This is a genomic window from Acidovorax sp. GW823-FHT05D11, assembly GCF_058795695.1.
In genome coordinates this window covers 3,534,659-3,591,892 of the sequence record NZ_CM179502.1, presented here as the reverse complement: position 1 = coordinate 3,591,892, position 57,234 = coordinate 3,534,659, and the positions used below count along the sequence as shown (strand labels likewise).

General features: G+C 67.3%; 48 protein-coding genes, 2 tRNA genes and 1 pseudogene (2 of these 51 only partly in view). 38 read left to right on the top strand and 13 right to left on the bottom strand.

All coding sequences use genetic code 11. From position 1 onward, the window contains the following. Positions 1-280: the 3' portion of a GNAT family acetyltransferase gene (locus AC3RCE_RS16650; protein ID WP_369643762.1), read on the top strand. 158 nt of this gene lie to the left of the window's left edge; only the last 280 of its 438 coding nucleotides appear in the window; its start codon lies beyond the left edge, outside the window; it ends in the stop codon at positions 278-280. Positions 281-418: 138 nt separating this feature from the next. Here AC3RCE_RS16650 and AC3RCE_RS16645 read toward each other — a convergent pair. Continuing rightward, positions 419-503: transfer RNA gene (locus AC3RCE_RS16645), tRNA-Leu, on the bottom strand. Between the two features lie 187 nt (positions 504-690). Further along, positions 691-775 (bottom strand) — tRNA-Leu (locus AC3RCE_RS16640). A 19-nt stretch (positions 776-794) separates the two neighbouring features. Between AC3RCE_RS16640 and rnr the strand changes: the two genes are divergently transcribed. Continuing rightward, positions 795-3,125: a ribonuclease R gene (gene rnr, locus AC3RCE_RS16635; RefSeq protein WP_218297710.1), complete on the top strand. Its 2,331-nt coding sequence runs from the start codon at positions 795-797 to the stop codon at positions 3,123-3,125. Between the two features lie 99 nt (positions 3,126-3,224). Here the strand turns inward: rnr and AC3RCE_RS16630 are convergent, their stop codons facing one another. Then, positions 3,225-4,229, bottom strand: a complete 1,005-nt coding sequence (locus AC3RCE_RS16630) for an alpha/beta fold hydrolase (RefSeq protein ID WP_492245427.1) — start codon at positions 4,227-4,229, stop codon at positions 3,225-3,227. 167 nt (positions 4,230-4,396) lie between these two features. On the opposite strand from AC3RCE_RS16630, the gene AC3RCE_RS16625 reads away from it, so the two are divergent. Further along, the gene (locus tag AC3RCE_RS16625) at positions 4,397-5,116 is read left to right on the top strand and encodes a helix-turn-helix transcriptional regulator (RefSeq protein ID WP_492245428.1); all 720 of its coding nucleotides are present in this window, start codon (positions 4,397-4,399) and stop codon (positions 5,114-5,116) included. A 69-nt stretch (positions 5,117-5,185) separates the two neighbouring features. Here the strand turns inward: AC3RCE_RS16625 and AC3RCE_RS16620 are convergent. Further along, positions 5,186-6,704: pseudogene (locus tag AC3RCE_RS16620) on the bottom strand (NAD(P)H-hydrate dehydratase). Between the two features lie 69 nt (positions 6,705-6,773). Beyond that, positions 6,774-7,685: a MurR/RpiR family transcriptional regulator gene (locus AC3RCE_RS16615; RefSeq protein ID WP_218341580.1), complete on the bottom strand. Its 912-nt coding sequence runs from the start codon at positions 7,683-7,685 to the stop codon at positions 6,774-6,776. Positions 7,686-7,784: 99 nt separating this feature from the next. Between AC3RCE_RS16615 and AC3RCE_RS16610 the strand changes: the two genes are divergently transcribed. The 4 genes from AC3RCE_RS16610 to AC3RCE_RS16595 all read left to right on the top strand — a co-directional run bounded on the left by AC3RCE_RS16610 (position 7,785) and on the right by AC3RCE_RS16595 (position 12,679). After that, positions 7,785-9,752, top strand: coding sequence for a bifunctional 5-dehydro-2-deoxygluconokinase/5-dehydro-2-deoxyphosphogluconate aldolase (locus AC3RCE_RS16610; protein ID WP_492245431.1), 1,968 nt, complete (start codon positions 7,785-7,787; stop codon positions 9,750-9,752). Next, on the top strand, positions 9,749-10,555 hold the full coding sequence (iolB, locus tag AC3RCE_RS16605) for a 5-deoxy-glucuronate isomerase (RefSeq protein ID WP_492253502.1): 807 nt from the start codon (positions 9,749-9,751) through the stop codon (positions 10,553-10,555). Before AC3RCE_RS16610 ends, iolB begins: the two co-directional genes overlap by 4 nt. Before the next feature lie 127 nt (positions 10,556-10,682). Next, on the top strand, positions 10,683-11,657 hold the full coding sequence (locus AC3RCE_RS16600) for a Bug family tripartite tricarboxylate transporter substrate binding protein (protein WP_218297703.1): 975 nt from the start codon (positions 10,683-10,685) through the stop codon (positions 11,655-11,657). A gap of 44 nt (positions 11,658-11,701) precedes the next feature. Further along, complete coding sequence (locus tag AC3RCE_RS16595; protein WP_492253501.1) at positions 11,702-12,679, top strand: tripartite tricarboxylate transporter substrate binding protein; 978 nt, start codon at positions 11,702-11,704, stop codon at positions 12,677-12,679. Positions 12,680-12,841: 162 nt separating this feature from the next. On the opposite strand, the gene AC3RCE_RS16590 is transcribed toward AC3RCE_RS16595, so the two are convergent. Beyond that, positions 12,842-13,786 (bottom strand): LysR family transcriptional regulator, encoded by a 945-nt coding sequence (locus AC3RCE_RS16590; RefSeq protein ID WP_218297701.1) that lies wholly within the window; start codon positions 13,784-13,786, stop codon positions 12,842-12,844. A gap of 112 nt (positions 13,787-13,898) precedes the next feature. On the opposite strand from AC3RCE_RS16590, the gene AC3RCE_RS16585 reads away from it, so the two are divergent. Continuing rightward, the gene (locus tag AC3RCE_RS16585) at positions 13,899-15,422 is read left to right on the top strand and encodes a CoA-acylating methylmalonate-semialdehyde dehydrogenase (protein ID WP_218341586.1); all 1,524 of its coding nucleotides are present in this window, start codon (positions 13,899-13,901) and stop codon (positions 15,420-15,422) included. A 144-nt stretch (positions 15,423-15,566) separates the two neighbouring features. On the opposite strand, the gene AC3RCE_RS16580 is transcribed toward AC3RCE_RS16585, so the two are convergent. Continuing rightward, entirely contained in the window at positions 15,567-16,799 is a 1,233-nt protein-coding gene (locus tag AC3RCE_RS16580; protein ID WP_492253500.1) for an FAD-dependent oxidoreductase, read from the bottom strand. Between the two features lie 49 nt (positions 16,800-16,848). Further along, on the bottom strand, positions 16,849-18,207 hold the full coding sequence (locus AC3RCE_RS16575; protein ID WP_492253499.1) for an amidase: 1,359 nt from the start codon (positions 18,205-18,207) through the stop codon (positions 16,849-16,851). A 214-nt stretch (positions 18,208-18,421) separates the two neighbouring features. On the opposite strand from AC3RCE_RS16575, the gene rpsB reads away from it, so the two are divergent. The 16 genes from rpsB (at position 18,422) to AC3RCE_RS16495 (ending at position 33,478) form a co-directional block, all read left to right on the top strand. Next, positions 18,422-19,174 carry a 30S ribosomal protein S2 gene (gene rpsB, locus AC3RCE_RS16570; protein ID WP_218297697.1) on the top strand — a complete coding sequence of 251 codons (753 nt, stop codon included), beginning with the start codon at positions 18,422-18,424 and terminating at the stop codon, positions 19,172-19,174. A gap of 104 nt (positions 19,175-19,278) precedes the next feature. Next, on the top strand, positions 19,279-20,205 hold the full coding sequence (tsf, locus tag AC3RCE_RS16565) for a translation elongation factor Ts (RefSeq protein ID WP_218297696.1): 927 nt from the start codon (positions 19,279-19,281) through the stop codon (positions 20,203-20,205). Positions 20,206-20,255: 50 nt separating this feature from the next. Further along, positions 20,256-20,978, top strand: coding sequence for a UMP kinase (gene pyrH, locus AC3RCE_RS16560; protein ID WP_056413356.1), 723 nt, complete (start codon positions 20,256-20,258; stop codon positions 20,976-20,978). A gap of 58 nt (positions 20,979-21,036) precedes the next feature. Continuing rightward, on the top strand, positions 21,037-21,597 hold the full coding sequence (gene frr / locus AC3RCE_RS16555) for a ribosome recycling factor (protein WP_218297695.1): 561 nt from the start codon (positions 21,037-21,039) through the stop codon (positions 21,595-21,597). 23 nt (positions 21,598-21,620) lie between these two features. Continuing rightward, positions 21,621-22,352, top strand: a complete 732-nt coding sequence (gene uppS / locus AC3RCE_RS16550; protein WP_218297694.1) for a polyprenyl diphosphate synthase — start codon at positions 21,621-21,623, stop codon at positions 22,350-22,352. An 8-nt stretch (positions 22,353-22,360) separates the two neighbouring features. Then, positions 22,361-23,218, top strand: coding sequence for a phosphatidate cytidylyltransferase (locus AC3RCE_RS16545; RefSeq protein ID WP_492253498.1), 858 nt, complete (start codon positions 22,361-22,363; stop codon positions 23,216-23,218). Then, positions 23,218-24,396, top strand: coding sequence for a 1-deoxy-D-xylulose-5-phosphate reductoisomerase (gene ispC, locus AC3RCE_RS16540; RefSeq protein ID WP_492255396.1), 1,179 nt, complete (start codon positions 23,218-23,220; stop codon positions 24,394-24,396). The genes AC3RCE_RS16545 and ispC overlap by 1 nt, the downstream gene beginning before the upstream one ends. A gap of 26 nt (positions 24,397-24,422) precedes the next feature. After that, entirely contained in the window at positions 24,423-25,787 is a 1,365-nt protein-coding gene (gene rseP / locus AC3RCE_RS16535; protein ID WP_218341589.1) for an RIP metalloprotease RseP, read from the top strand. Positions 25,788-25,832: 45 nt separating this feature from the next. Beyond that, the gene (bamA, locus tag AC3RCE_RS16530; protein WP_218297691.1) at positions 25,833-28,130 is read left to right on the top strand and encodes an outer membrane protein assembly factor BamA; all 2,298 of its coding nucleotides are present in this window, start codon (positions 25,833-25,835) and stop codon (positions 28,128-28,130) included. Next, the gene (locus AC3RCE_RS16525) at positions 28,130-28,648 is read left to right on the top strand and encodes an OmpH/Skp family outer membrane protein (protein WP_218297690.1); all 519 of its coding nucleotides are present in this window, start codon (positions 28,130-28,132) and stop codon (positions 28,646-28,648) included. Before bamA ends, AC3RCE_RS16525 begins: the two co-directional genes overlap by 1 nt. Before the next feature lie 24 nt (positions 28,649-28,672). Further along, positions 28,673-29,656 carry a UDP-3-O-(3-hydroxymyristoyl)glucosamine N-acyltransferase gene (lpxD, locus tag AC3RCE_RS16520; protein ID WP_492253497.1) on the top strand — a complete coding sequence of 328 codons (984 nt, stop codon included), beginning with the start codon at positions 28,673-28,675 and terminating at the stop codon, positions 29,654-29,656. A 16-nt stretch (positions 29,657-29,672) separates the two neighbouring features. Continuing rightward, positions 29,673-30,113, top strand: a complete 441-nt coding sequence (gene fabZ / locus AC3RCE_RS16515; RefSeq protein ID WP_010457855.1) for a 3-hydroxyacyl-ACP dehydratase FabZ — start codon at positions 29,673-29,675, stop codon at positions 30,111-30,113. A gap of 20 nt (positions 30,114-30,133) precedes the next feature. After that, a complete protein-coding gene (gene lpxA, locus AC3RCE_RS16510; protein WP_492253496.1) occupies positions 30,134-30,922 on the top strand; it encodes an acyl-ACP--UDP-N-acetylglucosamine O-acyltransferase in 789 nt (262 codons plus the stop codon). A gap of 9 nt (positions 30,923-30,931) precedes the next feature. Beyond that, entirely contained in the window at positions 30,932-32,095 is a 1,164-nt protein-coding gene (lpxB, locus tag AC3RCE_RS16505) for a lipid-A-disaccharide synthase (protein ID WP_492253495.1), read from the top strand. After that, on the top strand, positions 32,061-32,687 hold the full coding sequence (gene rnhB / locus AC3RCE_RS16500) for a ribonuclease HII (RefSeq protein ID WP_218297686.1): 627 nt from the start codon (positions 32,061-32,063) through the stop codon (positions 32,685-32,687). The genes lpxB and rnhB overlap by 35 nt, the downstream gene beginning before the upstream one ends. Before the next feature lie 17 nt (positions 32,688-32,704). Beyond that, positions 32,705-33,478 (top strand): TrmH family RNA methyltransferase, encoded by a 774-nt coding sequence (locus AC3RCE_RS16495; protein ID WP_492253494.1) that lies wholly within the window; start codon positions 32,705-32,707, stop codon positions 33,476-33,478. A 61-nt stretch (positions 33,479-33,539) separates the two neighbouring features. Here the strand turns inward: AC3RCE_RS16495 and AC3RCE_RS16490 are convergent, their stop codons facing one another. Then, positions 33,540-34,355 carry a hypothetical protein gene (locus tag AC3RCE_RS16490; protein WP_492253493.1) on the bottom strand — a complete coding sequence of 272 codons (816 nt, stop codon included), beginning with the start codon at positions 34,353-34,355 and terminating at the stop codon, positions 33,540-33,542. A 286-nt stretch (positions 34,356-34,641) separates the two neighbouring features. Here AC3RCE_RS16490 and carA point away from each other — a divergent pair, with 286 nt between their 5' ends. The 5 genes from carA (at position 34,642) to AC3RCE_RS16465 (ending at position 40,628) form a co-directional block, all read left to right on the top strand. Then, positions 34,642-35,814 (top strand): glutamine-hydrolyzing carbamoyl-phosphate synthase small subunit, encoded by a 1,173-nt coding sequence (carA, locus tag AC3RCE_RS16485; protein WP_492253492.1) that lies wholly within the window; start codon positions 34,642-34,644, stop codon positions 35,812-35,814. Positions 35,815-35,834: 20 nt separating this feature from the next. After that, entirely contained in the window at positions 35,835-36,257 is a 423-nt protein-coding gene (locus tag AC3RCE_RS16480; RefSeq protein WP_218297682.1) for a hypothetical protein, read from the top strand. Between the two features lie 10 nt (positions 36,258-36,267). Beyond that, positions 36,268-39,513, top strand: coding sequence for a carbamoyl-phosphate synthase large subunit (gene carB, locus AC3RCE_RS16475; RefSeq protein ID WP_218297681.1), 3,246 nt, complete (start codon positions 36,268-36,270; stop codon positions 39,511-39,513). A 180-nt stretch (positions 39,514-39,693) separates the two neighbouring features. Beyond that, positions 39,694-40,170 carry a transcription elongation factor GreA gene (gene greA / locus AC3RCE_RS16470; protein ID WP_218297680.1) on the top strand — a complete coding sequence of 159 codons (477 nt, stop codon included), beginning with the start codon at positions 39,694-39,696 and terminating at the stop codon, positions 40,168-40,170. Between the two features lie 11 nt (positions 40,171-40,181). After that, the gene (locus tag AC3RCE_RS16465) at positions 40,182-40,628 is read left to right on the top strand and encodes a DUF4149 domain-containing protein (RefSeq protein WP_218341594.1); all 447 of its coding nucleotides are present in this window, start codon (positions 40,182-40,184) and stop codon (positions 40,626-40,628) included. An 82-nt stretch (positions 40,629-40,710) separates the two neighbouring features. Here AC3RCE_RS16465 and AC3RCE_RS16460 read toward each other — a convergent pair whose 3' ends face one another. Together AC3RCE_RS16460 and AC3RCE_RS16455 are read right to left on the bottom strand one after the other, a co-directional pair. Further along, positions 40,711-41,499, bottom strand: a complete 789-nt coding sequence (locus tag AC3RCE_RS16460; RefSeq protein WP_492245438.1) for a glycosyltransferase — start codon at positions 41,497-41,499, stop codon at positions 40,711-40,713. Beyond that, complete coding sequence (locus tag AC3RCE_RS16455; RefSeq protein ID WP_218297678.1) at positions 41,499-41,972, bottom strand: YhbY family RNA-binding protein; 474 nt, start codon at positions 41,970-41,972, stop codon at positions 41,499-41,501. The genes AC3RCE_RS16460 and AC3RCE_RS16455 overlap by 1 nt, the downstream gene beginning before the upstream one ends. Before the next feature lie 107 nt (positions 41,973-42,079). On the opposite strand from AC3RCE_RS16455, the gene AC3RCE_RS16450 reads away from it, so the two are divergent. From AC3RCE_RS16450 to AC3RCE_RS16425, 6 genes are all read left to right on the top strand, one after another. Then, positions 42,080-42,742, top strand: a complete 663-nt coding sequence (locus AC3RCE_RS16450; RefSeq protein WP_218297677.1) for an RlmE family RNA methyltransferase — start codon at positions 42,080-42,082, stop codon at positions 42,740-42,742. Positions 42,743-42,917: 175 nt separating this feature from the next. Then, the gene (ftsH, locus tag AC3RCE_RS16445) at positions 42,918-44,837 is read left to right on the top strand and encodes an ATP-dependent zinc metalloprotease FtsH (RefSeq protein WP_218297676.1); all 1,920 of its coding nucleotides are present in this window, start codon (positions 42,918-42,920) and stop codon (positions 44,835-44,837) included. Between the two features lie 116 nt (positions 44,838-44,953). Continuing rightward, positions 44,954-45,784, top strand: a complete 831-nt coding sequence (folP, locus tag AC3RCE_RS16440; protein ID WP_492245440.1) for a dihydropteroate synthase — start codon at positions 44,954-44,956, stop codon at positions 45,782-45,784. Positions 45,785-45,879: 95 nt separating this feature from the next. Further along, positions 45,880-47,214 (top strand): phosphoglucosamine mutase, encoded by a 1,335-nt coding sequence (glmM, locus tag AC3RCE_RS16435; protein WP_218297674.1) that lies wholly within the window; start codon positions 45,880-45,882, stop codon positions 47,212-47,214. Between the two features lie 88 nt (positions 47,215-47,302). Beyond that, positions 47,303-47,866, top strand: a complete 564-nt coding sequence (locus AC3RCE_RS16430) for a GNAT family N-acetyltransferase (RefSeq protein ID WP_218297673.1) — start codon at positions 47,303-47,305, stop codon at positions 47,864-47,866. A 25-nt stretch (positions 47,867-47,891) separates the two neighbouring features. After that, on the top strand, positions 47,892-48,929 hold the full coding sequence (locus AC3RCE_RS16425) for an amino acid ABC transporter substrate-binding protein (protein WP_218341597.1): 1,038 nt from the start codon (positions 47,892-47,894) through the stop codon (positions 48,927-48,929). Positions 48,930-49,162: 233 nt separating this feature from the next. Here the strand turns inward: AC3RCE_RS16425 and AC3RCE_RS16420 are convergent, their stop codons facing one another. Further along, positions 49,163-51,388 (bottom strand): bifunctional diguanylate cyclase/phosphodiesterase, encoded by a 2,226-nt coding sequence (locus AC3RCE_RS16420; RefSeq protein ID WP_218297671.1) that lies wholly within the window; start codon positions 51,386-51,388, stop codon positions 49,163-49,165. 122 nt (positions 51,389-51,510) lie between these two features. Further along, on the bottom strand, positions 51,511-54,462 hold the full coding sequence (locus tag AC3RCE_RS16415; RefSeq protein WP_492253491.1) for a bifunctional diguanylate cyclase/phosphodiesterase: 2,952 nt from the start codon (positions 54,460-54,462) through the stop codon (positions 51,511-51,513). A gap of 202 nt (positions 54,463-54,664) precedes the next feature. Between AC3RCE_RS16415 and AC3RCE_RS16410 the strand changes: the two genes are divergently transcribed. The 3 genes in view from AC3RCE_RS16410 to AC3RCE_RS16400 are tightly spaced (each overlapping or abutting the next) and all read left to right on the top strand, a layout consistent with a single transcriptional unit that may run on beyond the window. Beyond that, positions 54,665-55,501, top strand: coding sequence for a GNAT family N-acetyltransferase (locus AC3RCE_RS16410; RefSeq protein WP_218341599.1), 837 nt, complete (start codon positions 54,665-54,667; stop codon positions 55,499-55,501). Next, a complete protein-coding gene (locus AC3RCE_RS16405; protein WP_218297668.1) occupies positions 55,501-56,370 on the top strand; it encodes a UDP-2,3-diacylglucosamine diphosphatase in 870 nt (289 codons plus the stop codon). The genes AC3RCE_RS16410 and AC3RCE_RS16405 overlap by 1 nt, the downstream gene beginning before the upstream one ends. Then, positions 56,367-57,234: the 5' portion of a glycosyltransferase family 4 protein gene (locus AC3RCE_RS16400; protein WP_492253490.1), read on the top strand. The gene runs 221 nt beyond the window's last position; only the first 868 of its 1,089 coding nucleotides appear in the window; it begins with the start codon at positions 56,367-56,369; the stop codon falls past the right edge of the window. The genes AC3RCE_RS16405 and AC3RCE_RS16400 overlap by 4 nt, the downstream gene beginning before the upstream one ends.

Sequence of the window (57,234 nt, the reverse complement as noted above, 5' to 3'; positions counted from 1 at the left end):
AGACGGCATGGCGGAACGGCTCGTGGGCACCGCCATGGCGGGCTATGACGGCCACCGGGGCTCCGTGTACTACCTCGCGGTGGCACCGGGGCATCAGCGGCTGGCGCTGGGGCGCCGTCTCATGGCGGAGGTGGAGCTGCGCTTGCTGCGGCTCGGGTGTCCCAAGGTCAATGTGCTGGTGCGTACCAGCAATGCCCGGGTCCTGCATTTCTACGATGCCCTCGGCTATGCGCGCGACGAGGCGTTTTCACTGGGAAAGCGGTTGATACCTGATCTTTGAGCAGGGCCGGGGAGGGCTTGTCCGGAGCGTGGACTACGCAGGGCATTGATGGCCACGAAGAGCCGCCCGTTGCCCGCCTGTCGAGGGCGGGGCAGGAATAAAAAAAGCCGTTGCGGTTGCAACGGCTTTTTTATTGTTTGGTGCCCAGGAGAGGACTCGAACCTCCACGATGTTACTCGCTAGTACCTGAAACTAGTGCGTCTACCAATTCCGCCACCTGGGCTTTCAGATCAGCCTCGAATTATAGAACAAGTAATTGCGGCTTCTGGCGAGTGGATGAAGATTTTTTTAAATTCATTCCGCCAGCGTCTCGGGAAGCGGCGTCGGGGCATGGAGGCGGGAAATAAAAAAGCCGCTGTATTCACAGCGGCTTCGATATTTTGAAAACCTTCACAGGTTCTCGTTAAACTTGGTGCCCAGGAGAGGACTCGAACCTCCACGATGTTACTCGCTAGTACCTGAAACTAGTGCGTCTACCAATTCCGCCACCTGGGCATTTCAGGAAAGACTAAGATTGTATATCAAAAAAACCACCCCCGGCGCGCAGTCCGCGCATCTGTCGGACGAAATTGAAGGCAGCGTGCAGGGGCACCGTGACGGACACGGTTTTGTCATCCGCGACGATGGCGAAGGCGACATCTATATCCCCCCCAACGAAATGCGCGCTGTCCTGCACAAGGACCGCGTGCGCGTGCGCATCGTGCGCCAGGACCGGCGCGGCCGCCCCGAGGGCCGCGTGGTCGAGATCATCGAGCGCCCGCCCCAGCCCATCATCGGCCGCCTGCTGCAGGAAAGCGGCGTCTGGCTGGTGGCGCCCGAGGACAAGCGCTACGGGCAGGATGTACTGATCCCCAAGGGTGCCACCGGCGCCGCCAAGCCCGGCCAGGTGGTCGTGGTCGAATTGACCGAGCCGCCGGCCCTGTTCGGCCAGCCCGTGGGCCGCATCACCGAAGTGCTCGGCGAGGTGGATGACCCCGGCATGGAGATCGAGATCGCGGTGCGCAAGTACGGCGTGCCGCACGAGTTCTCGGCCGAGTGCCTGGCCCAGGCCAAGGAACTGCCCGACAAGGTGCGCGCGCAGGACAAGAAGCGCCGCGTGGACCTGACCGACGTGCCCCTGGTCACCATCGACGGCGAGGACGCGCGCGATTTCGATGACGCCGTGTACTGCGAGCCCGCCAAGGTCGGTCGCGCCAAGGGCTGGCGCCTGCTGGTGGCCATCGCCGACGTGAGCCACTACGTGGAGACCGGCAGCGCCATCGACATCGATGCCTATGACCGCGCCACCAGCGTCTACTTCCCGCGCCGCGTGATCCCCATGCTGCCCGAGAAGCTCTCCAACGGCCTGTGCTCGCTCAACCCCGAGGTCGAGCGCCTGTGCATGGTCTGCGACATGCTGGTCACCGCCAAGGGCGAGGTGCATGCCTACCAGTTCTACCCGGCCGTGATGTTCAGCCATGCGCGGTTCACGTACACCGAGGTCGCGGCCATTCTGGCCAACACGCGCGGGCCCGAGGCCAGCAAGCGCAAGGACCGCGTGAAGGACCTGCTCAACCTGCATGACGTGTACCGCGCCCTGCTGGTGGCGCGCCAGCAGCGTGGCGCGGTGGACTTCGAGACCACCGAGACGCAGATCATCTGCGACGAGAACGGCCGCATCGAGAAGATCGTGCCGCGCACCCGCAACGATGCGCACAAGCTCATCGAAGAGGCCATGCTGGCCGCCAACGTGTGCAGCGCCGACTTCATCGCGCAGGGCGGCCAGCCCGGCCTGTTCCGCGTGCACGAAGGCCCCACGCCCGAGAAGCAGGAAATCCTGCGCAACTACCTCAAGGCCATGGCCGTGGGCATGACCATCGGCGACGATCCCAAGCCCGCCGAGTTCCAGGCCATCGCCGAGGCCACCAAGGACCGGCCGGACGCGCAGCAGATCCACACCATGCTGCTGCGCTCCATGCAGCAGGCCATCTACACGCCCGTCAACAGCGGCCACTTCGGCCTGGCGTTCGAGGCCTACACGCACTTCACCAGCCCCATCCGGCGCTATCCCGACCTGCTGGTGCACCGGGTCATCAAGGCCATCCTGGGCAAGACCAAATACGCGCTGCCGTCGCTGCCGACGCCGGGCGAGGCCCACGCCAAGCTGGCCAAGCGTCTGGCCGCCCGCGTGGCGGCGCCCGGCACCAAGCCGCGCAAGGACGTGAAGCCGCCGAGCCGCGATACGCAGGCCTGGGAGGCCGCGGGCCTGCACTGCAGCGCCAACGAGCGCCGTGCCGACGAGGCCAGCCGCGACGTGGAAGCCTGGCTCAAGTGCAAGTACATGCGCGAGCACCTGGGCGAGGAGTACAGCGGCGTGGTCAGCGCGGCGACGAGCTTCGGCATCTTCGTCACGCTCGACGCGATGTACGTCGAAGGCCTGGTGCACATCACCGAGCTGGGTGGCGAGTACTTCAAGTTCGACGAGGCGCGCCAGGAGCTGCGCGGCGAGCGCACCGGCATCCGCTACGCCATCGGTGCGCGGGTGCGGGTGCAGGTCAGCCGCGTGGACCTCGATGGCCGCAAGATCGACTTCCGCCTGGTGCGCGAGGGGGAGGAGCTGCTCGGCCGCGCGCTCAAGGACAAGGGCGTTGCCTCCGACGGCCCCGGCGGCGCGCGCAAGGCGGGGGGCCGCCCGGCAGCCCGCAAGCGTGGCCCCGCGCCCGAGGCGTCCAGCACCGAACTCGCATCGCTCACGCGTGAGCGCGCGGCCCGCTCGCCCATCCAGGAGCTCAAGGCCTCGGTGAAAAAGGCCGCGGCCGGCAGCAAGTCCGGCAAGGGCAAGGGGCGCAAGCCGCGCCGGGGCTGACCCACCCGGCTTCCACCCGGGGTGAACCGTCTCCCGGGCGGGAGTTTGCTATATATTTGATAGCTTCCAGCGCTTTCCAGAAGAGCGCCAGGGGTCGATTCAATGGGATTTCTCTGACATGGAGCGGGAGGGCCGCGCCCCGGGGTGTCGCAGGAATTCCGCATACCGCAGCGCCGTGTCCCGGGGCGCTTCCATCATCGGCAGGTGGCCCACCCCGCGCAGTGCCTCCACCTGTGCTCCCGGCAGGGCCGCCTTCAGGGGCCGCATGCCGGAGGGGTGGAAGACGCGGTCGCTTTCGCCCCACAGGACCAGAGTGGGGTGCTGCTCGAGGGCGGCGAGCTTTTCCTGCAGCAGATAGCGGTCCTTGAGCTGTGCATCCCAGAGCCGCGCATTCGATGCCGCGTTGCGCAGCGCGTCCTGCTGCGTGGCGTGCAGGATGGGATACGGCAGGAAAGGGCGTTTCTCGAACACCAGTGCCATCATGGCGTCGAACGCCGCGGGGTCGTGCGCCACGAGCGGGCGCTGCCCGCTGTCGATGAGGTGGTCCATGGCGCTGGGTTGCGGTGAACGGATGCCGTGTGGTGCTCCGATGAAGGCCACGCTCGCCACGCGCTCGGGGTGTGCTGCGGCGAACAGCGCCGCGATCGTGCCCCCCATGGAGTTGCCTGCCAGATGGGCCTTTTCAATGCCCAGTGCATCGAGCAGGCTGCGCAGGCGTTCGGTGTGGGCGGCGTAGTCATAGGCCTGGTCCTCGCGGCGCGTGCTTTCTCCGAACCCCGGCAGATCTGGCGCGATCACCCGGTGGGTGGCTGTGAGCGGGCGGGCGAACTCCACCCAGTGGTCCTTCTCTGCAAAGATGCCGTGCAAGAGGACGACCGGAACGCGGGGGGAACTGGTGGCGCCCTGCGCCGGGGGCCCTGGCGTGGCGCCGCTGTCCAGGTAGTGGATCTGGTGCATCGCGGCGGCGACGGTCTTTTCCTCCAGGCCCGACAGGCTGCGATTGAGCGCGAGCAAGGGCTCCGTGAACAACGAGGGGGCACCGTGGTACAGCGCCGTGGCGGCGAGCGCGAAAGCTGCCACGGCAGCAAGGACAATGCGTTTCAAGGATGGGTCTCCAGAGGTTGTCGTGGGTGGGCCGGCGCATGCCTGTCCTGCCCGTGCGGGGGCATTGGAATGGGGGGCATGGACGGGGATGGCGAAGGCTATCGGGAACCGTGCGCGAAAACTTGTATGTTTGGGCTATGCGCATGCCAGCACGGAACACACTGACCTTGGGCGCCGACCGTGCGCTGTATCTGGGCGACCTTCCCTCCACGGGCTGGCACTGCCATGCGTCGCCGGTGCTGCTCATCGGCCTGTCGGGGCGCTTTGCCTTGCACTGGCAGCCGGGGCGGGTGGAGACGTGCCACAGCGCGCTGGTGGCCGCCGGGGTGGAACATGTGTTCGACCCCTGCGGAGAGCACGTGGCGCTGATGTACCTGGAGCCCGACTCTCCCGAGGCGCGGGGTCTGCGGGGCCCGTTCCAGCAGCACGATGGCGTGGTCCTCGACGCGGCCAGGGCCGTGGGCTCGCGCAGCGCCATGGACGCTTACCTGCGCCACTTCGATCTGCAGGCCCTGCTGCGGTGCGGGGGCGGGCATGCTGCGGCGCCCCTGGATCCGCGCGTGGCGCGCGGCCTGCTGGCCCTGCGAAGCCCCCGGGACGGGCGGTGGGCGCGCGAGGGGCTGGCGTCATCCGTGCAGCTGTCGGCCTCGCGCTTCAACCACCTGTTCCGGGCGGAGATGGGCGTCAGCCTGCGCCGCTACCAGGTGTGGTCGCAGGTGCGGCTGGCCATGGCGAACCTCGCGGTCAGCCCCCGGCTGACGGATGCTGCGCTGCAGGGCGCGTTCTCCGATTCGGCGCATTTCAGCCGCATGTTCCGGCAGACCTTTGGCATGACCCCCTCCAGCGTGCTCAAGCCCCTGAAGGAGGTCACGCTGGTGGGCCGGTGAAGGCCTCCTTGGCGGCGGTGGGCAGCGTGCGGCCTCGGCCGTGGCACGGACAACGCGCTGGCCGTGCCGTCAGCCGCCCGCGCGCCGCGCGAGCCCGCTGGCGGTGAGAGCCAGCCCGGCCGGCCAGGCATCTGCCGCCAGCCCGTGGCCATACACCGCCTCGCAGGCGGCGCGCAGGGCACTGGCCCCGGCGGCCATGTGCGCCGCGACCATGCCGGCAAGCACATCCCCCGTGCCCGCGGTGGCCAGCCGTGCGTTGCCCGTGGGGTTGATGGCGGGCACGCGGCCGGGGGCCGCCACCACCGTGCCCGAGCCCTTGAGCACGGCCACGCAGTTGAACTGCGAGGCCAGTTGCTGGGCCGCGTCCAGGCGGTCCGCCTGGACCTCGGCGGTGGACAGGCCCAGCAGCCGGGCGGCCTCCAGAGGGTGGGGCGTCAGCACCGTGGGCAAGCCGTGCTGGCCGCGCGCCACCACCAGCGCGTGCAGGGCGGCCTGGCTGGCGATGGTGTTGAGGGCATCGGCGTCCAGCACCAGCCGCGCCGAGCGCGTGATGACGCCCGGCAGCACATGGGCGACGGCCTGGCCGCCGCCGCAGCCGCAGACCACGGTGAGCTGTTCCAGCGCCAGGGCGTCGAAGCGGCGGAACATCAGCTCGGGTTGCTGCAGGTCCAGCTCCAGATGGCCGCCGTCGAGCAGGGCCACCAGTACACGCCCCGCGCCGCCATGCAAGGCCGCGGACGCGGCCAGCAGGGCGGCGCCCGCCATGCCCATGCCACGCCCCGCCAGCCCCTCTCCCCCCACCACGGCCACGTCGCCATAGCTGCCCTTGTGGCTGGCATGGGCGCGTGGTGCCGCCAGCGCGGGGCCACAAAGCCAGGCGCTGGGGGGCTCGTGCCCGGCCTCCGCGCCCAGCGCGTCAAACCACACCCTGCCCGTGGCGTCACGCCCCGCGCCGGTGAAGAGGCCGGGCTTGAGGGTGAGCAGGCTCAGCGTGTGCCGCGCGGCGCGCGGCGGGTGGGCTGCGTCGGGCGCGAAGCCCGCCGCGAACTGTCCCGTATCGGCGTCCAGACCGCTGGGCAGGTCCACCGCCAGCACGGGCGCGGGGCTGCGCTGCAGGGCCTCCAGGCAGCGGCGCAGCCGCTCGTCCGGTTCGCGGGCCGGGGGGGCTGGCGGGGTTGGCTCCCACGCCGATGCCCAGCAGCGCGTCGATGCACAGGTCGGAGGCCGTGAGGTCTTCGGGGGCGCTGTCGGCCCACAGCACGCCCGCGTCCCGCGCGCGTTCCCACGAACGGCGGGCATCGGCGGGGGCGCGGTCCGGGTTGCCCAGCCAGGTGACCACCACGCGCCGTCCGTCGCGCTGCAGGTGCAGGGCGGCCTCCAGGCCGTCGCCGCCGTTGTTGCCGGGGCCACAGGCTATCCACACGGTGCGCGCATGGGGCGCGAGCGCCCGGGCCAGGCGGGCCACGGCCAGGCCCGCCCGCTGCATCAGCGCGTGCGGGGGCAGGGCGGCGGCGGCCTGCTGCTCCATGCGCCGCGTGGCTGCCGTGTTGAACAGGGGGTGCGGCTGCTGGGGCGTGATGGGGTGCATGGGCGGGGGCTGGCAGGTGGTGGCGGGTGGTGGCGGGTGGTGGTCGGGGGGGGGCCGGTGGCGGCGGGCTCAGGGCTTCGCCGTGGAGCGGTGGTCGTAGGCCAGCTCCATCCGGTAGGCCAGGCCCAGGAACAGCGATTGCGCGAGGCTCAGCGTGCTGGTGAGCGAGCGGAAACCAAAGGTGGCACCGTCCTGCGCGATCAGGGTGGCGCTGGCCAGGGCCGCGAGCGGGCTCAGCTGGCTGTCGGTGATGGCAAGCAGGCGCGCGCCGCGCGCCACCGCCGCCTGCGCGAGCTCCAGGGTCTCCTGCGCGTAGGGCTCGAACGAGACGGCGACCAGCACATCGCCGGGCGCCAGCGCGCGCAGCTCGCCCTGGTGCATGAAACCCAGCCCGTGCAGCCAGTGCACCGGCTTGGCCGTGTGCTGCAGCGCGTAGGCCAGGTAGGCGCCCACCGGAAACGCGCGGCGCGATGCGGCCAGCCAGAGCGCAGGGGCCTGCAGCATCAGCTCCACCGCCGCATCGAACTGTGCGTCCGGCAGGTTGCGCTGCAGCGCCTGCAGGCTGTCGATGTTGCCGTCGATCACCTCGTGCGCGAGCTGGGCGGCCGACCGCGCGCTGCCGCCGGGCACGATCAGTTCGCGGATGCGCTCCTGGTAGTTGCGGTTGGGGGCCAGTTGCCGCACGGCTCCGGCGCGGAACAGGGCCTGCATTTCCGTGTAGCCCGAAAACCCGAAATGCTTGGCAAACCGCACCAGTGCCGACGGCTGCACGCCGCATTGCGCGGCCGTGGCCTGCACGCCATCGAGCGCCAGCTGGTCGCGTTGCTTCTCGACATAGCGCGCGATGGTCTTGAGCTGGCGGCTCAAGGGCTCGAAGCCCGCATGCACGGCCGCCAGGAACGCGTCCGCGTCGGGGTAGGGGGCGGACGCGTTGCCGGGGGGCGTGGCAATGGGATTGGCCAGGGTATTTCTATTTTTCATTAAATTAGAAAATATTTTCTATTTTGGGCTATCATAGGCGCAACGAACCATTATCCGGCGCGCGCTTTCCCGCCGCCGCGCCCTTGCGGAGACCCATGCATGCTCTCTTTTCCTTCCAACCGGCCCTTTGACGTGGCCTGCCTGGGCCGGCTGGCCGTGGACCTCTATGCCCAGCAGATCGGCTGCAGCCTGGAGGCCGCGACCAGTTTCGCCAAATACCTGGGAGGCTCGTCGGCCAACATCGCCTTTGGCACTGCCCGGCTGGGGCTGCGCTCGGCCATGGTGTCGCGCGTGGGCAATGAGCAGAACGGCCGCTTCCTGCTCGACACCCTGCGGCGCGAGGGCTGCGACGTGAGCCAGGTGCAGGTGGACGACCAGCGCCTGACGGGCATGGTGCTGCTGGGCATCAAGGACCAGGACACCTTCCCCCTGCTTTTCGCCCGCGAGAACTGCGCCGACATGGCGCTGGACGCCGACGCGATCAGCGAGGAGTTCCTGGCGCGCTGCCGCAGCCTGGTGATCACCGGAACGCACCTGAGCACGCCCACCGTGCTGGCCGCGAGCCGCCGCGCGCTGGACATCGCGCAGCGCCATGGTCTGGTGCGGGTGCTGGACATCGACTACCGCCCCGTGCTGTGGGGGCTGGCCGCCAAGGGCGATGGCGAAACGCGCTACGTGGGCAGCGACGCGGTGAGCCGCCACCTGCAGGCGCAGCTCGGATCGTTCGAGCTCATCATCGGCACCGAAGAGGAGTGGCTGATCGCCGGCGGCGTGCCCGGGGACCTGATGGCCAGCCTGCGCGCAGTGCGCGGGCACACACAGGCCGTGCTGGTGGTCAAGCGGGGCCCGCTGGGCTGCAGCATCATCGAGGGGGCGGTGCCAGCCGCCCTGGACGATGCGCCCACGGTGCTGGGCGAGCGCATCGAGGTGCTCAACGTGCTGGGCGCGGGCGATGCCTTCGCGTCGGGCCTGCTGTCGGGCCTGCTGCGGGGCAAGACCCTGGTCGAGTCGGCGGCGATCGCCAATGCCTGCGGGGCCATCGTGGTGTCGCGCCACGGCTGCGCGCCCGCCATGCCCACACCGGCCGAGCTGGCCCACTGGTTCTCGGGGCACCGCCACCCCCGGCCCGACCAGGACCCGCAACTGGCCCATCTGCACCGGGTGACGGCGGCGCGGCCGCAGTGGCCCGAGCTGTTCGTGCTGGCCTACGACCACCGCGCCCAGTTTGAAGACCTGGCGCGGCAGGCCGGTGCGCAGGGCGCACGCCTGCCCGTGCTCAAGCAGCTGCTCAACGCCGTGGTGGCCGAGGTCGAGCGGGACCCCGGGTGCGGGGGGCGCATGGGCGTGCTGATCGACGGACGCATCGGCGAGGCCGCGCTGCACGGCGCCACGGGCCGGGGCTGGTGGCTGGGGCGCCCGATCGAGCGGCCCGGCTCGCGCCCGCTGCGTTTCGACGGCACGCATTCGCTGGCCTCGCAGCTGGTGCACTGGCCGCGCGAGCAGGTCGTGAAATGCCTGGTGTTCTACCACCCGGACGACGCGGCCGCGCTGCGCGCCGAGCAGGACGAGTGGCTGCAGCAGGTGTGGGAGGCCACGCGCGCCAGCGGGCATGAACTGCTGCTGGAGGTGATTCCGCCCAAGGACATGCTGGCCCCGGGCGATACCGGCGAGGCCGTGCTGCGCGCCATCCGCCACTTCTACGGGATCGGCCTCAAGCCCGAGTGGTGGAAGGTCGGCGCCATGGCCGCGCGCCACTGGGAGGCGCTGGACGCCCTGGTGCGCGAGCGCGACCCGTACTGCCGTGGCGCGGTGATCCTGGGGCTGTCGCAGCCGGTGGAGCAGCTCATCGCAGGCTTTGCCGAGGCGCGCGCGCCCATCGTCAAGGGCTTCATGATCGGGCGCACCGTCTGGGCCGGGCCCAGCCTGGCCTGGCTCAAGGGCGAGATCGACGACGCCGGGCTGCAGGCCCAGGTGGCCGCCAATTTCCGCCGCCTCATCGCGGGCTGGCGCGACAGCCGCCCGGCGCAGGCCGCCACCGCCCCCGACGCCGCGGGAGTGCCCGCATGACACTGCTTGTCAAGGCCAACCCGTCGGGCCGGGTGGTGGTGGATGTGACGCCGGCCACGGCCGGATGGACCCACGTGGGGTTCAAGGCCCTGCGCCTGGGCGCGGGGGACGAGGAGTCGCTGGCCACCGGCGCGCGCGAGCTGTGCATCACGGTGCTCAGCGGGCAGGTGGACGTGCACGTGGGCGCACAGGCCTACCGGGCCCTGGGCAGCCGTGCCTCGGTGTTCGAGGAGGCCTCGCCCACGGCCGTGTATGTGCCGCCAGACCGGGCGGTGCGCATCGTGGCGCGGGGCGCCGCCGAGGTGGCGTTGAGCAGCGCGCCGGCGCGCGGCCTGTATCCCGAGCGGGTGATCGAACCCGCGCAGATGCAGCGCAGCGTGCGCGGGCAGGGCAGCAACACGCGCCACGTCTGCGACATCCTGTCCGAGTCGCAGCCCGCCGAAGGCCTGCTGGTCGTGGAGGTGATCACCCCGGCCGGGCATTCATCGAGCTACCCGCCGCACAAGCACGACAGCGCCGACGCGGGCCAGCCACACGCCGAAACCGTGCTCGAGGAAACCTACTACCACCAGCTCCATCCCGCGCAGGGATTCGCCTTTCAGCGCGTGTACACCGACGACCGCTCGCTGGACGAATCCATGGCCGTGGAACACCGCGACACGGTGATGGTGCCGCGCGGCTACCACCCCTGCGTGGCCCCGCATGGCTACGACCTGTACTACCTCAACACCATGGCGGGGCCCGAGCGCCGCTGGGCGTTCAGGAACGATCCAGCGCATGCCTGGATGGCCGCGCCGCGCTGATGCTATTTATTTGATAGCTGCTGGCGCAATCGCATCAAGCGCAAGAGCGCAAAAACACCAAGGATTTCCGAAAAGGTTCGCAGAAAACCTTGCCCCTGAACCGCCAACCTCTGGAGACAAACACACCATGAAACGCAATACCCTTCGCATCCTTGCCGGTGCACTGCTCGCCTGCACGCTCGGCGCCCAGGCGCAGACCGCCGCCTACCCGTCCCAGCCCGTCAAATGGGTGGTTCCCTATGCGCCCGGCGGCACCACCGACGTGATCGCGCGCAGCCTGGCCGTGCGCATGGGGCAGGACCTGGGCCAGCCCGTGGTGGTGGACAACAAGCCGGGCGCGGCCAGCATCATCGGCGCCACCTTCATCGCGCGCTCCGCGGCCGACGGCTACACCGTGGGCACGGCCGATTCGGGCACGCTGGCCTTCAACCCGGCCATGTATTCCGCGCTGAGCTACAACGCCGAGAAGGACTTCAGCTTCATCGGCGGCCTGGGCCGCATGCCCCTGGTGCTGGCCGTGCACCCCGACTTCCCGGCGCGGAACATGCAGGAGTTCCTGGCCCAGGTGCGCAAGAGCCCGGGGACCGTCTCGTCGGCCTCGTCGGGCCCGGGCTCTCCGCTGCACGTGGCGCTGGAACTGTTCAAGCAGCGCACCGGCACGGACATCCTGCATGTCCCCTACAAGGGCTCGGCCCCGGCGCTGCAGGACCTCATGGCGGGCCAGGTGCAGTCGATGTTCGTCGACCTTCCGCCCAGCCTGTCGATGATCAAGGCGGGCAAGGTGCGCGTGCTGGCCGTGGCCACGCCGCAGCGGCTGTCCATCCTGCCCGATGTGCCCACCATGGCCGAGGCCGGCGTACCCGGCTTCGAGGCCTATGCGTGGCAGGGGTTCGTGGGCCCGGCCCGGATGCCTGCGGCGGTGGTGGAGCGCCTGAACAAGGACCTGGCGGCCGCCCTGCGCCATCCCGAGACGCGCGCCAAGCTCGAAGAGATCGGCATCCAGCCGCTGTCCATGACGCCCCAGCAGTTCACCGACTTCGTGCGCAGCGAACAGAAGCTGTGGGCGGGCGTGATCCGCGCCGCCAACATCCGCCTTGATTGACCGGGCCGATACGACCCCAGATACCCGACACGAGACACCACGCCATGACCGTTTCCCTGAACCGCCGCCATGCCTGCGCTGCCCTGGCCAGCCTGGCCGCAGGTACCATGCTGCCCGCCGCCGCCCAGACCGCGGCCTATCCCGGCAAGCCCATTGAACTCATCGTGCCCTTCGCCGCGGGCGGCGGCACCGATGTGCTGGCCCGGGCGCTGGCCGAGGCGGCGCGCAAGCACCTGCCGCAGGACCTGATCGTTCTCAACAAGGCGGGCGCCAGCGGCGCCGTGGGCTGGACCGAGCTGGCCAATGCCCGGCCCGACGGCTACAAGCTGGCCATCATCACGGTGGAGATCACGATGATCCCCCACATGGGCATCACCAGGATCACGGCCGACAGCCTGACCCCCATCGCGCGGCTGAACGCCGACCCGGCCACGCTGGCCGTGCGCGCGGACTCCCCCCTGCGCACCATCGAGGACCTGCTGGCGGCCGCCCGCAAGAGCCCGGGCGGCGTGCGCGTGGGCAATGCGGGGCCGGGCTCGCTGGGGCATCTGGCGGCCGCGGCGCTGGAGGACAAGGTGGGCGTGTCGTTCAACCATGCGCCGTACCGCGGTGCCAACCCCGCCGTGCTGGACCTGCTGGGCGGGCACATCGAGGTGGTGGCCGTCACGCCGGTGGAGGTGGCCACCTATGTGGCGGCGGGCAAGATCCGCCCGCTGGCCGTGATGTCAGAGCAGCGCATCGCCGCCGGGTGGGAGGCGGTGCCCACGCTCAAGGAACGCAAGATCGACCTCGTGATCGGGGGCTGGCGCGGTCTGGCCGCGCCCAAGGGCACTCCGCCCGAAGTGGTGGCGGTATTGCGCGCCGCCATCGCCAAGACCCTGCAGGAGCCCGCGCTGCGCGACACCATGGCCCGCCAGAACATGGGGGAGGGCTACCTGGACCAGGCGGACTTCAACGCCCTGATCGCACGGGACAACGCCACGTTCAAGCAACTGGTGGACAGGCTGGGCATCAAGGCCTGAGAAGCCGCCGAACCTGCAGGCCCGCCCTGCGGCGCCCCACGGGGCCGCTGCGGGCGGTTTTCTTTTTTTGGGTGTGCGTCCGCCGGGTCCACGGTGTCCGCCTCGCGGTGGGCATGGCCGCACGGCTTCCCCCGCCCCGGGGGCCGCGGCACGCGCACGGCCTCATGCCCCGAAGCCGGGGGCAAAGGCCTCGCGCAGCCATTCCACGAACACCGACACCGAACGCGGCACATGGGCCGAGTAGGGGCGTATCGCGTGGATCGTCTCGCTGAAGGTGCCCACGGAGCGCCAGTCGGGCAGCACCTGGACGAGCTTGCCCGACTGCAGCGCGGCCTGCGCGCTGAAGTCGGGGACCAGCGCGATGCCCAGGCCCGCCAGGGCCGCGTCGCGCAGGGCCTCGCTGTTGCTGGCGGCCAGCGGCCCGGCCACGGGCACGGTCAGTCGGGGGGCGGTGCCCGGCACCACGGGCTCGAAGGTCCAGGCCGGAGCTTCCTGGGTGCGGGGGTAGTGCAGGCAGTCGTGCCCGCGCAGGTCGCCGGGCGTGCGGGGCAGACCGGCGCGGCGCAGGTAGGCGCGGCTGGCCACCAGCACGGACCGCGTGGTGCACAGCAGCCAGGCCACATGGGTGTCGGGGGCCACGGCGGTGTGGCGGATGGCCAGGTCCAGCCCTTCGAGCGTCAGCGAGCGCAGGTTGTCCGACAGGTCCAGCTCCAGCCGCACTTCGGGATAGGCGCGCACGAACGCAGGCAGCCGGGGCACCAGTTGCTGGCGTGCCAGCGCGACGGGGGCGGTCACGCGCAGGCGGCCCTGGGGCACGCCGGCGCGGTCGCGCACGCTCGCAAAGCTCTCGGCGATGCTGTCGAACGCGCCCCGCGTGTCGTCCACCAGCTGCCGCCCCGCCTCGGTCAGGCCCACGCTGCGCGTGGTGCGCCGCACCAGCGGCACGCCTGCCGCGCGTTCCAGCTCCGCGATGTGCTGGCTCATGGCCGCCTTGCTCACGCCCAGGCGCGCGGCGGCGCCGGTGTAGCTGCCCTGTTCGCCCAGCACGACGAGCCAGTGCAGGTGCGACCACAGGGCTTCGGGTTTGGGATGGATTGTCGATTTCATGGCTCTATTGTTCATCAATGTGAACAATCAATTCACCGCCACGGTCTTGGCGCGGCGGGTTGTCGCTCCTAGACTGCAGGCCACTTTCCACCGTTCTTTGAAAGAGGTTTGCATGACCACCGCCACCCAGCCGGCCCCCATTGGCCACTATATCCACGGCCAGCGCACCATGGGCACCAGCACACGCAGCCAGGACGTGACCAATCCCGCCACGGGCGCCGTGACGGGCCGCGTGGCGCTGGCCCACCGCGCCGATGTGGATGCGGCCGTGGCCGCCGCGCAGGCCGCCTTTCCCGCCTGGGCGGACACGCCGCCCATCCGCCGCGCCCGCGTGCTGTTCAAGTTCCTGGAGCTGGTCAACCAGCACAAGGATGCGCTGGCCCGCGCCATCACGGCCGAGCATGGCAAGGTGTTCACCGATGCGCAGGGCGAGGTGGCGCGCGGCATCGACATCATCGAGTTCGCCTGCGGCGTTCCGCAACTGCTCAAGGGCGATTTCACCGACCAGGTGAGCACCGGCATCGACAACTGGACGTTGCGCCAGCCCCTGGGCGTGGTGGCGGGGATCACGCCTTTCAACTTTCCGGTCATGGTGCCCATGTGGATGTTTCCGGTGGCCATCGCGACCGGCAACACCTTCGTGCTCAAGCCCAGCCCCACCGATCCCACGGCCTCGCTGCTCATGGCCGACCTGTTCCGGCAGGCGGGCCTGCCCGACGGCGTCTTCAACGTGGTGCAGGGCGACAAGGAGGCGGTGGATGCGCTCATCGAGCACCCCGATGTCCGGGCGATCAGCTTTGTCGGCTCCACCCCCATCGCCAACTACATCTACGAGACCGGCGCCCGCCACGGCAAGCGTGTGCAGGCCCTGGGCGGCGCCAAGAACCACATGATCGTCATGCCCGATGCCGACATGGACCAGGCCGTGGACGCCCTCATCGGCGCGGGCTACGGATCGGCCGGTGAGCGCTGCATGGCCATCAGCGTGGCCGTGCTGGTGGGAGATGCCGCCGACAAGGTGGTGCCCAAGCTCGTCGAGCGCGCGAAGGCGCTCAAGGTGCTCGACGGCACGAACCTGGCGGCGGAGATGGGCCCCATCGTCACCCGCGCGGCCCACGAGCGCATCTCGGGCTACATCGACCTGGGCGTGAAGGAGGGCGCGCAATTGCTGGTGGATGGCCGCGGCTTTGACGCGGCGCAGGCCGGCGAGGGCTGCGAAGGCGGCTTCTGGATGGGAGGCACCCTGTTCGACCATGTCACGCCGCAGATGCGCATCTACCGGGAGGAGATCTTCGGCCCGGTGCTGGCGGTGGTGCGCGCCAAGGATTTTGGCGAGGCCGTGAAGCTGGTCAACGACCATGAGTTCGGCAACGGCGTGGCCTGCTTCACGCGCGACGGCAACGTGGCCCGCGAGTTCGGCCGCCGCATCCAGGCCGGCATGGTCGGCATCAACGTGCCGATTCCCGTGCCCATGGCCTGGCATGGCTTTGGCGGCTGGAAGCGCAGCCTGTTTGGCGACATGCACGCCTACGGCGAGGAAGGCGTGCGCTTCTACACCAAGCAAAAGAGCATCATGCAGCGCTGGCCTGAAAGCACGCCCAAGGGGGCCGAGTTCGTGATGCCGACGGCCAAGTAGGACCCGGCGCGCGGTCGCTGGAATGGGGCTTTGGCCCCATTTTTTCGTGGCCGCGGCGCGTTGCCGCGGGCCCTTTCTATCCCCGCGCCCAGCGTCCCTGGCGGGTTTGCCGGGCCTCCCGTTCCGGGGGGACTCCAGCACGCTCTAGAAACGCTGGATGCCGAACTCCTCGAGGCCGATCTCGGGGCTGCGCTGGCCGATCAGGTCCGCCACGGCCCGGGCGCTCCCGCAGGCCAGGGCCCAGCCGCCGGCGCCGTGGCCCGTGTTGAGCCACAGCCCCGGCACCCCGCTGGGGCCCACCACGGGGGCCGCGTCGGGGAGCATGGTGCGCGCGCCGCGCCAAACCTGCAGCCCCGAGGACAGCTGCGCCCCTCCGGGGAACCAGTCGTTGAGCGTGCGGTACAGGCGCTGCAGGGTGGGCGCATGGTGGTCCGCGCCGGCGCCCGCCAGCTCCGCGCCACCGGCAATGCGCACGCGCTGCCCCAGGCGGGTGATGGAGATCTGCTGGGCCATGTCCACCACGCTGGCGCGTGGCGCGTGCGTGGACTCGCGCAGGGGCGCGCTGACCGAATAGCCGTACACGGCGGTCATCGGCAGGCGCAGCGCCAGCGGCGGCAGAAGCGCGGCCGAGGCCATGCCCGCGCACAGCACCACGGCATCGAAGCGGCGCAGCTCGGGCTCGCCGGGCACCGCAATGCCCAGGGGGCTGGTGCCGATGCGTTCGACACGGGTGTTGAACGCGAACTGCACGCCCGAACCTTGCGTGCCCTGGCGCAGCAGTTGCGCGAACAGGCGGCAGTTGCCGGCGCTGGCGTCGGGCAGGTGGATGGCGCAGGCCAGCGGGGCGTCGGGGGACAGCCCGGGCTCGATGTGGCGCGCCGTCGCGGCATCGATCTCGCGTGCCGCCACGCCGCAGTCGCGCAGCACCTGCAGGGCCGGCTGCAGCGCGGCCTGCTCCTGCTCGCTGCGCAGCAGCACCAGGCGTCCGTCACTGGATTCGAAATCCAGCTCGTGCTGGCTGGCGATGGCCTTCAGGCGCTCCTGGCTGTACCGCGCCAGTTGCTCCAGAGCCGGGGCCGGCGCGCTGTTGGCGCGTGCCGCTCGGCGCCAGCGCCACAGCCAGGCCAGATGGTCCTGGCCCAGGCCGGACGCCAGCCGCAGCGTGGCGTGGGCGCCCATGAGCCGCAGCGCCTGGCCGAAGCCGGGCAGGGCCCAGGGGCTGAGCACGTGGGAGCCCAGCAGGCCGGCCGTGGCAAAACTGGCTTCTTCGGCGGCAGCGCTGCGCTGCTCGAACACGGTGACCTCGTGGCCGTCGCTGGCCAGCTCATAGGCAGTGGTGACGCCGACAATGCCGGCGCCCACGATGGCAATCTTCATGAATTTGGGTGTTTTTAGCCTCTAGAGCTTGATTATCAAGCGCTTGCAGCTATTGTTTTTGTAGTATTTTTTCGATTTGCAGGCCCGTGTTGAGCACGGTGTCATCCCGCAGGGCCCCGTGCCAGACCATCAGGCCCACCGGGAGTTCCCCCGGTACATGGCAGGGCAGGGACAGCGCGCAGCCGTCCAGTAGATTGACGGCGCTGGTATTGCGCAGCAGCAGGGTGTTGACGCGGAAGAACTCGGCGTCGCGCGCCGCATCCTGCGCGGCGTCCTGGCCGCCGGCCGGGGCCACATCCGCCAGGGCGGGGGCCACGATGGGCACGGTGGGGGACAGCAGGACGTCGTAGCCTTCCATGCACGCGTGCATGCGGGCCATCCAGTGCTGGCGGGCCTGCAGCAGGTCGATGTATTCCCATGCCATCAGCGCCGCACCCTTGTCGATGCGCGCACGCACACGGGGGTCGTAGCGCGTGCCCGCGCGCTGCAGCAGTTCGCGGTGCCAGGCGTAGGCTTCGGGCGCGGAGAAGCCATGCACCGGCTGCTCCTGCATGGGGGGCATGTCGATGGTGTCGATGGTGGCGCCCGCCGCGCGCAGCGCGGACAGGGTGCGCTCGAACGCCCGGGCCACCGTGGCGTCCATGCCGTCCAGGAAGACCGTCGAGGGGACGGCCAGGCGGTATTGCGACAGCGGTGCCAGGCTGCGCGTGACGCTCCGGGCGGCCAGCACCTCGTGCGCCACGATGGCATCGCGCACGCTGCGGGTCATGGCGCAGGCCGTGTCGAGCGTGGTGGACAGCGGGACGGCCCCGGCCGTGGGGACCAGCCGCGCGGTGTTCTTGAAGCCCACGATGCCGTTGAGCGCCGCCGGAATGCGGATCGACCCTCCCGTGTCCGACCCCAGTCCGATGAACGCAGCCCCCGTGGCCACCGACACGGCGGCGCCCGACGACGAGCCGCCGGGAACCCGTGGCGCTCCGGGCAATGCGCCCGACCGGGCATCGAAGGCCGCGGGCGTGCCGAAGTGCGGATTCACCCCCACGCCTGAAAACGCGAACTCCACCATGTTCGTGCGGCCGATGACAACGCCACCCGCGGCACGCAGGCGCGCCACCGCGGGGCTGTCGGCCGCTGCGGCGGGCGCATCCGCCAGCACCGTGGAGCCGGCGGGCGTGGGCTGGCCGGCGATGTCGAACAGGTCCTTGACCGATACCGCCAGGCCGGCCAGGGGCAGGCGGTCCAGGCTGGCTTGCACCGCATTGGTGCGTGCTTCCCCGAACAGCGTGCGCACGAAACTGTGGGTGTTCGCAGGGGATTGGGCGGCTTCGATGCAACGTTCCAGCTCTGCGGGCACGGCGGTGGTGCCGTCCCGCAGGCGGTCGCGGGTGGCGATCAGGTCAGGGAGCATGGGTGTGCTAGAATCTTTGGGTTTTGCTGGGAGCAGTAACGCGGGCAAGGGGCAGTGCAATCCGGTGTGATCGGGCATTGTCGCAATGTGCGTGTGGCGGCTTACGCGGAACCAATCGCAAACCAGCCCTGTCAAGGTGTTGCGTCTTTCGTGAGAAACCACGGCGGCGCAAGTATTGGGGCTGGATTTTAGACCCAACCTTTGGAGTATTTTTATGTCCGTTACCATGCGCGAAATGCTGGAAGCCGGTGTCCACTTCGGTCACCAGACCCGCTTCTGGAACCCCAAGATGGCCCCCTACATCTTCGGCCATCGCAACAAGATCCACATCATCAACCTGGAAAAGTCGCTGCCACTGTTCCAGGAAGCCCAAAAGTTCGCCAAGCAACTGGCTGCCAACCGCGGCACGATCCTGATGGTCGGCACGAAGCGCCAGGCCCGTGAGATCCTGTCCACCGAAGCCCTGCGCGCTGGCGTGCCCTTCGTGGACCAGCGCTGGCTGGGCGGCATGCTGACCAACTTCAAGACGGTCAAGACCTCGATCAAGCGCCTCAAGGACATGAAGGCCCAGCAAGAAGCTGGCCTGGACAGCCTGAGCAAGAAGGAGCAGCTGACGTTCTCCCGCGAGATCGAGAAGCTCGAAAAGGACATCGGCGGCATCCAGGACATGGCTGCGCTGCCCGACGCCATCTTCATCATCGACGTGGGCTTCCACAAGATCGCCGTGGCCGAAGCCAAGAAGCTCGGCATCCCGCTGATCGGTGTGGTCGATACGAACCACTCGCCTGAAGGCATCGACTACGTGATCCCTGGCAACGACGACTCGGCCAAGGCCGTGACGCTGTACGCCCGTGGCATCGCCGACGCGATCATCGAAGGCCGTGCGAACGCCGTGAACGAAGTGGTCAAGGCCGTGACGGCCGAGAGCTCCGATGAGTTCGTGGAAGTGCAAGAAGCCGCCGCCTGATACCCGGCTGCGCGATCCGTCGCGAATGAAAGCGGGGCCCCTGGTGAGCCCCCTTTTTTTTAGGCTGAATCTAATCGATTGAACTGAACACTGAAGGAATAAAGATGGCTGCAATTACCGCAAGCATGGTGGCTGAACTGCGTGGCAAGACCGACGCGCCCATGATGGAATGCAAGAAGGCCCTGACGGAAGCCGACGGCGACATGGCCAAGGCCGAAGAGCTGCTGCGCGTCAAGCTGGGCACCAAGGCGGGCAAGGCTGCATCGCGCATCACGGCCGAAGGCGTGGTGGCGAGCTACATCGACGGCACCACCGGTGCCCTGGTCGAAGTCAACAGCGAAACCGACTTCGTCTCCAAGAACGACAGCTTCATCGCCATGGCCAATGCCGCCGCGAAGCTGGTGGCCGAGCACAACCCCGCCACCGTCGAAGCCCTGGGCGCGCTGCCCTACAGCCAGGACAGCTTCGGCCCCACGCTGGAAGATGTGCGCAAGGGCCTGATCGGCAAGATCGGCGAAAACATGTCGTTCCGCCGCTTCAAGCGCTTCAGCGGCTCCAGCCTGGCAGCCTACCTGCATGGCTCGCGCATTGGCGTGGTCGTCGAGTTCGACGGCGATGCCGCTGCCGCCAAGGACGTGGCCATGCACGTGGCCGCCATGAAGCCCGTGGCCCTGACCAGCGCCGACGTGCCTGCCGACCTGATCGCCAAGGAGCGCTCTGTCGCCGAAGGCAAGGCCGACGAAGCCAACAAGGAACTCGTGGCCGCCGGCAAGCCCGCGCAAAGCGCGGAAATCACCGCCAAGCGCATCGACGGCGCCGTGCAGAAGTACCTCAAGGAAGTCTCGCTGGCTGACCAGGTCTTCGTGAAGGCCGCCGACGGCAAGCAGACCGTGGCCCAGATGCTCAAGGCCGCCAACACCAACGTGAAGGGCTTCACGCTCTACGTCGTGGGTGAAGGCATCGAGAAGAAGGTCGACGACTTCGCCGCCGAAGTGGCCGCCCAGGTGGCTGCTGCCAAGGCTGCTGCCTGATCGTTTCCGCAACCCCCCAAGCCCCGCATCTATCACCGGAGAAATTTCCCATGTCCCACGCCGCACCAGCCCACAAGCGCATCCTGCTCAAGCTGTCTGGTGAGGCGCTGATGGGGGATGACGCCTTCGGCATCAACCGCGCCACCATCGTCCGCATGGTGGAGGAGATCGCCGAAGTGACGCGCCTGGGTGTCCAGGTGGCCGTGGTGATCGGTGGGGGCAACATTTTCCGTGGCGTGGCTGGCGGCTCGGTCGGCATGGACCGTGCCACCGCCGACTACATGGGCATGCTGGCCACCGTCATGAACGCGCTGGCCCTGGCGGACGCCATGGACAAGCAGGGCTTGGTGGCCCGCGTGATGTCCGCCATCGCCATCGAGCAGGTCGTCGAGCCCTACGTGCGTCCCAAGGCCCTGCAGTACCTCGAAGAGGGCAAGGTCGTGGTGTTCGCGGCCGGTACGGGCAATCCGTTCTTCACCACCGACACGGCGGCTGCCCTGCGCGGTGCCGAGATTGGCGCCGAGCTGGTGCTCAAGGCCACCAAGGTGGACGGCGTTTATACTGCCGACCCCCAGAAGGACCCCACGGCCACGCGCTACACGAAGCTCAGCTTCGACGAGGCCATGTCCCGCAACCTGGGCATCATGGATGCGACCGCCTTCGCGCTGTGCCGCGACCAGAAGCTGCCGGTGCGGGTGTTCTCGATCATCAAGCATGGCGCCTTGAAGCGCGTGGTGATGGGCGAAGACGAAGGTACGCTGGTTTACGCTTGACGACGACGATGATGGCTTGCGGCCTGCACCGGATGCAGGCCGGCCCCGAGGAGAAAACATGACGATTGCCGACATCAAGAAGAATGCAGAGACCAAGATGGACCAGTCCATCGCGGCGTTCAAGAACAACCTGCAGAAGATCCGCACCGGCCGTGCCAACCCCGCCTTGCTCGACACCGTGCAGGTCGAGTACTACGGCTCCTTCGTGCCCCTGAGCCAGGTGGCCAACGTGGCGCTGATCGATTCGCGCACCATCAGCGTCCAGCCCTGGGAAAAGGGCATGGGCGCCAAGATCGAGAAGGCCATCCGCGAAAGCGATCTGGGCCTGAACCCCGCGTCCATGGGCGATCTCATCCGCGTGCCCATGCCGCCCATGAGCGAAGAGCGCCGCAAGGAAATGACCAAGCTGGCCCGCAATGAAGGCGAAAGCGCCAAGATCGCCGTGCGCAACCTGCGCCGCGATGCCAACGAGTCCGTCAAGAAGCTGGTCAAGGACAAGCTGGCGTCCGAAGACGACCAGAAGCGCGCCGAAACCGACGTGCAGAAATTCACCGACAGGCACATCGCCGAGATCGATGCGCTGGTGGCGGCCAAAGAGCAGGAAATCATGGCGGTTTAAGCCTTGAGGGCTTGAACGTTCACATGTCTGTATCTCCGGTGGTGCCGCACCACATCGCCATCGTCATGGATGGCAACGGCCGCTGGGCCACGCGCCGCTTTCTGCCGCGCCTGGCCGGCCACAAGCAAGGGGTTGATTCACTGCGCCGCTGCGCGCGCGCCTGCGTGCAGCGTGGCGTGGGGGTGTTGACCGTCTTCGCGTTCTCGTCTGAAAACTGGAACCGCCCGGCGGATGAGGTCTCTGGCCTCATGGAACTCCTGGCGATGGCGCTGGCACGCGAAGTGCCGCAGCTCAAGAAGGATGGCGTGCGCCTGTATTTCGTGGGTGAGCGTGCCGGCCTGTCGCCCAAGGTGCGCGATGGCCTGGCGCAGGCAGAAGCCGCCACGGCGCAAAACACCCGCCTCGTCCTCAACGTCTGTTTCAACTATGGCGGCCGCTGGGACATCGCCCAGGCCGCCGCATCGCTGGCAGCGCGCGGCGAGCCCATCACCGAGGCCAGCCTGCACGGTGCGATGGGTCTGGCCCATGTGCCCGATCCGGACCTGGTGATCCGCACCGGGGGGGAAATGCGGATCAGCAACTTTCTGCTGTGGCAGGCCGCATACTCCGAGTTCTTCTTCAGCGACCGGCTGTGGCCGGATTTCGACGAGTCGGCGCTGGACGAGGCGATTGCTGCCTTTGGCGGCCGCGAGCGCCGTTTTGGCAAAACCTCCGAACAGATCCTGTCCGCGCATCCCCATCCGATGCCGGGCTGAAAGGCCCCATGCTCAAACAGCGCGTCATCACAGCCCTTGTCCTGCTGGCCATTCTGCTGCCGGCGCTTTTTTATTCATCGTCCACCGTCCCGTTCACCCTGGTGGTGCTGGTGCTCATGGCGGCTGGCGCCTGGGAATGGGGCCGTTTGAGCGGTTTCGGACAGGCGGGCTCCGTGGCGGTGGGGGGCGCGTGCGTCGCCCTGTGCGCCGGGTCGTGGGTCCTGGGCTGGATTGACCGCCCGCTGGCGGGGCTCTGGGTGGCGGGGGGTGGCCTTTGGGTGCTGTCCGCGGCCTGGCTGCTCAGGGCCGGCGTGCCCGGCTGGCCTCGCATTCCGGCGGCGGTGCGCCTGGTGGCCGGGGTGCTGGCCCTCTGGCTTGCGTGGCTGGCGGTCGTGCAGGCGCGCAACGTGGGCGTCAACTTCCTGCTGTCGGTGCTGCTGCTGGTGTGGGTCGCCGACATCTTCGCGTACTTCGCGGGCCGTGCTTTTGGCCTGCGCTTCACCAAGGGCAAGCTGGCCCCTTCCATCAGTCCCGGCAAAAGCTGGGAGGGCGTATGGGGCGGCCTTGCCGGCGTGCTGGCCATGGCGTTCATCTGGGTGGCCGCCGATGCCCACTGGCAGGCGGCCGTTCCCAGTTTCTACAGCCGCATGGCGCAGCAAGGCTGGTGGCTGCTCGTGATCGCCGCCCTGTTCATGGTGGCCATGAGCGTGTCGGGTGACCTGGTGGAGTCCCTGATCAAGCGCAGCGCGGGCGTGAAGGACAGCAGCGGCCTGTTGCCCGGGCACGGTGGCGTGCTCGACCGGGTGGACGCCTTGCTGCCCACCCTGCCGCTGGCCATGATGCTCACGAGCCTGACAACGCAATGATGAAACAACGACTGACTGTCCTGGGTTCCACGGGCTCCATCGGTACCAGCACGCTCGACGTGGTGGCCCGCCATCCCGAGCGCTTCGAGGTGCTCGCGCTCAGTGCCGCGACCCAGGTGGACCTGATGCTGGCGCAGTGCGCGCAGTTCCGCCCCCGCTACGCCGTGATGGCGAGTGCCCCCCATGCGGCGCTGCTGGCTGAAAGACTGCAGGCAAATGCCCTTCCAACGCAAGTCCTTCAAGCGCAAGATGCTCTTGAAATAATAGCATCCCACCCTGACGTGGATGCCGTGATGGCGGCCATCGTGGGCGCTGCCGGCCTGGCGCCGTGCCTGGCTGCAGCGCGCGCGGGCAAGCGGCTGCTCCTGGCCAACAAGGAGGCCCTGGTGGTGGGCGGCGGGTTGTTCATGCAGACCGTGCGCGAGGGCGGCGCGACGCTGCTGCCCATCGACAGCGAGCATTCCGCGATTTTCCAGTGCCTGCCCGAAGATCCGGCGACCTGGGCCGAACGCGTCGACAGCATCCTGCTGACCGCGTCCGGCGGTCCCTTCCGCCAGCGGGATCCGTCCACGCTCTCGCAGATCACGCCCGACCAGGCCTGCGCTCACCCCAATTTCTCGATGGGCCGCAAGATCTCGGTGGATTCGGCCACCATGATGAACAAGGCGCTGGAAGTGATCGAGGCGCGCTGGCTGTTCGACCTGCACCCCGACCAGATCAAGGTGGTGATCCATCCGCAGCAGATCATCCACTCGATGGTGCAGTTCAAGGATGCATCGATCCTCGCCCAGCTCGGCACCCCCGACATGCGCGTGCCGATCGCCTGCGGCCTGGCCTGGCCGGAGCGCATCGCCAGCGGTGCCAGCCGGCTCGACTTCTCTGCCTTGACGGCGCTGGCGTTTGAAGATGCCGACGCGGCCCGTTTTCCCGGGCTGCACCTGTCCTGGCAGGCGCTCAAGGCGGCCGAAGGCACGACCGCCGTATTGAACGCCGCCAACGAGGTCGCGGTCGGGGCCTTCCTGTCGGGGCGGCTGCGTTTCGACCGTATCCATGCCGTGAATCTTGCAACTTTGGACGCGGTTTCTCCCTCCAAGCCGGATTCCCTCGAAGCCCTGCTGGACCTGGATGCCCAGGCACGCAATGCTGCCGAGCACGCCGCGGGCCGCCTGGCGGCCTGAGTTCTCACAGCACCACGGACCCGTACATGCTCCTTACCATCGTTGCCTTCATCGTGGCCCTGGGCCTTCTGATCGCCGTGCACGAATATGGCCACTACCGGGTGGCCGTGGCGTGCGGGGTCAAGGTGCTGCGCTTCTCGGTGGGCTTTGGCAAACCATTGCTGCGCTGGCAGCCCAAGGGGTCGCCCACGGAGTTCGTGCTGGGGGCTTTTCCGCTGGGGGGCTATGTGCGCATGCTGGACGAGCGGGAAGCGCCCGTGGCCGCCGAGGAGCGGCATCTGGCTTTCAATACCCAGCCGCTGCGCTCCCGCGCGGCCATCGTGGCCGCGGGGCCGCTGGCAAACCTGCTGCTGGCGGTGCTGCTGTATTCCATTGTGAACTGGAACGGGGTGGACGAGCCCAAGGCGGTACTCGCCAGTCCGGTGGCCGGGTCCGTCGCGCAGAGTGCCGGCCTGCGGGGCGGCGAGCTGGTCGCGCAGGCAGCGCTGGGGTCGGACGAGATGGAGCCCGTGCGGTCGTTTGAAGAACTGCGCTGGCTGCTCACGCGCGGTGCGCTGGAGGGTGTGAACGTGCGCCTCGACGTGCAGCCGCAATCGGGCGCCGTGCACCGGGAAATCCTGCTGGACATGTCGAAGATCGACAGCCGGGAGGCGGACGCCCAGCTGTTTCGCAAGATCGGCATCCTGGGGCCGTGGACGCGGCCGGTGCTGGGCGAGGTCATGCCTGACGGGGCCGCAGCCCGCGCTGGATTGCGCCAGGGGGACGTGGTGCTCAGAATCGGTGCCAGCGACGTGGTGGACGGCCAGCAGCTGCGCGAGCTGATCCGCCAGTCGGTGCGGGGAAGCGAGCCATTGGCACAGTCCTGGCGCATTGATCGCTCAGGCCAGGTGCTGAGCGTGGACGTGTTGCCCGAGGCCAAGCCGGAACTGGGCGCCTCCGTCGGCCGCATCGGGGCGTATGTCGGGGCCCCCCCTGAATTCGTGACGGTGGAATATGGCGTGTTCGAGGGGGCCTGGGCCGGCGTGGTCAAGACCTGGGATGTATCCATCCTCACGCTTCGGATGATGGGGCGCATGGTGATCGGCGAGGCATCGCTCAAGAACCTCAGCGGCCCCCTGACGATCGCCGACTACGCAGGGCGCTCCGCCAGCCTGGGACTCTCGCAGTACCTTGTCTTCCTTGCGCTGATCAGCGTGAGCCTGGGCGTGCTCAACCTGCTGCCGCTCCCTGTCTTGGACGGAGGGCACCTGATGTATTATCTTTGGGAGGGTGTCACGGGCAGGGGGGTGTCGGATGCATGGATGGAGCGCCTGCAGCGTGGAGGCGTTGCGGTCCTGCTTCTCATGATGTCCATTGCCCTGTTCAACGATATCACCCGGCTCTTTGGCTAACACTTTTGCCGCGCTTGCCCTGCAACTGCGGCTCCAGCTTCATTCATGAAAAAACACATCAATCGCCTGGGCGTGCGTACCGCATCGGCCGTTGCAGCCATGATTTTTGCCGCCAATGCGGCATGGGCTCTGGAGCCTTTCAAGGTGCAGGACATCCGCGTCGAGGGCCTGCAGCGCGTGGAGCCCGGCACCGTGTTTGCCTCCATGCCGCTGCGGGTTGGTGACGACTACAACGACGAGAAGGGCGCCGCGGCCATCCGCGCTCTTTTCGGACTGGGCCTGTTCAAGGACGTGCGCCTGGAGGCGGCCGGCAACGTGCTGGTGGTGGTGGTGGAAGAGCGGCCCACCGTCGCCGACGTTGACTTCGCCGGCACGCGCGAGTTCGACAAGGACGCGCTCAAGAAGGCCATGCGCGACGTCGGACTTACCGAGGGCCGGCCTTACGACAAGGCGTTGACGGACCGCGCCGAGCAGGAGCTCAAGCGCCAGTACATCAACAAGAGCCTGTACGGCGCCGAGGTCGTCACCACCGTGACGCCGATCGAGCGCAACCGCGTCAACCTGACCTTCACCGTGGTCGAAGGCGAACCTGCCCGCATCAAGGAAGTGCGCCTCGTCGGCAACAAGGCCTTCAGTGAATCCACGCTCAAAGGCCTGTTCGACCAGGACACCGGGGGCTGGCTCAGCTGGTACACCAAGTCGGACCGCTACTCGCGCGCCAAGCTCAATGCCGATCTGGAGACGCTGCGTTCGTACTACCTGCAGCGCGGGTATCTGGAGTTCCGGGTCGACTCCACGCAGGTCGCCATCTCGCCCGACAAGCAGGACATCTCCATCACCGTCAACGTGACGGAAGGCGAGCGCTACGTGGTCTCGGGTGTCAAGCTGGAGGGCAACTACCTGGACCGCGAAGACGAGTTCAAGTCCCTGGTCACCATCCGCGCGGGCGAGCCCTACAACGCGGACCAGGTCACGGAAACGACCAAGGCGTTTTCAGAGTATTTCTCGCGTTTTGGCTTCGCCTTCGCGCGCGTGGAAGCCGTGCCCGAAATCGATCGCGAAAACAACCGGGTCGCCTTCGTGCTGCAGGCCGAACCCTCGCGCCGCGCCTATGTGCGTCGTATCAACGTGAGCGGCAACAACCGCACGCGCGATGAAGTGATCCGCCGTGAATTCCGCCAGTACGAAGCCTCGTGGTACGACGGCGAGAAGATCCGCCTGTCGCGCGACCGCGTGGACCGCCTGGGCTTCTTCACCGAAGTCAATGTGGAAACCCAGGAAGTGCCGGGTTCCCCCGACCAGGTGGACCTCGTGATCAACGTGGCGGAGAAGCCCACGGGCTCGCTGCAGATGGGGGTGGGTTTCTCCAGCGCCGAAAAGGTGTCGCTGTCGTTCGGCATCAAGCAGGAAAACATCTTTGGTTCCGGCAACTACCTGGGCATCGATGTCAACACCAGCAAGTACCGTCGCACGCTGGTGTTCAGCACCACCAATCCATACTTCACGCCGGAAGGCATCTCGCGCACGCTGGATGTGTACTACCGCACGGACAAGCCCTACGAAGACCAGGGCGGCAACTACGAGTTGGTGACCACCGGAACTTCGGTGCGATTCGGTGTGCCGTTCAGTGAAACCGATACCGTGTTCTTTGGTGGGGGGCTGGAGCAGACCAAGATCAAGGCGGGTACGAACATTCCCGCCACCTACCTGGCCTATGCCGACCAGTTTGGCTACAGCAGCACCTCCATTCCTTTGACGATCGGTTGGTCGCGGGACGACCGCGACAGCGCTCTGGCGCCGAATTCCGGCCGCTATCAGCGCCTCAATTCAGAATGGTCGGTGGCAGGGGATGCCCGTTATGTACGGGCCAACTACCAGTACCAGCAGTACGTGCCGCTGAACAAGCGCTTCACCATCGCCTTCAACGGCGAGGTGGGCATCGGCAAGGGTATGAACGGCAGGCCGTTCCCCGTGTTCAAGAACTTCTATTCGGGGGGGCTGGGATCCGTGCGCGGCTTCGACCAGGGTACGCTGGGGCCGCGTGACGTGACGGGTGCGTCGTTGGGGGGACCCAAGAAGGTCACCTTGAACGCGGAGCTGATCGCACCCTTCCCGGGCGCGGGCAACGACCGGACACTGCGTGTATTCACTTTCTTTGATGTGGGTAATGTGTACGGAGAGAACGAAAAAGTTACTTTCAGTGACATGCGTTCCTCCGTCGGCCTGGGCCTGAGCTGGATTTCCCCGCTGGGTCCGTTGCGCCTGGCCTTTGCGCAACCGGTGCGCAAGTTCGCCGGCGATAGAATCCAGAAACTGCAATTCCAGATTGGAACGTCTTTCTAATGAAATCCTTTTCTCGCCATATCTCTCTGGCCCTGCTGCTTGGCACGCTTGCCATCGCAGCGCCTGCACAAGCGCAAGAGTTCAAAGCCGGGTTTGTCAACACCGACCGCATCTTCCGCGAGGCCAGCACCGCCAAGGCTGCACAGGCCAAGCTGGAGCAGGAATTCTCCCGCCGTGAGAAAGAACTGGTGGACATGGGCAACACCCTGAAGACCGCCACGGAGAAGTTCGAACGCGAAGCTCCCACGATGGCTGAAAGCCAGCGCACCACCCGCCAGCGCCAGCTGGTGGACCAGGACCGTGAATTCCAGCGCAAGCGCCGCGAATTCCAGGAAGACCTGAGCGCCCGCAAGAACGAGGAACTGTCCCAGGTGCTCGAACGTGCGAACAAGGTGGTCAAGCAGGTGGCAGAGGCGGAGAAGTACGACGTGATCCTGCAGGAGGCCGTCTACATCAACCCCAAGCACGACATCACCGACAAGGTGATCAAGGCGCTGAATGCCGCTGCCGGCAAGTAAGCCCCAGCGCTGGACAGGTGGCGCGTGAGCTTGCTTCTCGGGCACATAGTTGATGCGCTCGGTGGCTCGCTGGAAGGAGGTGCGACACGGGATGCCGTCATTTCCCGCATCGCGCCCCTGGAGGTTGCAGGGCCGGGAGACCTCAGTTTCCTGAGCAACCCCCGCTACCAACAGCAACTGGCCGCCTCCCGGGCGGCCTGTGTCATTGTGGCGCCTGCCATGCGCGATGCGGCACTGGCCCGTGGTGCCTGCATCGTGGCGGACAACCCCTACGTGTACTTCGCGCGGGCCACGCAGCTTTGGCGCCGGCTCAATGCCCCCGCAGTGCAGGGCGGTGTGCACGCGAGCGCGGTGGTGGACCCGTCGGCGCAGGTCGATGCCACCGCCACCATCGGTCCCCTGTGCGTGGTGGAACGCGGTGCGCGCATTGGCGCAGGAACCGTGCTCAAGTCCCGTGTCACGGTGGGCGAGGGCTGCCGCATCGGCGCGCGCTGCATCGTGCACCCCGGCGTGGTGATCGGCGCCGACGGCTTTGGTTTTGCGCCCGAGAACGGGCAGTGGGTCAAGATCGAGCAACTGGGGGCCGTGCACATTGGCGACGATGTCGAGATCGGCGCCAACACCTGCATCGACCGTGGTGCGCTGCTGGACACCGTCATCGAAGACGGCGTCAAGCTCGACAACCTGATTCAGATCGGGCACAACGTGCGCATCGGCAAGCACTCGGCCCTGGCGGGGTGCGTGGGCGTGGCCGGCAGCGCGACCATTGGCGCGCACTGCACCGTGGGCGGCGGCGCCATCGTGCTGGGCCATCTGGAGATGGCGGACAACGTGCACATCTCTGCCGCCACGGTGGTCACGCGCTCTTTGAGCCAGCCTGGGCAATACACGGGCATGTTTCCCATCGACGACAATGCGCGTTGGGAAAAAAACGCTGCAACACTCAAACAACTGCACAGCTTGCGAGAGCGCATCAAGGCGCTGGAGCAAGCTCTGAAAGCAGCATGAACGGAAGAACAACTCGATGATGGATATCCACGCAATTCTCAAGCAACTGCCCCACCGCTACCCGTTCCTGCTGGTGGACAAAGTGATCGAGCTTGAGAGCAACACCCGCATCAAGGCGATCAAGAACGTGACGTTCAACGAGCCTTATTTCATGGGGCACTTTCCAGGGCGCCCGGTGATGCCGGGTGTGTTGATCCTCGAGGCCCTGGCGCAGGCCGCCGGCCTGCTGGCGTTCGACGCGATGGGCAAGGTGCCTGATGAAAACAACATCTACTACTTCGTCGGCATCGATGGCGCGCGCTTCAAGCGGCCGGTGGAGCCGGGCGATCAGCTGATTCTCTCCATCACGATCGACCGCGTGCGCGGCGGCATCTGGAAGTTCAAGGGCGTGGCCAGCGTGGGCGAGGAAGTGGCCTGCGAGGCCGAACTCATGTGCACCATGCGCAGCGTGGGTTGATCCGCTCAGACTTGCAGATCGTGAGCAATATTCATCCCACGGCCATAGTCGCGCAAGGCGCCAGTCTGGATCCCACGGTCACGGTGGGCCCCTACGCGGTGATTGGTCCCGACGTGGTGATCGGGGCGGGAACCACGGTGGGGCCGCACTGCGTGATCGAAGGGCGCACCACGATCGGGGCCGACAACCGCATTTTCCAGTTCGCATCGCTGGGTGCCGTGCCGCAGGACAAGAAGTACGCGGGCGAGCCGACCGAACTCGTCATCGGCGACCGCAACGTGATCCGCGAGTTCTGCACCTTCAACCTCGGTGTGCCGGGAGCCGGCGGCATCACGCGCGTGGGCAGCGACAACTGGATCATGGCGTACACCCACATCGCGCACGACTGCCGCGTTGACAACCACACCACGCTCTCCAACAACACCACGCTGGCAGGCCATGTGCACCTTGGCGACTGGGTCACCATCGGCGGGCTCACCGGCATTCACCAGTTCGTCTCGATCGGTGCCCATGCCATGGTCGGCTTTGCCAGCGCCGTGTCGCAGGATGTGCCCCCCTTCATGCTGGCCGACGGCAATCCGCTGGCGCTGCGCGGCCTCAACATCGTCGGGCTGCGCCGCCGGGGCTTCTCGGCAGAGCGTGTGGCGGGCATCAAGCAGATGCACCGCCTGCTCTATCGCCAGGGGCTGACACTGGAGGCCGCACGCGCAGGCGTGGCCGAGTTGCCAGCCGCCCATCCGGAGGCTGCGCCCGACATCGCCATGATGCTGGGTTTCCTGGATACCTCCACGCGCGGCATCGCGCGCTGAGGGGCAATGATGAAGGCTTCCCCCCGCGTCGCCATGGTGGCGGGCGAGACCTCCGGCGACCTGCTTGCCGGCCTGCTGATCGACGGCATGCAGGCCCATTGGCCGGGCCTGCAGTCCTGCGGCATTGGTGGCCCGCAGATGCAGCGCCGGGGTTTTGCCGCCTGGTGGCCCAGCGAGAAGCTCGCCGTGCATGGGTACAGCATGGAGGTGCTGCGCCGCCTGCGCGAGCTGCTGGGCATTCGCAAGCAACTGCGTGAGCGGCTGCTCAAGGAGCGTCCGGACGTGTTCATCGGCGTGGATGCGCCTGACTTCAACCTGAAGCTGGAGGCCGACCTGCGTGCCGCGGGCGTCAAGACCGTGCACTTCGTGTGCCCGTCGATCTGGGCCTGGCGCGCGGACCGTGTCGAGAAGATACGCCGCAGCGCCGACCACGTGCTGTGCATCTTTCCGTTCGAGCCCGAGCTGTTGGCGCGGCACGGCATTGCGGCGACCTACGTGGGCCACCCGCTTGCCGGCGTGATTCCCATGGTGCCGGACCGCGCCGCCGCCCGCGCCCAGCTCGGCCTGCAGGATGCCGACGAGGTGCTGGCCATTCTGCCGGGCAGCCGCTCCTCGGAGATCGCCTACATCACGCAGCCTTTCTTTGAGGCTGCAGCGCTTGTCCTGAAAGCGCGTCCAGCTATTAAATTGATAGTTCCTGCCGTGCCGGCGCTGCGGGAGCGCATCGTGCAGGCGGCACAGGCCGCGGGTCTGGGTGGGGCGGTGCAGATCGTGTCCGGCCAGTCCCATGCCGTGCTGGCCGCCTGCGACGCCACGCTGATCGCCAGCGGCACCGCGACGCTGGAGGCGGCGCTGTTCAAGCGTCCCATGGTCATCGGCTACCACATGCACCCGTTGAGCTGGTGGCTCATGCGCCGCAAGCAGCTGCAGCCCTGGGTGGGACTGCCCAATATCCTTTGCGGAGAATTCGTGGTCCCCGAGCTGATCCAGGATGCTGCGACACCCCAGGCGCTCTGCGCGGCAACGCTGCAATGGCTGGATGCGCGCCAGCACAATCCTGAGAAAATCACGGCCCTGGAGCAGCGCTTTACGGCGCTGCACGAAAGCCTGCAACGCAATACCCCCCAACTGGCTGCCGATGCGATCCAGAAAATCCTTCACCCAGCTGCCTGAACAGGCCTGCCTGCCATGGCACCCGCCGGGTCTTGTGTCCGGCGTGGACGAGGCGGGCCGCGGCCCGCTGGCGGGGCCCGTGGTGGCGGCCGCGGTCATCCTGGATGACCTCAATCCGATCGCCGGCCTTGCTGACTCCAAGAAGCTCACGCCTGCCCGGCGCGAGAAACTCTACGACGAAATCCGTGCCAAGGCGCTGTGCTGCAGCATTGCCGAGGCCAGCGTGGAAGAGATCGACCAGCTCAACATCCTGCAGGCCACGCTGCTGGCCATGCGGCGGGCCGTGATGGGGCTGCGCCTGAAACCCGTCATGGTGCTGGTCGATGGCAACCGCCTGCCCACGCTGGGCATCCAGGCCGAGGCCATCGTCAAGGGCGATGCGCTCGTGCCGGCCATCTCGGCCGCCTCCATCCTGGCCAAGGTGCACCGCGACCGCTGGTGCGTGCAGGTGCATGAAGAGTTTCCGCAGTACGGGTTTGCCGGCCACAAGGGCTATGGCACCGCGGTGCACATGGCCGCCTTGCGCGAGCACGGGGCCTGCGTCCATCACCGGCGTTCCTTTGCGCCCGTGGCGCAGAGCCTGCTTGCCTGACGGAACCTGCTCGCCCCATGACCTCTCCGTCCATCACCGCGATCCATTCGCGGGACAACACCTTCGTGAAGGAACTGCGCCGGCTCGCGCAGGACACCACCGCCTACCGCAAGCAGGGCAGGGTGTGGCTGGAGGGTGACCACCTCTGCCGCGCCGCCCTGGAACGGGGCCAGCGGGCATCGATCGCGGTATTTTCCGAGTCTTTTTGGCCTCAGGCGCAAGTGGAATGGGCGCAGGCAGCTATGAAAACCATAGTGCTCGCCGATGCCCTGTTTGCCGACATCAGCGGTCTGGAGTCGCCTGCCCGCATGGGCTTCATCATCGATCTGCCCGCAGCCGCCGCATTGCGCACGGACGCCGCCACCGTCGTGCTGGACCGGGTGCAGGACGCCGGCAATGTGGGTTCCATCCTGCGCAGCGCGTCGGCATTCGGATTCCGTCAGGTGGTCGCCGTCAAGGGCAGCGCCGCCCTGTGGTCCCCCAAGGTGCTGCGCGCCGGCATGGGCGCGCATTTCGCGCTGGACCTGATCGAAGGCGTGGAGCACGGCGAACTCCAGTCCCTGAAGGTGCCCATGCTGGTGACCAGTTCGCACGCCGGGGACTGGCTGCACCGGGCCGCGCTGCCCTGGCCCTGCGCATGGGTCATGGGCCATGAAGGGCAGGGCGTCTCCGCCGTGCTGGAGGAGCGGGCTGCGATGCGCATCCGCATCGCGCAGCCCGGCGGCGAGGAGTCGCTGAACGTCGCGGCGGCGGCGGCGATCTGCCTGCATGCGAGCGGCGCCGGGCGCTGAACACCTCCCTTCGCAGCCGGCTCCGGGGGGGGGCCGCGGAAGCCCGTCTTCTCCCGTTTTTCTAGAGGTTGCGCAGGAACTGGCGCACGAAATCGCCCTGGTTGGGCGCATCCTTCTCGGTGCTGAACAGCACCTGCTGGTTTTCCACGCGGATCTTGAGCTGTGGCGCGAACCTGCACTGCACCTGGCCCAGCCCGGACGCCGTGCTCTTGAAGGCGGGCGTGTTGCGGCACATGGAGTCCAGCTCCGAGGCCACCACGCCGCAGAAGCTGCCGATGCTCAAGGTCTGCAGCTTCTCGTCATCGATCGTGCTCCAGTCGACCGTGGTCTTCACCGGCGTGCCGCAGGCCGCGGCGGCTTCCTGGTCGGCCCTGGCCAGCTCGGCCTGCGCCCCCGCGAGGCGCTTGCTGCGGTCAAAGCGGGCCAGCTTTTCCTGCACGCCCTGCTTTTGCTGGCTCTGGTAGCTCGCCTGCAGGTCCGCCAGCTTGAAGGCCTTGCTCTTTTCCTCGCTGAAGGACAGCGGCAGGCCATCGCGTTTGCCGGGCAGGTACACCACATACTGCTCGCCGTGGCGATAGGCGTGGCTCTGCTTTTGCAGCAGGCCGTAACTGCGGCCATCGAGCCGGGTGGCATAGACCTCCCGCGCGGAGCCCTGTTGCTCCAGCTGGCTCAGGAACACGACCTGGTCAATGGGATCGTTGATGCCGCTCACGCGCACCAGGGCCTGTTTGCCATCCGCGCTGGGCGCCAGCACCACTTCCACCCCCTGGGGGGCCACGAAGACCTGGGGGTACCTGGCCAGTTCCAGGGCCTGGGCGGCCACGGCGGCGCACAGGCCGGCCAGGGAAAGGGCAAGAGGGCGGAGAAAAGTGCGCATCGGGAGGGTTCTCTGTGGGAGTGGGGGGAGGCGTCGGCCGAAGTCTAGGCGGACCGTTGTCACCTGAAATGCCTGGAACACTTGCTTACGTAACAAGGTTATGCAAGGCATGCATTTGTGAGTGAATGCGCCGCGATGGGTATAATCGGGAGCTTTTCTCGCAACAGCGTCGCCCGACCGCACCCAAAGCAACAACCCATCTGAGAGCAGCCACCGGCACTTGCGTACCTTTGCGTGCACGAGTGGCCTGCAGGCGCCGGGCGACCGTAACCATCCGGAGAACCCAGTGCTTTTGTCTCTACAGGGAAATTTCCCGCCCGCCATCCTGGCGCTCGCAGACGGCACGGTCTTTATCGGCAATTCGATTGGTGCCACCGGCACCACCGTCGGCGAAGTGGTGTTCAACACCGCGATCACCGGCTACCAGGAAATCCTCACCGACCCCAGCTACTGCCAGCAGATCGTCACGTTGACGTATCCGCACATCGGCAACTACGGCGTCAACGTGGAGGACATCGAAGCCGACAAGGTCCATGCCGCGGGCCTGATCATCAAGGACCTGCCCCTGCTGGCCAGCAACTTCCGTTCCACGGAAACGCTCTCGCAGTACCTCGTGCGCGAGAACACCGTGGCCATCGCCAACATCGATACCCGCAAGCTCACGCGCCTGCTGCGCAGCAAGGGTGCGCAAAACGGCGCCATCATCGGACTGGCAGCCGGGCAGCCGGTCACGCAGGCGCTCATCGACGAAGCCATCGCCAAGGCCAAGGCCGCCCCCAACATGGCCGGGCTGGACCTGGCCCAGGTGGTGACCACGGCGTCGCGCTACGAGTGGACGCAGACCGAGTGGAAGCTGGGCTCGGGCTACGGCGAACTCGCGGCGCCGCAGTTCCATGTGGTGGCGTACGACTTCGGCGTGAAGAAGAACATCCTGCGCATGCTGGCCGAGCGTGGCTGCAAGGTCATCGTGGTGCCTGCCAAGACGCCCGCCGCCGATGTGCTGGCACTCAAGCCCGATGGAGTGTTCCTGTCCAACGGCCCCGGCGATCCGGAGCCCTGCGATTACGCCATTGCCGCCACCCGCACCATCGTGGACAGCGGCGTGCCCACGTTCGGCATCTGCCTGGGTCATCAGATCATGGCCCTGGCCGCCGGCGCCAAGACATTCAAGATGACCCACAGCCACCACGGGGCCAATCACCCCGTGAAGGACCTGGACACCGGCCGCGTGAGCATCACGAGCCAGAACCACGGTTTCGCGGTGGACATGGAATCGCTGCCTGCCAACCTGCGCGCCACGCACATCAGCCTGTTCGACGGCACGCTGCAAGGGCTGGTCCACAAGGACAAGCCGGCATTCTGCTTCCAGGGCCACCCTGAGGCTTCCCCCGGGCCGCACGACATCGCCTACCTTTTCGACCGATTCACCGATGCCATGCGCGCGGCGAAAGCCGGTTGAACCCGGGAAGGAATAGCGCCATGAAACTGTTCAGCTTTCCCCTCGCATCGCTGGAAAAGGCGATCCACAAGCGTGTCCTGACCCTGCCATCGCCCCACCGCGAGTGGTTCACGGAACGCTGGGCGCAAAAGCCCTACAAGAAGGCGTTCGTCGAGAACAAGGCCATGCCCCTCGTCACGCTGGTGGCCAAGGGCAAGACCCTGGACGATGCCGCCTTCGCAGAGCTGCTGCAGGAATGGGAAGTGACGTTTTATGACGCGGAAGAAGAGGTCCTGCGCCCGCTGATCCAGGGCGACGGCCTGCTGCAGCTGATGCAGAAGAACCTTCCTCCCGAACGGGCCCAGGCGCTGCTTGCCAAGTTGACCGAGCGGCGCCCGCCATCGGACGCAGCAGCCTCTGCCCCGACCCCCAGCCCCCAGGCAGCCGAACCCACGATCGACTGATCGACGCACCATGCCAAAACGCACAGACATCAAAAGCATTCTCATCATCGGCGCCGGCCCGATCATCATCGGCCAGGCCTGCGAGTTCGACTACTCCGGCGTGCAGGCCTGCAAGGCCCTGCGCGAGGAAGGCTACAAGGTCATCCTGATCAACAGCAACCCCGCGACGATCATGACCGACCCGGCCACGGCCGACGTGACCTACATCGAGCCCATCACCTGGCAGACGGTCGAGAAGATCATCGCCAAGGAGCGCCCCGACGCCATCCTGCCCACCATGGGCGGCCAGACCGCGCTCAACTGCGCGCTGGACCTGTGGCACAACGGCGTGCTCGACAAGTACAAGGTCGAGCTGATCGGCGCCACGCCCGAAGCCATCGACAAGGCCGAGGACCGCCTGAAGTTCAAGGATGCCATGACCAAGATCGGTCTGGGCTCCGCGCGGTCAGGGATCGCCCACAGCATGGACGAAGCCTGGGCCGTCCAGAAGAGCGTGGGCTTCCCCACCGTGATCCGCCCCAGCTTCACGCTCGGCGGCACGGGCGGCGGCATTGCCTACAACCCCGAAGAGTTCGAGACCATCTGCAAGCGCGGCCTGGAAGCCTCGCCCACCAACGAGCTGCTGATCGAGGAGTCGCTGCTCGGCTGGAAGGAGTACGAGATGGAAGTGGTCCGCGACAAGGCGGACAACTGCATCATCATCTGCTCCATCGAGAACCTCGACCCCATGGGCGTGCACACGGGCGACTCCATCACCGTGGCCCCCGCGCAGACGCTGACCGACAAGGAATACCAGATCATGCGCAACGCCAGCCTGGCGGTGCTGCGCGAGATCGGCGTGGACACGGGCGGCTCCAACGTGCAGTTCTCGGTGAACCCGAAGGACGGCCGCATGATTGTCATCGAGATGAACCCCCGCGTGTCGCGTTCGTCGGCCCTCGCGTCCAAGGCCACGGGCTTCCCGATCGCCAAGGTCGCCGCCAAGCTGGCCGTGGGCTACACGCTCGACGAGCTCAAGAACGAGATCACCGGCGGCGCCACGCCCGCGTCGTTCGAGCCCTCCATCGACTACGTGGTCACCAAGATCCCGCGTTTCGCGTTCGAGAAGTTCCCCACGGCCGACAGCCGCCTGACCACGCAGATGAAGTCGGTGGGCGAGGTCATGGCCATGGGCCGCACCTTCCAGGAATCCTTCCAGAAGGCCCTGCGCGGCCTGGAAGTGGGCGTGGACGGCATGAACGAGAAGACCCAGGACCGTGAGGTGCTCGAAAAGGAGCTGGGCGAGCCCGGCCCCGAGCGCATCTGGTACGTGGGCGATGCGTTCGCCATGGGCCTCTCCGTGGACGAGGTGTACGACCTCACCAAGATCGACAAGTGGTTCCTGGTGCAGATCGAAGAGATCGTGAAGATCGAACTGGAGCTGGACCAGCTGGCCGTGGACAAGGGCGATGCGGCACTGGCCAGCCTGGATGCCGGCACGCTGCGCTCGCTCAAGAAGAAGGGCTTCTCGGACCGCCGCCTGGCCAAGCTGCTCAAGACGACGGAAAAAGCCGTGCGCGAAGCCCGCCGCGCGCTGAACGTGCGCCCGGTGTACAAGCGCGTGGACACCTGCGCCGCCGAATTCGCGACCAACACCGCCTACATGTACTCGACCTACGAGGACGAGTGCGAGGCCGAGCCGACCAACAACAAGAAGATCATGGTGCTCGGGGGCGGCCCCAACCGCATCGGCCAGGGCATCGAGTTCGACTACTGCTGCGTGCACGCCGCGCTGGCCATGCGCGAGGACGGCTACGAGACCATCATGGTCAACTGCAACCCCGAAACCGTGTCCACGGACTACGACACCTCGGACCGCCTGTACTTCGAGCCCCTCACGCTCGAAGACGTGCTCGAAATCGTGGACAAGGAAAAGCCCACTGGCGTGATCGTGCAGTACGGCGGCCAGACGCCGCTCAAGCTGGCGCTGGGCCTCGAAGCCGAGGGCGTGCCGATCATCGGCACCAGCCCCGACATGATCGATGCCGCCGAGGACCGTGAGCGCTTCCAGAAGCTGCTGCACGACCTGGGGCTGCGCCAGCCCCCCAATGCCACGGCCCGCACCGAGGCCGAGGCGCTGGAAAAGGCCGCCGCCCTGGGCTACCCGCTGGTGGTGCGCCCCAGCTATGTGCTTGGCGGCCGTGCGATGGAAATCGTGCACGAGCAGCGCGACCTGGAGCGCTACATGCGCGAGGCCGTGAAGGTGAGCAACGACTCGCCCGTGCTGCTGGACCGCTTCCTGAACGATGCCATCGAGTGCGACGTGGACTGCCTGCGCGACCCCGAGGGCAAGACCTTCATCGGTGGCGTGATGGAGCACATCGAACAAGCCGGTGTGCACTCGGGCGACTCCGCCTGTTCGCTGCCGCCGTACTACCTCAAGCAGGCCACGGTCGATGAACTCAAGCGCCAGTCCGCGGCCATGGCCGAAGGCCTGAACGTGGTGGGCCTGATGAACGTGCAGTTCGCCATCCAGGAAGTGGACGGCAAGGACGTGATCTACGTGCTGGAAGTGAACCCCCGCGCCTCGCGCACCGTGCCGTTCGTCTCCAAGGCCACGGGCATCCAGCTGGCCAAGGTGGCCGCGCGCTGCATGGCCGGCCAGACGCTGGCCTCGCAGGGCATCACCAAGGAGGTGACGCCGCCCTACTTCAGCGTGAAGGAGGCCGTGTTCCCGTTCGTCAAGTTCCCCGGCGTGGACACCATCCTCGGCCCCGAGATGAAGTCCACCGGCGAGGTGATGGGTGTGGGCAAGACCTTTGGGGAAGCGTTCGTGAAGAGCCAGCTGGGCGCGGGCACCAAGCTGCCGACGTCGGGCAAGGTATTCCTCACCGTGAAGAACAACGACAAGCCCCGTGCGGTGGACATTGCCCGCCAGCTGGTGGCGCTGGGCTTTGACCTGGTGGCGACCAAGGGCACCGCTGCGGCCATCGCCGAGGCGGGCGTCCCGGTGGTGGTGGTCAACAAGGTCACGGAAGGCCGTCCGCACATCGTGGACATGATCAAGAACAATGAGATTGTCATGGTCATCAACACGGTGGAAGAGCGCCGCAACGCGATTGCAGACTCGCGCGCGATTCGCACCTCGTCGCTGCTGGCCCGCGTGACCACCTTCACGACCATCTTTGGCGCCGAGGCAGCCGTGGAGGGCATGAAGTACCTGGACAAGCTCGACGTGTACTCGGTGCAGGAGCTGCACGCCCAGCTGGTGGCCTGAGCCCCGGCAAAAGCGGCATAATCTTCGCCTGACCAGACACCGCCGCGCGGCAACGTGCGGCGGTTTCCTTTTGTAGACTTGCCATTCACGAAGTCCGGCACAGCCCGGGCGTGACGTGGTGACTGACCGGTGGAAGTGCCTTGGCGCTTTCACCGTTTTGACTTATGGAGACTCGACAGAATGGCCACCATTCCGATTACCAAGCGCGGCGCTGAAAAGCTCAAGGAAGAGTTGCACCGCCTCAAGACCGTGGAACGGCCCGCGGTGATCACGGCGATCGCCGAAGCGCGCGCGCAGGGGGACCTCAGCGAAAACGCCGACTACGACGCCGCCAAGGACCGCCAGGGCTTCATCGAGGGCCGCATCCAGGAGATCGAGGGCAAGCTCTCGGTCGCGCAGGTCATCGATCCCAGCGCCGTCGACGGCGGCGGCAAGGTGGTCTTTGGCGCCACGGTCGAGCTGGAGGATGAAGAGTCTGGCGACACCGTGAAGTACCAGATCGTGGGCGAGGACGAGGCCGACCTGAAGCAGGGCCTGATCAATATCTCCAGCCCCATCGCCCGTGCGCTCATCGGCAAGGAAGAGGGCGATACCGCCGAAGTGCTGGCGCCCGGCGGCGTTCGCCGCTATGAGGTGGTGGCGGTCAGCTACCAGTGAACAGGCGCGGCATGCTCCATCGCCTTCCTGCCCTGGTGGCCGCCCTGTGGTGGGGAAGCCTGACCACCATCGGCTTTCTGGTCGTGCCCATGCTGTTTGCCCACCTCCCGTCGCCGACGGTGGCGGGCAACATGGCGGCCAGGCTGTTTGCGGCACAGACCTGGGTGGCGGTGGCCTGCTGCCTGGTGCTGCTGCTGGTCTCCAGGCCCAGGCAGGCTGTAGCGCAGCACCCATGGGCGCAAGCTGCTATGGTTTTCATACTGGGCGGCATGCTGCTGGCACTGCTCACGCAGTTTGGCGTGGCACCGCGCATCGTGGCGCGGCAGGATCTGCGCGTGTGGCACAGCGTGGGAACAGTGATGTACGCGCTGCAATGGTGCTGTGCGTTGGCCGTGCTGTGGCAAACGCTTCGCCACGACCCTCAGGCGCCCGCCGGGGGCGGCTCCGCCGGAGCCTGAAGCGCATACACCGCGGCGGCTCGGCCAGCGCCAGCGCCAGCGCCAGCGCCAGCGCCAGCGCCAGCGCCAGCGCCGACGCCGCCTACTCGTGCCAGTGTTCCGCCACCCAGCTGGCGGGGCGAATGTAGCGAAAGCGGCGGTTGCGCCGTCCCGCCAGCGCGTCCGGTGGATTGCACTCCCCGTGAAAGATCACGATGCGCGCACCGGGCGGCACGAACGGCGCGCGCCAGTAGTTGGTGGGCCATGGCGGTATGCCGTGGTACTTGAAGCTCGGGCACCACGCTGCGGGCCAGTACTGCAGCTTGCCCTGCCGGTGCAGAAAGTCCGACAGGTAGGCCTGTTCGTTGCGGAACTGCGCGCGGATTTCTGCGAAGTGGGCGCGAAAGTGTGCCAGCACGTCAGGGTGCGCCCCCAGTTCGAACCGGTAGACCGATGAATTGCCCGTGACGCGCCAGGGGCGCTTGTAGTCATGGATGATCAGGAATTCGCCCGGCTGGGTGAAAAAATCGTCCAGGCTGCCGGTGATGACCACGTCCACATCCAGGAACAGGGCCGTGCCGCGGAGCCCGTGCAGGTCCTGGCTGAAGGTGGCCAGCTTGGTCCAGCCCCGCTCGGGAATGCCGGGTGGCAGATCGAGCGCGGGGATGGGCAAGCACTGCACTTCGCTGCGGATGCCGGCGCTGTCGTCGGTCAGGCAGACGAAGCGGAAGTCACCACGCAGGTGCCGCCGAACCATCGCGTACAGCCGATTGACATATTCGGGGCCGTATTTCGTGCCCCACTTCATGCAGAGGATGTGGCGCGCGTGGGCGGCCCTGCCGGCAGGCGCTGCAGAAGCTGCAGGTACTGCAGAGACTGCGGGGGGGATCATCAGTCTGCCTGGCGCTTCTTGATCGACTTTTGCTTGGGTTTGGCGCGCTTGATCTGGCCGCCCGAGGTCAGGCGCTGGTTGCCCAGCACGCGCAGCTGCTTGATTTCGGGACGCTGGCCGCCGCGCTTGCTGAACTTCAGCACCTTGACGTCGCGCGGGCCCGGCATCCGGTCTTCATCGACCACGCGCTCCTTGACGGGCTGAGGGCGCCAGAGCACCAGCAGCTTGCCGATGTGCTGGATGGGGGCGGCGTTGAGGTCTGCCGTGATCTGCTGGTACATCAGCTCGCGGGCCGCGCGGTCGTCATTGAAAACACGCACCTTGATCAGCCCGTGGGCATTCAGGGCGGCGTCGATCTCCTTCTTGACGGCGGGGGTCAGGCCATCGCCGCCAATCAGGACGACGGGGTCCAGGTGGTGGGCATTGGCGCGTTGTTCCCGGCGCTCGGCGGGAGTCAGTTGAATTTGGGGCATGGGCCGTATTATGTCTGCGGCCCGCCGCGGGGTGCCTTCGCGTCGCCGCGCGAAATGGGCCTTGTGTCCAATCGGCTGTGCCGATTGTCGAGAGACAATGGAGCCGTATGAAAGTCAAAACCCAGAGCAAGAAGGTCAACAAGGCATGGTTGAACGACCACGTCAACGACACCTATGTCAAATTGGCCCAGAAAGAGGGATACCGCGCGCGCGCGGCCTACAAGCTCAAGGAGATCGACGAGCAGCTGGGCCTCATCAAGCCCGGCTACACGGTGGTGGACCTGGGCTCCACGCCCGGCGCATGGAGCCAGTACCTGCGCAGGCGCATGTCGCCCTCGGGTGCGGCTGCGGGGCAGCTCAATGGCACCATCATCGCCTTGGACATCCTGCCCATGGAGCCCATCGAGGGGGTGACCTACCTCAATGGCGATTTTCGCGAGGCGCAGGTGCTCGAGCGCCTGGAGCAGGCGCTCGGCGGCCGCGCGGTGGATGTCGTGGTGTCGGACATGGCGCCCAATCTTTCGGGCATCGGATCGGCCGATGCGGCCCGCATCGCCCACCTGGTGGAGCTGGCGGTGGATTTCGCTTGCAACCATTTGAAACCGGACGGTGCGCTGGTGGTCAAGCTCTTCCACGGCGGCGGGTACAGCGATCTGGTGACGCTGTTCAAGCAGACCTTCAAGGTGGTCAAGCCCTTGAAGCCCAAGGCGTCGCGCGACAAATCTTCGGAGACCTTCCTGGTGGGAATGGGCCTCAAAAAGGCCGCCTGAAAGGTCTTGCCCCAGGTCATGAATCCGTGAAATTCGCCCGTAAAGCCCGTGCTGTTTCCATGGCGGCTAGGGGGAATAGGGATGGCTGGGTGGCTTGAAAGACCTAAAATGGGCCGCACATGCGTGCCATGACGGCAGTGTGTCCGTTTTCTGTTCCCTGCAACTGGAGCCCCGCTTGAACAATCAGTGGTTTTCAAAAATTGCCGTGTGGCTGGTTATCGCCATGGTGCTGTTCACGGTGTTCAAACAGTTTGACACCCGTGCCGGCGCCAGCGCAGGCCACGTCGGCTACTCGGAATTCCTCGAGGAAGTCCGCAGCAACCGCATCAAGAGCGCAACCATCCAGGAAGGCCAGGGCGGCACCGAGATCGTGGCCGTCACCAACGACGACCGCAAGATCCGCACCACCGCGACCTATCTGGACCGCGGCCTCGTGGGCGATCTCATCAACAACAACGTCAAGTTCGACGTCAAGCCCCGCGAAGAAGGCTCCCTGCTCATGACCCTGCTGGTCAGCTGGGGCCCCATGCTGCTGCTGATTGGCGTGTGGGTGTACTTCATGCGCCAGATGCAGGGCGGCGGCAAGGGCGGCGCCTTCAGCTTCGGCAAGAGCAAGGCGCGCATGCTCGACGAGAACAACAACCAGGTCACGTTCGCGGACGTGGCCGGTTGCGACGAAGCCAAGGAAGAAGTCAAGGAAGTCGTGGACTTCCTGAAAGACCCACAGAAGTTCCAGAAGCTGGGCGGCCGCATTCCGCGCGGCCTGCTGCTGGTGGGCCCTCCGGGCACCGGCAAGACCCTGCTGGCCAAGTCCATCGCGGGCGAAGCCAAGGTGCCGTTCTTCAGCATCTCGGGCTCCGATTTCGTGGAAATGTTCGTCGGCGTGGGCGCGGCCCGTGTGCGCGACATGTTCGACAACGCCAAGAAGAACGCCCCCTGCATCATCTTCATCGATGAAATCGACGCCGTGGGCCGCCAGCGCGGTGCCGGCCTCGGTGGTGGCAACGACGAGCGCGAGCAGACCCTGAACCAGATGCTGGTCGAGATGGACGGCTTCGAGACCAACCTGGGCGTGATCGTGGTGGCTGCCACCAACCGCCCCGACATCCTGGACGCCGCCCTGCTGCGCCCCGGCCGCTTCGACCGTCAGGTCTACGTGACGCTGCCCGACATCCGGGGCCGCGAGCAGATCCTGAACGTGCACATGCGCAAGATCCCGATCGGCCAGGACGTGGCCCCCGGCATCATCGCGCGCGGCACGCCCGGTATGAGCGGTGCCGACCTGGCGAACCTGTGCAACGAAGCCGCCCTGATGGCCGCCCGCCGCAATGCGCGCACGGTGGAGATGCAGGACTTCGAGAAGGCCAAGGACAAGATCCTCATGGGCCCCGAGCGCAAAAGCATGGTCATGCCCGAGGAAGAGCGCCGCAACACGGCCTACCACGAGTCCGGCCACGCGCTCATCGGCAAGCTGCTGCCCAAGTGCGACCCGGTGCACAAGGTCACCATCATTCCCCGTGGCCGTGCCCTGGGCGTGACGATGAGCCTGCCCGCACAGGACCGCTACAGCTATGACCGCGAATACATGCTCAACCAGATCAGCATGCTGTTCGGCGGCCGCATCGCCGAGGAAGTGTTCATGAACCAGATGACCACCGGCGCCAGCAACGACTTCGAGCGCGCCACGCACATCGCCCGCGACATGGTTACCCGCTACGGCATGACGGATGCGCTGGGCCCCATGGTCTATGCGGAAAACGAAGGCGAGGTGTTCCTGGGCCGCTCGGTCACCAAGACCACGACCATGAGCGAGCAGACCATGGAAAAGGTCGACATGGAAGTGCGCCGCATCATCGACGAGCAGTACAACCTCGCCCGCCGCCTGATCGAGGAGAACAGCGACAAGATGCACGCCATGGCCAAGGCCCTGCTCGAATGGGAGACCATCGATACCGAGCAATTGGACGACATAATGGCAGGCAAGGAGCCTCGTCCTCCGAAGGACTGGACGCCCCGCACGCCTCCCTCGGGCGGCGACAATTCCAGCGGCGGCACGCCCGCCGTGGCAACGGACACCGCGCCTTCGGCAGCCTGAGGAGCCTGTTGCAGTTCCAGCCGTTCCAACGGGGCCTTGTGCCCCGTTTTTCATGGTCTGTTTGGTCCCCTTGCTGATCCTCGCGGCGGCACCCCTATCTCTTTTCCCCACGGACCATGCTCTGGCAGACCTCCCGCTTTTCCATCGATCTTTCCGAGCCCCGCGTCATGGGGATCGTCAACGCCACGCCGGATTCGTTTTCCGATGGCGGACGCCATGGCTCCACGGCGGGGGCCCTGCGGCATTGTGAGCAGCTGCTCAAGGACGGGGCGCACATTCTGGATATCGGGGGGGAGTCCACGCGGCCCGGCAGCCCCGCGGTGCCCCTGGACGAAGAACTCGCGCGCGTGGTGCCCCTGGTGCGGGACGCGGTGTCCCTGGGCGCCCCGGTCTCCGTCGATACCTACAAGCCCGAGGTCATGCGGGCGGTGCTGGACCTTGGCGCCGACATCGTCAACGACATCTGGGCGCTGCGCCAGCCAGGCGCGGCGCAGGTTGTGGCATCGCACCCGCAGTGCGGCGTGTGCCTGATGCACATGCACCGTGACCCCCAGACCATGCAAGCGGCCCCCATGCAGGGGGATGTGGTCCGGCAGGTGCTATTGTTCTTGCAGCAGTCAGCGCTTGATCTGCAAGCGCTGGGGGTCAAGAATACCCGGATCGTGCTGGACCCTGGCATTGGATTCGGCAAGACGCCGGAGCAGAATTTTGCGCTGCTGGCCCATCAGCCTGCATTGTTGCGCGCGGGCTACCCCCTCCTGGCGGGCTGGTCGCGCAAGTCGTCCCTGGGGGCCGCGACGGGGCTGGCGGTGGAGCAGCGCATGGTTCCGAGCGTGGCCGCGGCCGTGCTGGCCGTGGAGCGCGGGGCTTCCGTGGTGCGCGTGCACGATGTGCGAGAAACCGTGTCGGCGCTGGCGGTGTGGAGCGCCATGCAGCGAGAGCGTTGAGGCCGGGCGCTGCAAGGGGCGAGGGCAGCATGCCGGGCGGCCGGCATCCACATATTAATAAACAACGAGAGATTCACACGAGGAGACACCAGAACATGACGCGCCAATACTTTGGAACCGACGGTATCCGTGGCACCGTCGGGCAACCTCCGATCACCCCGGATTTCGTCTTGCGCCTGGCCCATGCCGTCGGGCGCGTGCTGCGCAGGGCCGAAGACCGGCCCACGGTGCTGATCGGCAAGGACACCCGCATTTCAGGCTACATGCTGGAGAGTGCGCTGGAGTCGGGTTTCAATTCCGCCGGCGTGGACGTGGTGCTGCTGGGCCCCTTGCCGACCCCGGGTGTCGCGTACCTGACCCGTGCCCAGCGCGCGAGCCTGGGGGTTGTCATCAGTGCCAGCCACAACCCTTACCCCGACAACGGCATCAAGTTCTTCAGCGCCCAGGGCACCAAATTGCCCGACGCCTGGGAGCAGGCGGTCGAAGCCGCCCTGGCAGAGCCCCCGGTGTGGGCCGACTCGGCCAGCCTGGGCAAGGCGCGCCGGCTCGATGACGCCGCGGGCCGCTACATCGAGTTCTGCAAGAGCACGTTCCCGCAGGACCTGACCCTCAAGGGCCTCAAGATCGTGGTGGACGCGGCCCATGGCGCGGCGTACCAGGTGGCGCCCAAGGTCTTTCACGAACTCGGTGCCGAGGTGCTGTCGATTGGCTGCTCGCCCGATGGCCTCAACATCAACCACGAGGTGGGCGCCACCCACCCTGACGCGCTCGTGCGCGCCGTGCGCGCCAACCGCGCCGACTATGGCATCGCGCTTGATGGCGATGCCGACCGGCTGCAGATCGTGGATGCCACCGGGCGGCTGTACAACGGCGACGAGCTTCTGTACCTCATGGCGTCGGACCGCATGGGCCGTGACGAGCATGTGCCCGGCGTCGTCGGCACCCTGATGACCAACATGGCGGTGGAGGTGGCGCTGCAGGCACGGGGCGTGAAGTTTGTGCGCGCCAAGGTGGGCGACCGCTATGTGCTCGAAGAGCTGGCGCGGCACCAGTGGGTGCTGGGCGGCGAGGGGTCGGGCCACCTGCTCGCGCTGGACCGCCACACCACCGGCGACGGCCTGGTGAGCGCGCTGCAGGTGCTGCAGGCCAGCGTGCGCAGCGGGCGCACGCTGGCGCAACTGCTGGCGGACATCACGCTCTACCCCCAGGTGCTGCTCAATGTGCGCCTGGCGCCCGGGCAGGACTGGAAGTCCAACCGCCGCCTGGAGGAGACCACCCGCGCCGTGGAGCAGGAGCTGGGCGCCACGGGCCGGGTGCTGATCCGCGCGAGCGGCACCGAACCGCTGCTGCGCGTGATGGTCGAGGCGCGCGATGCGCAGCAGGCCAGCGCGTGTGCGCAGAAGCTGGCCGACGCGGCCCGTGCCGGCTGATGGTGACGCCGCGCGCCATCGCCACTGTGGGGCGCGCCGTGCGATCGGCTACGCTGCTGTCTTTGCCGCCAGCCTGGAACCGTTGCTGATGCCTTCCACCACCACCGATGCTCTCACTCCCATCACCGTCCGGCGCGTGGACTATGGCGATGCCCGCCAAGCCCGGGCGTTGGTCGAACTGCTCGACAGCTATGCGAAGGACGTGGCGGGGGGAGGCGCGCCGCTCAGCGCCGAGGTCCTGCGCGGCCTGCCCGAAGCCTTGCGGCGCAGGCCCCAGGCTTTCAGCGTGATCGCATGGGCGGCCGACGCCGCGGCGCCGCACGGCGAGGTGCCCGTGGGGCTGGTCAATTGCCTGGAGGGTTTTTCGACCTTTGCCTGCCGGCCCCTGGTCAACGTGCATGACGTGGTGGTGGCCCCCGGTTGGCGCGGCCACCGCATTGCCCAGCGCATGCTGCAGTCGGTGGAGGCGCTGGCGCGCGAGCGGGGTGCCTGCAAGCTCACGCTGGAAGTGCTTTCGGGCAACCGCAGCGCCCTGCGCGCGTACGAACGGGAAGGCTTCGCCGCCTACACGCTGGACCCCAGCATGGGACAGGCGCAGTTTCTGCAGAAGATGCTGGACGGGGCAGGGCCTGTGCCACCCGCGGTACTCTGAATCATTTTCCGGGAGACAAGACCGTATGAAGACATCTCTGGGCCAGATCGCCGCGGTGGGCGCCACCGCATTGGCGGCGTTGCTCGCGGCGCCCGCTGCCCATGCGGGCAAGACGCTTGACGGCATCCGGGCGCGCGGACAAGTGGTGTGCGGCGTCAACACCGGGCTGGCCGGGTTTGCGATCGCGGACTCCAGTGGCCGGTGGTCGGGCCTGGACGTCGACATCTGCCGGGCGCTTGCGGCCGCGGTGCTGGGCGACGGCCAGAAGGTCAAGTACGTGCCGCTGGACGTGCCGCAGCGCTTCACCGCGCTGCAATCCGGCGAGGTGGACGTGCTTTCGCGCAACACCACATTCTCGCTGGCGCGCGACGCATCGCTGGGCCTGCACCAGACGGCCGTGACCTACTACGACGGCCAGGGCTTCATCGTGCCGGCCAGGAGCAAGATCAAGAACCTCCGCCAGCTCAAGGGGCAGACCGTGTGCGTGCAGTCAGGCACCACGACGGAAAAGAACCTGGCCGACTATTCCCGTGCCCACGACCTCGACATCAAGCCCGTGATGTTCGAGAAGGTGGACGCGGCAACGTCGGCCTACCTGTCGGGGCGCTGCTCCGCGTTCACCACCGATGCCTCGGGCCTGGCATCCCTGCGCAGCGGCGTTTCGCAAGGCGCGGCAACGCACACCATCCTGCCCGAGCTCATCTCCAAGGAGCCTCTGGGCCCCATGGTGCGGCGGGGGGACGACGAGTGGTTCGCGGTGGTCAAGTGGGTGATCTACGGCCTCATCGAAGCCGAAGAGCAGGGCGTGACACAGGCCAACGCGGACCAGCTGAAAACCAGCAGCAGCCACCCGGCGGTGCAGCGCATGCTGGGGACCTCTGAAGACACCGGAAAGCTGCTCGGCCTGGATCGCGACTGGCTGCTGCGCGCCGTCAGGACCACCGGCAACTATGGCGAGATCTTTGAGCGCAACGTCGGGCAGAAGTCGGCGCTGGCGCTGCCGCGCGGCCTCAACAACCTGTGGAACAGGCAGGGCCTGATGTACGCCTTTCCGATCCGCTGAGCGTTGCCTGGAGGGATCTGCGCGCGCGGTGCGGACGACAGCTCGGGCATCGCGGCAGTGCAATGCAATACAGTGCATTTGCTATTATATTTATAGCTGCTCGCGCTTGTCCATAAAGCGTCAGGGGCTGATTTTATTCAAAATTTCCCCGTGTGGAGGCCTGTTGCCCGGGCGGGTCTGTGAGAGCCGGTCCGGCGGGTCCGGGCCGCGGCACGATCGTGCTGCCGGCCGGCTCAATGCAGCTGCCGCCGCATGAAGGCTTCCAGCTCCGGTGCCGACAGCGGCATGCTGAAGTGGTAGCCCTGCGCCTCGTCGCACCCCTGCTCGCGCAGGAAGGTCAGCTGGCCTTCGGTCTCCACGCCTTCGGCCGTGGTGCGCATGCCCAGCGCCTGCGCCATGCGGATGATGGCGCTCACGATGGCGCGGTCGTTGTTGTCGTTGCCCAGGTCGCGCACGAACGACTGGTCGATCTTGAGCTTGAAGATCTGAAATCGCTTGAGCTGGCTCAGCGATGAATAGCCGGTGCCGAAGTCATCCATCGACATGCGCACGCCGCGCGCGTGCAGCTGGTCCATGGTGGCCACCGCGGCATGCGGGTCGTCCACGGCCACGCCTTCGGTCAGCTCCAGCTCCAGGCAATCCGGCGGCAGGTCGAATTCGGCCAGCATGCGGCTTACCAGTTCGGGCAGCTGGGGCTGGCGGAACTGGATGGCCGAGAGGTTCACGGCCATCGTCAGGCCCGGGAACCCGCAGGCCCGCCAGGTCTTGAGCTGCGAGAGCGCGGTGCGCAGCACCCATTCGCCGATCTGCAGGATCTGCCCGCTGTCTTCTGCAATGGGAATGAATTCGGCGGGCGACACCCCACCGAGCTGCGGGTGCTGCCAGCGCAGCAGGGCTTCCACGCTGCGCACGGCCCCGGTGGTCAGGCTCATCTGCGGCTGGTAGTGCAAGTGGAACTGGTTGCGCTCCAGCGCCCGGCGCAGGGCGTTTTCGAGCTGCAGCGCGCGCACCGACTGCGCCTGCATTTCCGGGGTGAAGAACTTGAATGTGTTGCGCCCGTCGAGCTTGGCGCGGTACATGGCCACGTCGGCCGACTGCGTCAGGGTGTCGAAGTCCTTGCCGTCCTGGGGGAACAGCGCGATGCCCATGGACGGGGCCATGGTCAGTTCATGGTGGTCGATCTGGTAGTGCTGGCGCGAGGCCTCCTGCAGCTTGCCGGCCACGCGGGCCGCGCCGTGCGCATTGGCGCCGGGCAGCAGCAGGATGAACTCGTCGCCACCCAGGCGCGACACCGTGTCCTTGTCGCGCACCACGGCGCGCAGCCGCTTGGCGATCTCCACCAGCAGCGCATCGCCCACCCGGTGGCCCAGCGAGTCGTTCACGTGCTTGAAGTGATCCAGGTCCAGGAAGATCAGGGCCAGGGGCGTGTTGCCCTCCTGGGCCACGCGGATGGCCTGCTGCGCGCGCTCGGACAGCAGGGCTCGGTTGGGCAGGCCCGTGAGGGCATCATAGTGGGCGAGCCAGTAGATGCGCTCCTGGTCGGCCTTGCGGTCGTTGATCTCGCGGTGCAGGTTGTCTACGGTCTCGCGCAGTTCGCGGGTGCGGTCCTGCACCTGCCGTTCCAGGTCCTCGTGCGTGCTGGCCAGGACGGCCTGTGCCTGCTTTCGCTCCGTGATGTCCATGGTGATCCAGATGGAGCCCTGCGATGGATCGGCGGGATCTATGGATTTGCTGCGCACCTCGCAGATCACGGGGGTGCCGTCCTTGCGGCACAGTTCCAGCTCGCCTTCGTACGAATGGCCGGCGGCCAGCTGCGGATAGCACCGGCGGCCGACTTCTTCCCACGCGGCGTCGCTGGCATACCAGCGGCGCGACGGGCTGCCCGCCAGTTCCCCCGGCTGGTAGCCCAGCATCTGCTCGAAGTGGTGGTTGCACCGGGTCAGGCGCCGGTCGCGCAGGAACACGATGCCCACCATGGCGCTGTCGAACAGCAGCTGTTTTTCGCGGACCGCGGCGCCCAGCGCGGCCTGCGCGCGCCGTTGCTCGTCGATATCGTCCAGGATCCAGATGGAGCCTTCGGTCGTGTCGTGCGGATTGATGAGCCGCCCCGTCAGGCTGCCCCAGAACAAGGAGCCGTCGCGCCGGCGCAATTGGCGCTCCACGCGGAAGGCCTGGCCCTGGGCGAGCACCGGGTAGGCGGTGCGGCCCAGATCGCGAAAGGCATCGCGCGAAGGGTAGAACGCCTCGGTGTTGAGGCCCACCAGCCCTTCGGCGCTGGCGTAGCCGAAGATCTCGGCGTACCGCTGGTTGCAGCGCACCACGCTGCGCTGGCGCAGGAAAACAATGCCCACGCCCGCACTGTCGAGCAGGGTTTGCTGTTCGCGCAGCGCGCGTTGCAGGGGGGTGTCGGTGGCAACTCCAGGACGCTGCAATTCTGGAGAGCTGTACGGCGCAGACATGGAAACCGGTACGGGCGGGAGGGCCAGGCGGCCTTGGTAATTTGTACCAAAGTGTAGCAGCGCTCCCTTACAAGCCTTTCGGCGGGGCGTCCGGCCCTTTCCCGTGCAGGGTCGGGGCGGCTTCAGTGGTCCCGCTGAGCGCGTAGGTACGCCTCGAACTCCGGCGCGGGCAGGGGGCGGCTGAAGTAGAACCCCTGGCCCTCGTCGCAGCCCTGGGCCTGCAGGAACTCGACCTGGCCGTCGGTTTCCACCCCCTCCGCCGTGGTCTGCATGCCCAGGGCCTGCGCCATGCGGATGATGGCGCTCACGATGGCCCGGTCATTGGCATCGTCTTCCAGATCGCGCACGAACGACTGGTCGATCTTGAGCTTGTAGATCTGGAACCGCTTGAGGTAGCTCAACGAGGAATATCCGGTGCCGAAGTCGTCCATGGACAGGCGCACGCCGCGGTCGTGAAGCTGGTCCATCATGGCGAGCGCGGCGGCGGGGTCGTCCACCGCGGCGCCCTCGGTCAGCTCCAGCTCCAGCCGGCGCGCGGGCAGGCCTGCCTGTTCCAGGCAGCGCGTGACCATCTCGGGCAGCTGGGGATGCCTGAACTGGACGGCGGAGACGTTCACGGACACCGCCCGCAAGGGCAGCTGCAGATCCAGCCAGCGTTTGGCGTCCTTCACCGCGGTGTGGATCACCCATTCCCCGATCGCCACGATCATGCCGCTGCTTTCGGCCACCGGAATGAACTCGGCCGGCGACACCATGCCCAGCTCGGGATGGCGCCAGCGCAGCAGTGCCTCGGCCCCCACCACCTGGCGCGCGGTGAGCGAGACCTGGGGCTGGTAGTGCAGTTCGAACTGGTTGCGCTCCAGCGCGCGGCGCAGGGCGTTCTCGATCAGCAGGGCGCGCGCCGTGCGCGCCTCGAGGTCGGCGGTGAAGAAGCCGTACCGGTTGCGTCCGTTCTGCTTGGCACGGTACATGGCGGCATCGGCCCGCTGGTACAGCGTGTCGAACGAGTCGCCATCGGCGGGATACATCGCGATGCCCACCGACAAGGTGGTGGTGAGTTCGTACGGGTCCACCTGAAACGGCTGGGCGATGGCCGCGAGTAGCCGGGTTGCCATGTCGGCCGCGGAGGGTGCCGAGGTGGCGGGCAGCAGCAGCAGAAATTCATCGCCCCCCAGGCGCGAGACGGTGTCCTGAGGCCGCAGCAGGGACTGAAGGCGCTGCGCCACCGCCACGAGCAGGATGTCTCCAATGCGGTGGCCCAGTGAATCGTTGACGTTCTTGAAGTGGTCCAGGTCCAGGAACAGCATGGCCAGGGTGCCGCCTCGCGCCTGCTCGTTGGCAATGAGGTGCTGCGCGCGCTCGGCCAGCAGCGCGCGGTTGGGAAGGTTCGTGAGCGGGTCGAAATGCGCCAGGCGCTGGATGCGGTCCTGGGCCTCGCGCTGCTGCGTGATGTCGCGAAACAGCGTGATGGAGTGCGTGGCGACGCCATTGCCATCGCGCACGCTGCTGACCGACAGCCACTGGGGGTAGGTGGACCCGTCCTTGCGGCGGCCGCAGGCCTCGCCCTCCCAGTGGCCGTCCTGGGACAGCCGTGCGTACACGGCGTCGGCGCTGGCGTTGTCTGCCGGCCGGGCGACCGTGAGCAGGCGCACGGACTGCCCCACGGCCTCGGCTTCCGTGTAGCCCGTGATCCGCGTGAAAGCCCGGTTGATGCGCACGATCGTATGGGCCGCGTCGGCGATCACGATGGCTTCGCTGCTCTGGTCGAACACCTGGGCGGTCAGCTGCAGTTGCTCCTGGGACCGCTTGCGCTCCGTGATGTCGCGCGACAGCAGGATGAACCGTGGCTTCGCGCCCGCGGACGTGGCCTTGCGCGCGGCGGACAGCTCAAACCACGTGGTGCCCACCCCGGGCAGGTCGAGCATGATCTGCCGCCCGGAGGACCAGCCCTGCGCCTGGGCATCGCTCAGCACGTCCAGCACCGACAGGGCCGCCAGCGCTGGCAGCACCTCGGTCACGTTGCGTCCCACCAGCGTTTCGGCGGGGCCCATGAGCAATTCGGCGCGCTGGCTGTGCACGCTGCAATAGAACCCGTCCTGGTCGAGTTCGAAGAGAGGGTCCGGGATGGCGTCGATGGTGGCGTGCAGCTGCTGCTGGGTAGCCTGGATTTCCGAGGTGCGCTGGGCCACCTGATAGGCCAGCCCGCGTTCGTGGGCCTTCAGCTCGAAAAGAAGCCGGGCCAGGTAGGTCATCATCAAGGCAAACAGCAGGCCCACCGCGCAGCGCATGAGCAGCACGGCCGGGTCGCCCCAGCCCTTGATGGGGACCAGGCTCAGGGTCCATTGCCCGTTGGGCAGGGTCAGCGACCGGCCCACCGCGTCCGCGCCCGGGGGCGGGTCGGATGCGGCAATGGTCTGTTCCTCGCCCGTGTCGGGCCGGACGCGCCACAGCCGGTAGTGGTAGCCGCGCAGCGTCAGCTGCGGCAGGCGCGCGGCGGCCAGCACTTCGGGCAGGCGGATGGTGACGTAGGTGAACCCCCAGAAGGCGCGGTGCCCTTGGGCATCGTCGAGGTAGACGGGCTGGCGCCCCACCACGCCCAGGCCGCCTTGCACCAGCTCCATGGGGCCGGCCAGGGTCAGCCGGCCCGACTCCCGGGCCCTGGCGGATTCGGGGCCCTGCCGAGGGTCGTTGAGCTGGTCGAAACCGATGGAGTTCTCGTTGCCCTGGCGCGGCACGACCTGTTTGACCACCCCCCCGGGAGAGAGGCCCATGGCCGTGATGCCCGGGTAGAAGGGCAGCATCTGCGTGCCGATCTCCTCGAACTGCGTCACCTCTCCCCGGCCCTGGCGCACCAGCGCCACCAGGGTGTTGTTGGCCGACAGGGCCAGCTCGATGGCGCGTTGCAGCGCCTGGACGTGGTCACCCGCCATGTCCGTCACCTGCGTGCGGTGCTGGGCGCGCTCCTGGCGCTCAAGGGCCCACACCACCACCCCGGCACAGGCCGCCGCCAGAACAAACACGATCAGCGAGCCCGCAAGAGGGCTTCGGGAGCGGGTGGGGGCGGATGCGTGCACGGTGCGGTTTCCTGAACCAATTATGCAGGCCCGTTGGCGTCGATGCGGGGTTCTGCGCAGCGATCCGCTGTCATGGGATTGACATGCGGCCGACATGGCGGCGTCACGCGGCAATTTCACACTCGTGCCCAGGGGAAACGGTTCCCAGCCCATGGTTGGGGCCTCCAGCCGAACCCGTCCTGACACAAGGAGATGTTGCACCATGAATGAGCTGCCCACCTTGACGCCGCCCCTGTCCGCCGAAATCGTTCCCCAGCGGCCGCTTCGCGGCACGGCTGCCATGCCCGGCGCCCTGCAGCCGGTGGCGGCGCGGGGGGCCATCGAGGTGGCATGGGCGCGGCATGAAGATGAGGTGCGCCAGGCGCAGCGGTTGCGGTTCGATGTGTTCGCGGCGGAGATGGGCGCTCGATTGACGACCCCCATCCCCGGCCACGACGTGGACCTGTTCGACGACTATTGCGAGCACCTGCTGGTGCGCGACGCCCAGAGCCAGCAAGTCATTGGGACTTACCGCGTGCTCACTCCCGCACAGGCCCGGCGCGTCGGCGGCACCTACAGCGACACCGAGTTCGACCTGACGCGGCTGCGCTCCCTGCGCCCGCGCATGGTGGAGCTGGGCCGCAGCTGCGTGCACCCCGACCACCGCCACGGCGGCGTGATCATGGCGCTGTGGAGCGCGCTGGCGGACTTCATGGTGCGCAACCAGCTCGACACGATGATCGGCTGCGCCAGCATCCCCATGCTGCACAACGGCGTCGTCAGCGGCGACGCGGCCGCGAGCATCTGGCAGCAGGTGCGCAAGACACACCTGGCTCCCATCGAATACCACGTGCTTCCCCGGCTGCCGCTGCCCGTCGAGCAGCTGGACGGTTCGATCACGGTGGAGCCCCCGGCGCTCATCAAGGGCTACCTGCGCTTGGGCGCGCGCGTGCTGGGCGCTCCAGCCTGGGACCCGGACTTCAACACCGCGGACCTGCCGATGCTGATGCGCCTGGCGGACCTTCACCCCCGCTACCGCAAGCATTTCCTGGGGGCCTGATGCGCACCGCGTTCGATGCCCTGGGCCCCTGGATGGAACCGTCCGTGGGCCACGAGGACATGGCCGACGACGCACATGCCTTCGCGGCGGGTCATCGCCGGTACCGCGCGGTCTTCATTTCGGATTTGCACCTGGGCACCCCGGGGTGCCAGGCGGTCGCGCTGCTGGACTTTCTCAAGCACCACCCCAGCGACCACCTCTACCTCGTGGGCGACATCGTCGACGGCTGGCAGCTGCGCCGCAAGTGGTTCTGGCCCCAGGCCCACAACGATGTCGTGCAAAAGCTCCTGCGGCGCGCGCGCAAGGGATGCCGGGTGGTCTTCGTGCCTGGCAACCATGACGAGTTTGCACGCGCCTTTGTCGGCCACTCGTTCGGCGGCATCGAAGTGCTGGCCGAGGCGGTGCACACCACGGCGGACGGCCGCAGCCTGTGGGTCACGCACGGAGACCACTTTGACGGAGTGATCCAGTGCGCCAAGTGGCTGGCCTACCTGGGGGACAACCTGTATGAGTTCACGCTGCGGCTCAACCGGCACCTCAACACCTTGCGCGCCCGCATGGGGCTGCCCTACTGGTCGCTGTCGGCCTACCTGAAGGGCAAGGTCAAGAAGGCGCTCAACTACGTGACCGACTTTGAAGTGGCCGTGGCCGCCGAGGCGCGCCGCAGGGGACATGACGGCGTGGTGTGCGGCCATATCCACCGCGCGGAGATGCGGGAGATCGGCGGAACCCTGTATTGCAATGACGGCGACTGGGTGGAAAGCCACACCGCGCTGGTCGAACACCTGGACGGCCGGCTGGAACTGCTCCAGTGGCCCGCTTCTCCCTTCGCCGACACATCGCGGACCGAGGCCGCCGTTGCCCTATGAAAATCGCCTTGCTGACAGATGCCTGGCTTCCCCAGGTCAACGGGGTCGTCACCACGCTGCTGGAGCTGGTGCGGGAGCTGGAAGCCGCCGGGCACGCGGTCCAGGTGCTGCATCCCGGCCAGTTCGCAACGCGCCCGTGCCCTGGCTATGCAGGGATCGATCTGGCCGTGCGGCCCGCGCAGCGCGTGGCAGGGATGCTGGATGCGATGGAGCCCGACGCCATCCACCTGGCCACCGAAGGGCCGCTGGGCTGGGCGGGGCGCCGCTACTGCCTGCGCAAGGGCCTGGCATTCACCACGGCATTCCATACCCGTTTCCCGGAAATACTGAATGCGGCCTTGCGGGTGCCGCTTGGATGGGGGTACGCGCTGTTCCGTCATTTCCATCGCCCGTCATCGGGCGTGATGGTGCCGACGCACGGCGTCCTGCAGATGCTGGAGCACCGGGGATTTCGCAACCTGCGCCTGTGGACCCATGGCGTTGACACGCAGGCTTTCGCGTTCCACGGCGCCACCACCCCCAGCCCGCTCATGGGGGCCCTGGCCCATCCCGTGGCCTTGTACGTGGGACGGATCTCGTACGAAAAGAACATCGAGGCCTTCCTCCGGCTGGACATGCCCGGCTCCAAGGTGGTGTGTGGTGTCGGCCCGCTGGAGGCGCGCCTGAAGGCCAGGTACCCGCAGGTCCGCTGGCTGGGCATCCTGGACCGCCCGGCACTGGCACAGGTGTATGCGGCGGCGGATGTTTTTGTGTTTCCCAGCCGTTCTGAAACCTTCGGGCTGGTCATGCTCGAGGCCATGGCCTGCGGAACGCCGGTGGCCGCTTTCCCCGTGGACGGGCCGATGGAAGTGCTGGGTGCACATC

Coding starts and splice junctions, on each gene's coding strand:
- rseP (WP_218341589.1), top strand. CDS start 24,423: ATGCTCCTTACCATCGTTGCCTTCATCGTGGCCCTGGGCCTTCTGATC.
- AC3RCE_RS16495 (WP_492253494.1), top strand. CDS start 32,705: ATGACCTCTCCGTCCATCACCGCGATCCATTCGCGGGACAACACCTTC.
- uppS (WP_218297694.1), top strand. CDS start 21,621: ATGTCTGTATCTCCGGTGGTGCCGCACCACATCGCCATCGTCATGGAT.
- iolB (WP_492253502.1), top strand. CDS start 9,749: ATGACACTGCTTGTCAAGGCCAACCCGTCGGGCCGGGTGGTGGTGGAT.
- AC3RCE_RS16410 (WP_218341599.1), top strand. CDS start 54,665: ATGAATGAGCTGCCCACCTTGACGCCGCCCCTGTCCGCCGAAATCGTT.
- bamA (WP_218297691.1), top strand. CDS start 25,833: ATGAAAAAACACATCAATCGCCTGGGCGTGCGTACCGCATCGGCCGTT.
- AC3RCE_RS16460 (WP_492245438.1), bottom strand. CDS start 41,499: ATGATCCCCCCCGCAGTCTCTGCAGTACCTGCAGCTTCTGCAGCGCCT.
- greA (WP_218297680.1), top strand. CDS start 39,694: ATGGCCACCATTCCGATTACCAAGCGCGGCGCTGAAAAGCTCAAGGAA.
- AC3RCE_RS16585 (WP_218341586.1), top strand. CDS start 13,899: ATGACCACCGCCACCCAGCCGGCCCCCATTGGCCACTATATCCACGGC.
- lpxB (WP_492253495.1), top strand. CDS start 30,932: ATGAAGGCTTCCCCCCGCGTCGCCATGGTGGCGGGCGAGACCTCCGGC.
- AC3RCE_RS16575 (WP_492253499.1), bottom strand. CDS start 18,207: ATGCTCCCTGACCTGATCGCCACCCGCGACCGCCTGCGGGACGGCACC.
- frr (WP_218297695.1), top strand. CDS start 21,037: ATGACGATTGCCGACATCAAGAAGAATGCAGAGACCAAGATGGACCAG.
- tsf (WP_218297696.1), top strand. CDS start 19,279: ATGGCTGCAATTACCGCAAGCATGGTGGCTGAACTGCGTGGCAAGACC.
- AC3RCE_RS16615 (WP_218341580.1), bottom strand. CDS start 7,685: ATGAAAAATAGAAATACCCTGGCCAATCCCATTGCCACGCCCCCCGGC.
- AC3RCE_RS16430 (WP_218297673.1), top strand. CDS start 47,303: ATGCCTTCCACCACCACCGATGCTCTCACTCCCATCACCGTCCGGCGC.
- pyrH (WP_056413356.1), top strand. CDS start 20,256: ATGTCCCACGCCGCACCAGCCCACAAGCGCATCCTGCTCAAGCTGTCT.
- rnhB (WP_218297686.1), top strand. CDS start 32,061: ATGCGATCCAGAAAATCCTTCACCCAGCTGCCTGAACAGGCCTGCCTG.
- AC3RCE_RS16480 (WP_218297682.1), top strand. CDS start 35,835: ATGAAACTGTTCAGCTTTCCCCTCGCATCGCTGGAAAAGGCGATCCAC.
- AC3RCE_RS16595 (WP_492253501.1), top strand. CDS start 11,702: ATGACCGTTTCCCTGAACCGCCGCCATGCCTGCGCTGCCCTGGCCAGC.
- AC3RCE_RS16405 (WP_218297668.1), top strand. CDS start 55,501: ATGCGCACCGCGTTCGATGCCCTGGGCCCCTGGATGGAACCGTCCGTG.
- rpsB (WP_218297697.1), top strand. CDS start 18,422: ATGTCCGTTACCATGCGCGAAATGCTGGAAGCCGGTGTCCACTTCGGT.
- AC3RCE_RS16590 (WP_218297701.1), bottom strand. CDS start 13,786: ATGAAATCGACAATCCATCCCAAACCCGAAGCCCTGTGGTCGCACCTG.
- AC3RCE_RS16455 (WP_218297678.1), bottom strand. CDS start 41,972: ATGCCCCAAATTCAACTGACTCCCGCCGAGCGCCGGGAACAACGCGCC.
- AC3RCE_RS16525 (WP_218297690.1), top strand. CDS start 28,130: ATGAAATCCTTTTCTCGCCATATCTCTCTGGCCCTGCTGCTTGGCACG.
- AC3RCE_RS16465 (WP_218341594.1), top strand. CDS start 40,182: ATGCTCCATCGCCTTCCTGCCCTGGTGGCCGCCCTGTGGTGGGGAAGC.
- AC3RCE_RS16425 (WP_218341597.1), top strand. CDS start 47,892: ATGAAGACATCTCTGGGCCAGATCGCCGCGGTGGGCGCCACCGCATTG.
- AC3RCE_RS16610 (WP_492245431.1), top strand. CDS start 7,785: ATGCTCTCTTTTCCTTCCAACCGGCCCTTTGACGTGGCCTGCCTGGGC.
- AC3RCE_RS16580 (WP_492253500.1), bottom strand. CDS start 16,799: ATGAAGATTGCCATCGTGGGCGCCGGCATTGTCGGCGTCACCACTGCC.
- AC3RCE_RS16420 (WP_218297671.1), bottom strand. CDS start 51,388: ATGTCTGCGCCGTACAGCTCTCCAGAATTGCAGCGTCCTGGAGTTGCC.
- ispC (WP_492255396.1), top strand. CDS start 23,218: ATGAAACAACGACTGACTGTCCTGGGTTCCACGGGCTCCATCGGTACC.
- AC3RCE_RS16490 (WP_492253493.1), bottom strand. CDS start 34,355: ATGCGCACTTTTCTCCGCCCTCTTGCCCTTTCCCTGGCCGGCCTGTGC.
- AC3RCE_RS16545 (WP_492253498.1), top strand. CDS start 22,361: ATGCTCAAACAGCGCGTCATCACAGCCCTTGTCCTGCTGGCCATTCTG.
- glmM (WP_218297674.1), top strand. CDS start 45,880: ATGACGCGCCAATACTTTGGAACCGACGGTATCCGTGGCACCGTCGGG.
- AC3RCE_RS16450 (WP_218297677.1), top strand. CDS start 42,080: ATGAAAGTCAAAACCCAGAGCAAGAAGGTCAACAAGGCATGGTTGAAC.
- fabZ (WP_010457855.1), top strand. CDS start 29,673: ATGATGGATATCCACGCAATTCTCAAGCAACTGCCCCACCGCTACCCG.
- carB (WP_218297681.1), top strand. CDS start 36,268: ATGCCAAAACGCACAGACATCAAAAGCATTCTCATCATCGGCGCCGGC.
- folP (WP_492245440.1), top strand. CDS start 44,954: ATGCTCTGGCAGACCTCCCGCTTTTCCATCGATCTTTCCGAGCCCCGC.
- AC3RCE_RS16600 (WP_218297703.1), top strand. CDS start 10,683: ATGAAACGCAATACCCTTCGCATCCTTGCCGGTGCACTGCTCGCCTGC.